This is a genomic window from Paenibacillus qinlingensis (assembly GCF_031455095.1).
Classification (GTDB): domain Bacteria; phylum Bacillota; class Bacilli; order Paenibacillales; family NBRC-103111; genus Paenibacillus_E; species Paenibacillus_E qinlingensis_A.
Genome location: NZ_JAVDSB010000001.1, coordinates 1,729,597 through 1,787,267, shown reverse-complemented (window position 1 = coordinate 1,787,267; position 57,671 = coordinate 1,729,597). Strand labels below are relative to the sequence as shown.

Here is a 57,671-nt window from a genome sequence, read left to right as displayed (position 1 = left end):
CTAACTATCAAATCGCAGCTCGTCAGTCCGTTATTAGTTTCAGAAAAGATATGGTCGATAAATATGGCATCGATGTCAACGCGATTAAGAAAATGGAAGATCTGGAACCAGCTTTAGCGAAAATGAAGGCCGGCGAAGCCGACAAATTCATTTTTAACGGTCCCGGCCTAACTCTCACCGGTATTGATATCATGAATTATATGAAATTGGAAACGTTAGGCCAAGACGGATCGCCAGGAGCGATTGAATCTGTAGGCTCCGACTTTAAAGTCATCAATCAATACGAACATCCAGCGTTCGTGAACTTGGTGAAATTGATGAAAAGCTGGTCGGAAAAGGGCTATCTTAATAAAGATCTAGCTTTGGTGAAAGACCCAACTGAGCTTATGAAAACCGGCAAAATCCTTTCCTACGGGCTGACTACTTACAAACCTGGCATAGAAGCTGAAACGAAAGCTCGCTATAATTACGACTCTGTGTTTGCGAATCTATCAGAGCCTTTCGTTACCACAAATTCCGTAAATGCCACGATGCAGGCGATCAGCCGCACGTCCAAAAATCCGGATCGGGCTATGATGTTCTTGGAGTTAATGAACACCGACAAGCAGTTGTACAACATGGTCCTTTATGGACTTGAAGGTAAGAACTACAAGAAAACGGGAGAAAATACAATCGAATTGATTCCAGATTCCGGATACGCGACGAACGTCGCCTGGATGCTGGGTAACCAGTTGAACGCTTACCTGCTGCCGGGGGTTGCTGCGGACATTCCACAGAAGACAGACCAACTAAATAAAAGCGCGAAGGCTTCTAGAATTATGGGCTTCTCCTTCGATGCGGAGCCAGTTAAAGCGGAACTTGCTCAAGCTAAAACCATTACTGATAAATATATCCAAGGTTTGGCTTACGGCATGATGGATGTAGACAGTACGCTGGCTACAATGAATAAAGAGCTGAAAGCGGCAGGTATGGATAAAATTATCGCTGAGAAGCAGAAGCAGCTAGACGCTTGGGCGGCGGCAAATAAGAAGTAATCGAGTATAAATAACAATATAGTTAAGCGGCCTTTGTCCTGAATTCCATTGGACAGAGGCCGTTTTAAGAAATACCAATGAAAAGGGTATATCTGTAATGGAAATAGTTAAAAGATTGGAGCAGGGAAACATGAATATTCAAACGGAACGTGTTTGGCGGGAAATGTGGGAGCAATTTGGTTGCAAGCTCAAGGTGGAGGATGGTCTTGTGAATTCGGGGAAGCCGGGGCATACGGCAGAAGGATCACAAGTTCAGGAAGCGCATGACGGAAGAGCAACGGCGGCTTATTATGCTATTGGCATGGCTTTAGGAATTTTGGAGGAGGAGCAAAGTTTGCAAATCCTTCAGTCGCTCGCAGAATTACAGTTTACCGACAAGTTGAGTCCGCATTATGGCGCTTTTCGCTGGTACGGGGAAGAGACACGAGTCAACGACTCAAATGCTGCCTTTTTTATTCTGATGCCATTGGTTGTGTTGAGACTTTACATGGAAGAACAAGTGCCAGTTGCTCATCGAGAACTTCTTGATCAAATGATGGATCACGGTGCAGCTTGGTTCGAGCATGAATTAAAGGAGCCGATCTTGTATTATTCGAACAAAATTGTGAGCGACGGTGCTCTGTTGTTGGCAATTTCGAAAATACGAAATTTACCTCATCACTATCAAGCAGGCATAGCTTTTTTTGAACAATGGACGAATTATACGCATCGTAGAGGTTGGGGCTGGGGAGAAAATATCAGCCTGTTATATATTCTTATCATCATGAATGCGCTGCGCATTTCAAATGTTTCCTTGCATGAGGAGAACGCTGAGTTGAAAGAGAAAATTGGAACTATCATGAATGGACTATTGGATTATGTTCGTTTTCATGATGGTTATGAATTTGTGCCGTCCATACGGAGCTACAATGTACAAGGTAAGTTACAGCCGATTAGCTTAATGTGGAGGATCGCAGGGATAGAAATGCCTTCATCGATTGAGGCTGAGACAGGAGGCGAACTGTGGTACGGACTGTCTTATCTGCTTTTTGAGGAGGAGTTGCAGCTTGTAACATTCTCGAAACTTCCACTCCCTCGCAGAAGGTCGGAACGAATCATGGATTCGAGCCATGCGCATACATGGGTTGGCGAGACTGGCAGAATAGGCAGCATAAACCGATTCCCGGTCATTGCAGGTTCGTATCAATGGCCGACTTGGGGCTTAGCTTGGCAATCCTATCCGGTATCTCTTGCAGTATCTGGACATCAAGTTTCTTACCTGCGCTGGTATGCACACGACGGTGAGCGCGAAAGAATCCATCCTGCTGCCATGCAGCAGGCGTATCTAAGTCCGGCACTGTTTCGGGAATCCTGGTATCCGGACACCCAACTCAGATCGGTTCAGCAAGATCAGGCCGTATTGGTTGTACGCAGTATGAGCCGAATTCACAACGAAGTAGACGAGCTTGCAGATGAGTGGGTCGTCCATCGCTGGACAGGCGAATTGCACACGGCAGCTGGTTCTGATGGTCGAGAGTGGACTATTTTGCAATATCCGCAATCGGCCGTATTGATCGCACCTCTGCTAGGCATTGCACATGGCGATCTTGCTCGCCAATTACCTACACTCCATTCTGATGTTGATGGTGATACGCTTCGATTAAGGCAAGTACTTTATGCTGGTAAATTGCAAATGCTTCAGCAACCGAGGTTGGAAACAGGTTGGGCGATTTATTATGCCGACGGCATAAGCAGCCTAAGTGAAGCCACGGCACTCGCAGCGCGATTGCGTCTTGAAGAGGCATCGTATAGAGATGGCGAGGTTCCTCGCGAAAGCTATATGGAAATGAGACGTGCAACATTATTTGAAGGAGACACGAAGCTGACAGAGCTTATTGTCGATCCCCATAAAATAGAAAGCGGTGAAGCGTAATGAATACAACGATCGAACTTAACAAGATGGAAACGCACGCAATCATTGAGAAAGTCATCGGGCAGCTCAAGCATTTACAAGGTGGCGCTGTGGAAGAAACATGTCCAATAGGGATTATTTCCATGGAAAACTGGGAATGGCCGCAGGGCGTTGGTCTATTCTCCCTTTACTTATACTATCGGAAGACAGCGAGACAGGATATCAAAATGTATTTGATCGACTGGTTTGATCGGAGAATTGCGGAGGGTATTCCTTTCAAAAATGTAAATACCATGTGTCCGATGCTGACGCTTAGCTTCCTTGCCGAGGAAACAGGGCGTGAGGATTACATGGCTTTGTGCCGAGAATGGGCGGAATATGCCGTGAAGGAGATGCCAAGAACGGAGGAAGGCGGCATTCAGCACGTTGTTTCGGGTCATTTAAACGAAGGTGAAGTTTGGGATGACACTTTGTACATGACCGTGTTGTTCGTGTGCCGCATGGGTCTTCTGCTGAATGAGGAATCCTTTATCGATGAGAGTGTGTACCAATTTCTGATGCATATCAAATATTTAACCGACCGCCGCACGGGTTTGTTGTTCCACGGTTGGACCTTTAACGGACGTCACCACTTCGCTGAAGCGTTATGGGCTAGAGGCAACTCTTGGTATACAGCAGGACTCGTCGATTATTTGGAAATGGTCGAGCTTCCGAAATCTGTTGAACGTCATCTACTATCAGCGCTTGAACAGCAAGCGTCAAAGCTTGCTGAGCTGCAGGCTGAAGACGGCATGTGGCACACATTGCTGGATGATCCAAACTCCTACACGGAAACTTCGGCCACGGCAGCTTTTGCCTACGGCATCTTAAAGGCAGTAAGAAAAGGTTACTTGCCTGAGTCTTATAGAGAAGTTGGCGCCAAAGCGTATGCTGCTGTCGTCTCTCAGATTGACGCGGAAGGCGTTGTGAACGGCGTATCCTACGGCACAGGGATGGGGCGCACGCTTCAGGAATATCGTGACATTCCAATTTGCCCGATGCCATACGGTCAATCCATGACTCTGCTCATGCTGACTGAAGGATTGGAGCACTAAATAACACGACAGGGGATTATACATTCTAGGAGGTACAGAGCATGAAGATTACAGATGTTAGTACTTATATTATAGGTAATTCATGGAAAAATTGGCTTTTTATACAAGTTCATACCGACGAAGGGATCACAGGGATTGGGGAAGGAACATTAAATGCTTTTGCCAAGACCGTTGAGGCAGCCATCCATGAACTTAAGCATCTAGTCATTGGTATGAGTCCGTTTGATGTAGAGACAATTTCATTAAAAATGATCCGGGACGTTTACTCAGACGGCGGTCAAATTCAAGGTTCCGCGCTCGCAGCAATTGAAACCGCTTGCTGGGATATTATGGGTAAAGCAACAGGACAGCCAGTTTACAAGCTACTTGGAGGGAAATGTCATGATAAACTGCGCTGCTATGCAAACGGATGGTACCGTGGCGGTACAGATGAAGAAAGCTTATTTCACCAAGCAAAAGAAGTCGTGGCTAAAGGCTATACGGCGTTAAAGTTCGATCCGTTTGGGGCAGCGTGGCGTACCGTAGAACGATCAGATTTCACTTCTGCAATTCGCAGAATAGCCGTTGTCCGCGAGGCGGTTGGCCAGGATGTTGATATCTTAATCGAGGGGCATAACCGTTTCAGTGTGCATACAGCCCTACAGTTTGCAGATGCAATGGCACTGTATCGTCCGACTTGGTTTGAAGCGCCAGTTCCGCCATATCGGCAATCATCTGTGATTGAAGTGGCTAAACGTAGTCCTGTGCCTATTGCAACTGGCGAGGATTACTATAATCGCGAGCAGTTCGCAGAACTACTCAAGCATGATGCTGTGCATATTATTCAATTGGAGCCGCAATTCCTGGGACTAAGCGCATCCAAGCAAATTTGCGGCATGGTGCATGCGCATAACGGCGTAACCGCTCCGCACAGTGCACAAGGTCCGATTTGTTCCATTGTCTGTGCTCATTTGAACATGGCAAGTCCGAATTTTTTCTTGCATGAAATTTTCGATGAGTTTAATGCTTCTTGGGCACAGGATATCCTGTCTACTTCGTTCAAAGTGGAGAATGGTTACCTGCAGCCGCCGGAAAGACCCGGACTAGGTTTCGATCTTAATTTGGACGAAATTTCCAAACATCCCTATGATCCTGGCCATTGGCTGCCATTATTTAGACAAGGCTGGGAAAAACGGGAGAGAGTCAATTAAAGGAGATGTAATCAACATGAAAGCATTAATATATGAAGGTCCCCGGGCAATGAACATTCGTGAGGTTCCAATCCCTGAGTTTATGCAAGATGAGGTGTTAATCCAAGTGAAGCGAGCTGGGATTTGTGGTTCCGAACTAAGTGGTTACTTAGGTCATAACTCACTCCGTAAGCCACCGCTTATCATGGGACATGAGTTCTCAGGAGTCATTGAAAGATTGGGCTCACAGGTAAATGGATTGCAAGTTGGAGACCGTGTTACAGCTAACCCATTGGTGACTTGCGGACAATGTAGATTTTGCCGAAACGGTCAGTCTCAATTGTGTAGCGAGAGAAAATTACTAGGGGCGCACAGACCGGGAGCATTTGCCGAATATATTGCTGTACCTGCGAGAAATGTTTTTCAATTGGAGAATTACGTATCATTGGAAGAAGGTGCTTTTGCCGAACCTTTTGCTTGCGCGATTCATGTATGCCGGATGCTGGCATTGACGCCAACTGAACGATTGCTCATTTATGGTGCTGGTCCTATCGGTTTGTTTGCCTTGCAGGCAGCTCATGTGTATGGCCTTCAGAACATTGTTATCGTAGATCTAAACGCAACTAGACTCGAAATTGCTAAGGAACTAGGCGGAATTGCCATCACCAACTTGGATCAGCTTGATCCATTATTAAAAGGAGATTTTGATGCCGTTATTGATGCAGTTGGAGCTGAAACGACTCGCAGAAAAAGCATAGAGGCAACCCGTCCTGGAGGCAAGGTTATCTTTACTGGTTTGCATGAAGCTGAAAGTAAGTTGGCTGTAAACGACATGATTCGCAGTGAGATAACAACTATGGGGGCATTTGCTTACTCACAAGAAGATTTTGAAACCGCGCTGCTTTGGATAGGACAAGGTAGAGTGAATATGCTCCCATGGGTTGAATACGCACCCTTAGCTGAAGGTAATATGTGTTTTGAGAAATTGATTTCCGGTCCAGGTAGGATTGCAAAAATTATATTAAGTTTGTAAAAAGAAGTGAGGTGTGTGGAATGGTTTGGAAAGGGAAGGTTATCATCGTGACAGGTGGCGGTGGCGGCATTGGGCGATCCGTTGCACACAAGTTCGCTGCCCAAGGTGGACAGGTTGTTGTTGTCAATAGAACGGCTAGTAAAGCAGAGGCTGTCGCACAGGAAATTAGTGACGCAGGCGGCCAAGCTATTGCCGTGCAGGCGGATGTTGCTCTTGAAAGTGATGTGAAAAGGGTAGTTCAAACTACGCTGGATTGGTTTGGGAAGATCGACGTTTTGGTGAATAATGCGGCAATGTGTCCTCAAATTCGCCTTACGGATATGAACCTTGAACAGTGGAATCAAGTGATAACGAATAACCTTACCTCCGTATTTCTGTTTTGCAGGGAGGTCATACCCCACATGCTTGAGAATGCCGGAGGCTCAATCGTGAATGTAAGTTCTGTTCATGCTCTGGCTACGCTTGATGGATATTCCGCATATTCAGCTTCTAAGGGGGGAATAGTCGCAATGACAAGGGCTATTGCTCTCGATTATGCCCGCCAGAACATACGAGTTAATACTGTACTTCCCGGAGCGGTTCAGACTGCGATGCTGGAAAGCAGTGTAAAGAACCTAAATACACCTCGTGAGGAAATCATGAAGCAATGGAATGAAGCACAACCGATCGGCCGCGTAGGACAACCTGAAGAGATCGCCTCAGTTATTTTGTTTGCCGCCAGTCCGGAAAATTCATTCATGACAGGGGCCACGCTAGTAGCAGATGGCGGGATGACAGCAGAACTCTAGTATTGAGGTTGGTACTTTACAAGGTTGGTAGATATAAGATTCGTTATAATTTGAACAGTAGGGCGGCCTTTAGCGAGAGCCGCCTTTTTACTGCCTTTTTATTTTACCTCTATATATTTGTTGCCAATATGCTTGTGTTGAATTGTTTTTTAAATTGATAAGGTGTGATGCCACTGTGTTTTTTGAACATTTTGCAAAAATGAGATGTATTCGCTAATCCAAGTTTGGCTGCAATTTCTTGCACTTGCATATCTGAATTCAACAACCACTTTCGAGCTAGATTTACTCTACGGATTGCGACATATTCCCGGATAGAACAACCGATTTCTTGTTGAAATAGGGTCGATATATAGTTCGGATGAAGATGAAGAACGAGCGAGAGCTCTTCTAATCTCAGTTCCTCAGTTAAGTGACTTTCAATCCATTCTAATGCCCGCTCTATATGTGTGATCCCTCTGTCACGATCCCGGGTGGCGCCATCTTTCAAGGGCTGAAGCTGATGCAGCCATTGCAGCATAGCCAGTACAGAGGAAGAGCATAACTCCAAGACATGATTCCATGCGTTGTTTGCTTCATGCATGGCTTCATGTAGGAGTCGCATGCTTTGAATCAAAGGATGGTTCTCACTAATATCAGTTAGGAAAGGCGAGGGGATAGGAGATTCCAAAAGCTTTCGTAAATACTGATTGGCCGTAGGGAAGGCTGGTAGTAATGTCTGTAAAGCTGCAGGCTCGAACAAAAGAAAAGAACGGACACAACCATCGATGTGAAAACGCATGCGATGGAGCTGAAAGGGCCGAAATACAACTAACATACCAGGAGAAAGCTGCAGTTGATAACCGTCACAAATTAAAATGCCGGATCCCTCATGTACATAGTATAGCTCCAGACCCTGATGAGAGTGAAAAACATCCTGCTTATAGTCTAAGTTACTACGATAAACGGAACGATAAGGAAATTGGTGAAGTCCCAAATGTTGGACATGCTTCGGTTTTAATGGTGTATTCAAAGTAAAGTTCCTCCATGTTAACAAATACATCTGAGAATAACGTCATTTCACCTCATGTATGAAGCACTTTCGGATCTATTATACCATTATAATAATGATTGAAAGCATAACATTTTTATTAAATGAAATTTATATTCACTTCTTATGGGGGGGATTTACTATGGGTCTGCAGCAACAGAATGGAGAGGAATTTGAGGTTGATATTGATCGTACTGAGTTGCCAGATGATATATCCGTCGGGGGAAAACAACTTCGTCCCGTTGATACGAACCGCCGATTAATGACACTGTTTTGGCTCGAGTTTGAACTTTCACGAATGACGATGGGCTGGGTACCTTGCTTTCCTGACTGGGACATCAAGGGCGAGTTAATGCGTATGTCATATTTGCATACATTGCATATGAAAGCGATTAAGGAGCGTATACAAGAACTGCCAGGACCAGGTCTGAACGATAGATCGCGCACGCCTGCCGTCATTCAGGATGGTTTTGAAGCACTTTCTCTTGCAACAGGTCTAGCGGAATTTGCCCAAGGCTATGCACTCATTCTTACAGCAGTTTATTCTTTTTACGATAAGCTACGTCTAGACATGGATCCAATTCTGGATGCTCCTTCTTTTCATACGCTGCGAATCGCTGAAATAGATCGAAGTGAACTTTTAAATTGGACGAAATCTTATATCCTTCATGCTAAAGCCGAAGAGCAAATAGATCTCGACAGGCTAGACAGATGGGAAGATTATTGTAAAAAAATGATTGCTATTATGCTCATGGGTGCGCATTCAAAGGAAGTTGCATGGATTGCGCCGCCAAATGATGCTGCGCTTGGTCCGGTTCCTACTGTGGCAGCGCCCGATAAGCGTTTCCCTTTGTTTGACCCGGCCATACATGGTGAGGGAAATTTATTGCGGCATCCGAGTAGTCCAGTGAATGACAGTGTCAAACAGATGGTTTTTATCAACGCATCCGAAATGACTTCGGCTGAATCGTTAGCCTATCTATATTATGGTGTGCAGGGGATGCCGATTGAGTTCTACCTTGACGTTGCCCGTCATACGTGGGATGAAGCGCGTCATAGCCAGATGGGGGTTCGGCGTTTGCGTCAGTGGGGCTACGATACCGAGCAGTTCTTGTGGGCAGGTACGCAATCGCTTACGCAAGATAATCTAGATTCGATTTTCCCCGAATTTTATGCCGGCCTAACAATGATTGCAGAGCCATGTTCTTTCTTTAAAAAGAGGAAGTCCATCGATGCTTTCTGGAAATTTGGCGATGTGGAATCAGCCATTCAGTCCGAATTTGATATAGCTGATGAGCGGCTTCATGTCGATTTCGGACAAAAGTGGGGGGCAAAGCTCTTCGAGCATATCAACGATTTTCAAACGGCTCAATCGGTACAAGAAAAGGTCCGTGCCCGTCGTCTTCAAAACATCGGCATTCCAGATGAAGAGATTGGACACCTGTTAAAGCACTTTCCTGAAATGTGCGGATTTACGACAAAGGAGCTTGTTTATGACAAATATTAATGCTACTGTGCCCTTATCTGTACTTCCCCGAAGCGGCGAAAAAGTATCTCGACTAGGCTTTGGAGCGATGGGACTTTCCGGCATGTTCGGATCTCAGGACGATGACTATATGGTTCGTTCGATCTTGATGTCGCTGGAAAAGGGGATTAACTTTATCGATACTGCTCGAGCATATGGCAGGTCTGAAGAACTTGTTGGAAAGGCGATCAAGCAGTGGCGTGGAGATAAGCCTTTCATTGCAACGAAAGCGGAAGCGATGGCCGGAGGTGGCGGCCGCAAGCATCCGGGAGCAGCCTGGCACGAGCCGCATCGGGTAGAAGAAGCTTTTCCCCCTGGCTCCATTCGCGCATCACTGGAGAAGTCGCTCCAAGAGCTGCAACTAGAATGTGTCGATCTTCTTCAGCTTCATAAATATTGGCCGATCTGGGATCGAACCGATTATTGGATGGAGGAACTTCTGCGTCTCAAAGAGGAAGGCAAAACGCGTTTTGTTGGCATTTCTGCAATCGATCATCGTCACGATCTGACACTTTCGCTGATTCGCAGCGGACACATTGATTTTTTACAGGCGCTTTTTAACATTTTTGACTCGACAGCGCTGGATGCAGTCATTCCGGAATGCCAGGAACATGACGTTGCATTTATTGCCAGAATCATTTTGGATGAAGGTGGTCTAACCGGCTTTCTTCGTCAAGATACCGTATTCAACGAAGGTGATTTCCGGCGTAGTTATTTCGATGTCCTTCCCAGAGAAACCTATATGAGCAAAGTGGACGCTCTTCGTTCTTATGTGCCAGAACATGCCGGAAGCCTTGCGGAGTTAGCGATTCGGTTTGCTCTTCAGGATCCAGGAGTCACAGTCGCCATTACTTCGATGCAAGTGCATGAATATGCCGAACAGAACATTGCAGCTTCACAGCAGCCTCCACTTGCCAATCAAGTTTATGAAGAACTATGTTATCAACACCGATGGATCCGTAACTTTTATCATGCTAGGAGATATTTATGAGTCAGATTGTAAGTTGGGCTGAATTATTTCCGCGCGAATTTGAGGAAAAGTTGAAGGCATGTCCTGTCGTTTATTTGCCATTAGGCTTATGTGAGCCGCACGGGCTAATTAGCGCATTCGGATTGGATACGTTTAAAGCGGAATTTATTTGCCAAGAAACAGCTCGCAGAACAGGGGGCATCGTTGCGCCAACGATGCCCTATCATATTCATGAAAACGGTCCCTCGGCACGCTGGCTAGAGGATCAAGTAGGGGCGCTTAATCCTCGTCTGACTTCAGTGCCATCCAATGTCTTTTTTCAGTTATACATTTACTTACTTAGAACTTTTTATAATGCGGGTTTCCGCACAGCGGTTGTCGTTTCTGGCCATGGTGGTGCACATGTTGCCGATCTGGAATGGATCAGCTTTCAATTTGAGCATTTAACAGGCATGCAGGTGATGTATACGACTGATTTTGCCTTAGCTGGGGGGAAATACCCGGGTGATCATGCTGGAAAATACGAAATATCTACATTTCTATACCTTCGTCCGGATTTAGTCGATGCAACCCGGACGGTTTTGGATGACGGCAAACGTTTTGCTTTGGATCCTTCCAGTCTTGAAGCCACAACTGAATACGGAGAGGAAATCCTTAACGCATGTATTGCTTCACTTGCAGAACGTGTCCAGCTACTTGCTGCAAGCAGAGGTGCCGCCGAGGATAGTCAGTTCCTGTCTTTTCAAACAACAGAACAGTTCTGGGATCAGATAGTTCAATCCGATCATCGATTTGCTTCGCTTCAGCCCAGAGAGGGGCAACTTCCTGTATCAAGGGGGTATCGGTACAAAAACAGTGAATTTATAAAGCTTCGATAAGTATGCTCATAGTAGCAGAACTTTTGTTTTATCAAAAACCGGGCGAACATTAGAACGGGTTTTATTCGAAATAACTGAAAAACGAATCCGTCCTTTGTAAATAGTGTTTCTAATTCAATTGATATAAGTAACCTCCTGGCCTCCAAGCCAAGAGGTTATTTGCGGTTCAAAAGATCGCTGAGAGCTTTGAAATAACGCCTCTTGCAACTGGAGGAGACTATTTATTTGTCATATAAAAAAGTAATTTGGATTTTTGAAAATAAATAGTGAATTTAGCGAAAATATCTTGACCGATACCAATAGGAATGTTATTTTAAAATTATTATTTAATATAACAAATATGTTTTTGTTATATCGAAAATTAAATTTGTGGGCAAGGAGGTGACTCACCTCGGTGGGGGCATGCCATGATACTGGACATTACTGGACCCATTCGGAACGGGATGTGGACATACGGCGACCCGCTTCCTTCAGTGGAAATTGAACAAGTAGCCATGCTCGAAGGCGAAGGTTGGAAAGGCCATCGCTTACAGCTGCACACCTTGGCCGGAACGTATATCGAGTCTGCCGATCACCTGCTGCCAGGTAGGAAGACGATAGGCGAGCTGCCGGTTGAGAGTTTCGTCCGCCGTGCGTGGATCGCGCAGCTCTCGGATAAGCGGGAGCTAGAGCCGATTACGGCAGCTGAACTTGCGGCAGCTTGCGAGGGGCATGCCCACCGACCGGGGGATGCGCTTCTGATCGCGACCGGTTGGGATAAGCGATGGCAGGAGCCAGAGTTCGTCACGCATTGTCCGTTTTTTACAGAGGAAACGATGAAATGGGTGATTGAACGGGATGTCGGGCTACTGGGGGTGGATGTTCCTTGCATGCAGGATCCTCGTGCGGATGACGGGACACTGTGCCGACAGTTTTTCAAGCAGGAAAGACTGCTCCTTGCGCCACTAGTCGGTCTGCGGAAGGCGGCAACGGGGCCATGGATGCTGGCCGCACTACCGCTGTCCATCCCAGGTGTCTGCGGTGCGCCTTGCCGGGCAATCCTAATGCCAATCACGGAAGGAGGATAAACGTGATCTATGAACATGTGGCAACTACAGAAGAGCTTGCTCGAAGCGATGGCCGAGTGTGAAGAGGTTCTTGATGAAGGGATTGTCGTTTGTATAGAGCCAGGCATTTATCTAGAGGGAGCTGGGGTGCGAATAGAAAATATGTACGTCGTTCGCGCCGATGGATGATCCGAGAATCTGACTCCGTTTGACGAGTGTTGGTAAATAAAATTTTGGAGGGACTCATTATGACATTATCAGGCAATATTCCTGTAATCCCAACGCCATTTCTACAGGGTAAAATTGAATACGCTGGTTTAGATCGCCTAATGGAACGAACGATCGACCACCTCGAAGGCTATGTCGTTTGCGGCAGCACGGGAGAAGCCCCGGCGTTGTCCATGCAGGAGCGAATCGACATCGTTAACTATATGGCTCCGAAAATGCCGGCAGGCAAAGAGCTCGTCATTGGTCTCGGACACACGAATTTGCAAGAAGCGATTCGCATCGGCTGCGCAGCCAAAGAGAGCGGCGTACGAGCAGCGCTTGTACCAAGTCCGTATTATTTTCCGAATTCGCCAGCCATGGTGACGGATTATGTAGGGCAACTGGCAGAAGGCACGCAGCTTGACATCGTCTTCTACGACAATCCCGTGACGACAAAGACGCATTTTACGACGGATGAGCTTCTCCAAATGGCGAGCGACATTCCACAGATCAAAGCGATCAAAATGACGGATCACCACTTCGAAAAAATTCGTCAACTCAAAGCTCGTTCTAGCTTGACCGTGTTCGGTGGAGATGACATCATCTGCTTCCGTTCGTTCGAGGCCGGGGTGGATGGCAGCATGATCATTGCCCCAATCATTTATCCGGAAGAGTTCCGCGCAAGCTGGCAAGCCTACAAAGCAGGAAGACGCGAAGAAAGCTACCGCATCTTCTCTGAAGTGATTCTACCTTTCATTCATATGTTCGGGCCAGGGGATGAAATTCCCACAACAAAGTCGCTTTTCCACCAGCTGGGCATCTTCGCCAGTAACGAGGTGAGATCGCCACTGCTCCCAGTTACAGAGCATCGTCTGCAAGAGGTCATGCTCGGCTTTAAAGCGGGGCTTGGGCATAAGGCTGTTTAGAGGGGAGAGGTCAACTGATGAAAGCATTGGTGTATGAAGGTCCGCGAGAGATGAACCTTCGTCAACTAGTAGACCCCGAACCTCTGGAAGACGAGGTGCTGATCCGGGTCGCGTACTCGGGGATATGTGGCTCAGAACTGAGCGGATTTTTAGGCCATAATGCGCTCCGTAAGCCGCCGATGGTGTTCGGGCACGAGTTTTCAGGCACGATTGAAGCGCTTGGCGCACGCGTGGTTCGCAACGGGCTGCACGTCGGTGCCCACGTGACAGCGAACCCGCTCGTGACATGCGGCGAGTGCCGCTACTGTTTGAGCGGGCGGCAGCAGCTGTGTCCGTCGCGACAGTTACTCAGCGCTGCGCTTCCTGGCAGCAACGCCGAGCTGGTCAAAATCCCGGCGCGCTTCGTCTACCCGCTGCCTAGCGGGATGCCGCTCAGACGTGGAGCGCTCGTCGAGCCGGTCGCCTGCGGTGTGCGGGTAGCGGAGTTGGCCGCACCGAAGCCCGGCGAACGGGCGGTTGTCGCCGGCATGGGACCAATCGGCCTGTTCGCGCTGCAGGCGCTGAAGCTGCATGGCGTCACGGACCTCTATGCGATCGACCTCAGTCCGGAGCGGCTCGAAATCGCCGAGTCGCTTGGCGCGATCCCCATAATGCCAAACAGTACTTCCGACGTGGCTGCTGAAGTACGACGCCTTACCGGCGGCGGGGCAGACATTGCCGTGGACGCCGTCGGGGCAAGTGTTACGCGCCGACAGTGCATCGACTTTACCGCGCCTGGCGGGCGAGTCATCGTAACAGGGCTGCACGAGGCGGAATCGTCCTTGCAGGTTAACACGATGATCCGCAGTGAAATCTCGCTGCTCGGCTCATTCGCCTACTCAGCCGTGACCTTCGAGAAGGCGCTTGCCTACCTCGCACACGGTTGGGTCGAACTTGACGAGTGGATAGAGGAAGCTCCGCTGGAGGCAGGTGCGGCTTGGTTCGATCAGCTTATCGCGAAACCTGGGAAAACCGCCAAGGTGCTGCTCGTGCCTTAACCGAGCACAGATCCGCCGGAATGGGTACATTCCGGCTTTTTGCGATTGCATAGAACTGGAAGAAATAGTCTTGTCTCGAGAAAGAAGGCAGGTTATGATATGGAAATAGGGAGTCCGAAGGGATTTATTTTAAATCTAAAAGTCTGATAATTCTGAATAATCTCTAAATTTGTCGGACAATGTAAATTCTCCACGAAACATGACGAAATAGGGAGGGTGGTTTAGAATGAATAGACTGCGAAAGTCGAATCGAAGAAAAAGTATCCTGATGACGATTCTGATCTCGTATATCGCCATCCTACTCTTTCCCGTCACAGCCGGCGTATATCTCTATCATCGGGTAGAGAGCATCATGGTGGACAATGCGAACCGAACCAATCTTGGCTTGCTCGAGCAAATAACGCTGGTCGTTGAGGACCGATTTAAAGAGGTCGATGGCATGGCCGTCCAGCTTGCTTTTAATCCGAAGCTTCAATGGTCTCTCAGTAACCTGGAAACCGATTATACGAAGAACGAGTTCGATTTAGCCGACATTATGAAAGATTTCCGCAATGCCAATAAATCCACTAGCTTTATCTATGATTTTATGACCTACTTCAAAAATTCGGATATGATTCTCACCTCATCCGGAAAAGCAGATTCCTCCTTCTATTTTGATAAAATCCTCAACTTTAACGAAAAAGGCACAGGTTGGGTCAGAGATACGTTGTTAACTGGCGCTCATTACAAATCGTATTTTCCGGTCACTTCGATTAAGGAAGGCGAGCGGGTCACCAACGTCCTAACGTATGTCCAGTCCCTCCCGCTTGGAGAAACCGTGAATGTAAAGGGTTATCTCGTCATCCTCATCAATGAAGCAGAATTTGATCGACTGATCAAACAGATTGAAAAGGTGAACCAAAGCTCGATTTATATTCTTGACGAACACAATCAGGTCATCATGACGACCGCAAAGAAGAGCCCATTGGGAAGTGGTGTGTTTGCGCAGCTTGGAAATAAGGCTGGGTACCAAACCTTTCAGCAAAACAATCAATCGATGATGCTATCCTATACGACAGGGCAGAACGGCTGGAAATTCGTCTCGGTCGTCCCGATGCAAGTGGTGTTGAAGCAAGTGAACGCGGTAAAGGAAATCGCACTGCTGTTGCTTTCCATGATCGTCGTTGCCGGAATTATTGCTTCCTATATCATGGCTTACCGCAATTATTCCCCGATTCGCGATGTTGTCCAAACCATTATGAAAGAGAACACCGCACATAAACAGGATATTGACGAAAATGAGCTCGATTATATCAAACAATCGTTCGTCCGCACATTTAGCGAAAATAAGGAAATGGGCCAAACATTAAAACGCCATGCGCCCGTTATCCAGGCCAATTTCTTATCCCGGCTGATTAAGGGACACATCGACGAATCGTCGCTCAGCGACGACTCCCTTGCTTTCATGGACGTTCATTTTGAATATGACTATTTCGGTGTCATTGTGCTGGATATCGAGGATTGCCGCGACTTTATTCAAGATAATACGGAGCAGGAATGGGCGCACGTGCGATTTATCCTTTCCAATATAAGCAGCGAACTGTTAGACAGTAGAGGTTTTACCGTAGAGATGGATCGCAGCCGAATGGCTATCCTTCTCAATGTCAGCAGCAATGCCGGCCCGATCAAGCAGGAGGTGGCGGCGCTTATCGATCTTCTGCAGAAAACAGCAGTCCATCGCTTTCATTTGAAAATATCGATCGCGGTTAGCCAGTTCCATAAGGGGCTTGAGGACATCGGTCGATGCTACCGCGAGGCGTTGATCGCACTCGATTATCGCATGATTAAGGGCGCGAATTCGATCATTTATCATGAAGAAATAGCAGGCTTTGAGCCTCGCTTTTACCATTATCAGCTGGAGGACGAAGTCCAGTTAATGAACTTTGCCAAGAGCGGCGACTATACAAGCGCGGAACGACTCCTCAATCAGATTTATACCGCGAATTTCCAATCGAATGTTATGACTCCGGAAATGGGGAAGTTTCTTTTGATTGATCTGCTCAGCACCGTTGTGAAAGTGATGAACGCTCTGCAATTTACCGACAAATCGCCATTCAAAGACTCGTTCGATCCTGCGAAAGTCTTGGTTGAATGTACGACGGCCGAAGAAGCCATTCAGAGAACGAAAGACATTTACCAGGCGATCTGCACGTTGACACGGGAAGAAAAAACCGACCATGGTGATCGATTATATGGCCGTATTTGTCACTACATCGACGAGCATTATTCGGAAAATGGCTTAAGCCTCGCTTCCATGGCAGATCATTTTCAAATCAGCCTTCAATACTTGTCGACGTTCTTCAAGCGACACAGCGGAGAGAACATTACAGACTATATTGCCACCGTACGCATTAAGCAGGCGAAAAGCATGTTATCCGATCCGAATATGACGATTGCGGAGATTGCGCTTAAGGTCGGGTACGCCAATGCGGTCGGCTTTGTCCGATTTTTCAAGAAGGTGGAAGGCGTGCCGCCAGGCAAGTATCGCGAAATGCTGAGTCGATAGAGCGGAAGAAAGGGGATGTGGGCATGCTCCATTATCGTGAGAAGGGAATTGTCTCGCTGCTGAAATCAACATTGGTGGTCTGTGCGATGCTCAGCCTTACTGTGGCATGCGAAGATACCGCTGAGTTGCCAGTAAGGCATTCCCCGCTAAATGATTCTAGCCCATACCCATCCTCTCTAACCTATTGGGTGCCGATGGATACGGATGCGGCTGTTACACTAAAAAGCTATGGGGATATGGGACTCTACAAGCAATTGACGAAAATTACGGGAACCCAGGTTACTTTCCTGCATCCCCCAATTGGGGCAGTGCCGGCGCAGGATCAGTTTCATTTGATGATGGCCTCTGGCGAGCTACCCGATGTCATCTATACGGATTGGTCAAAGAATAGCCCGGATAAAGCGATTCAAGACGGAAAAATTTTACGATTAAACGAAATTATTGAAAAGTATGCGCCGAACTTATCTAGACTGCTGAATGAGAAGCCATATCTTCGAAAAGAATTGACGAGTGACGAAGGGAATATTTACATGTTCCCCTCGATTGGCGACGATCCGCAAATTTTTGCATACCACGGACTCATGCTTCGCAAGGATTGGCTTGATAAACTGCATTTGAAACCACCGGTAACGATCGACGACTGGGAAAAGGTGTTGAGGGCTTTTCGTGATGGGGATCCGAATGGGAACGGACGGAAGGACGAAATTCCGTTTTTCTATCGTCAAACGGATATGGAGACGAGCTATCCCTTCATCGGCGCATTCGGCATTACTACCGGCTTTTATCAGGAAGATGGCTTGGTCAAGTATGGGCCTGCCCAGCCTGCGTTTAAGACATTCCTGACCTTGATGAACAAATGGTATGCAGAGGGATTAATTGACCGTAATTATTTGACCTCTGATATCAAAATAAGAGATGGACGCATGTTGGATAACCAGCTCGGCGCGGTGGCGGGTTGGGCTGGTAGCGGACTCGGCGCCTATATGCAGGCCATGAAGGCGAAGTTGCCCAATTTTAGCCTAATCGGTGTTCCATTCCCTGTGCTTAAAGAAGGAGGAACGCCCATATCGCTGGCAAGGCCGCTCATTATTGGCCTCGGCGCAGCCATCTCGGCCAAAACAACCCATCCGGAGCGCATTGCGGCTTGGCTCGATTACGGCTATGGGAAAGACGGGTCGATTTTGTACAATTTCGGCGTGGAAGGTCAAAGCTACACAATGAAGGATGGAAAGCCGCAGTATACCGATCTGATTCTTCACAATCCTGCAGGATTGACGATTTCTCAGGCTCTGTCGAGTTACTCGCTACAGTCGTCCAGCGGTCCGTTCGCGACGGATCCTGATGCAGACAAACAATGGCATGCCGATCCCGAGCAGGCTGACGCGATGATCAAGTGGTCAAAAGCCGATCATTCGAGAGCGCTGCCCAATGGGCTGCTGAATGCAGGAGAACAGGAGCAATTCGCCTCGATCATGGCCGACCTTTTGACCTATAAAGATGAAATGGTCAATAAGTTTATTATGGGCGCGGAACCGTTGTCAGCGTTCGATGAATATGTCCGTAAGTTGAATAAACTAGGGTTACATGAAGTTATTCGCATTAATCAGACCGCCTACGACCGATATTCGAGGAAGTGAAGGAGAAGACGCTATCAGGCGTCTTTTTTGCTTTCAGAAGAAGTAAATGGGATAACGGATGTTTAATTTGGACTATTTGGCTGGATTAGCCCCCGTTATATAGTCGTAGAGATGGCCCGATCTCGATCCGGCCTTTAACCCAATTTGTGAGGAGTCGATGAGAATATGGAAATGATGGAGCTTCTGCTCGGTACAGCAAAAGTGGATATTACGCCGCAGAGCCCGATGCCGCTGGCCGGATTCGGTCATCGGCACGGCGATTTCGAAGGCATTAATCATCCGTTATATTTGAAGGTTTGGTTTTTTGAACAAACGGAAGCCTCAAGCCTGGCAAGTAAAGCATTATTGATACACGCGGATATTCTTGCGTGGAGCACGGAACGCACGGAAGCAATTCAGAGCCTGCTATTCGAGCGATTCGGTTTGGAACCTGCATCGATAATCCTGCATGCGACCCATACACATAGCGGTCCAAGAACGCTTGATATTCCCGATCCTATGAACACTGATTACATGGAAGCATTGGAGTGCAGCCTGTTGGAAGCGGTCGAAGAGGCCTACCAGCAGCGGAAACCCGTCGTCATCGAGCGGGGATCCGGCGAATGCCAGCTTGGCATTCACCGCCGTAAGTTCGTAGATGGTGTGATGACCATGGCTCCAAACGAGGAGGGGCTGATCGATTCTGAGGTCAGCGTGATCCGATTCAGGAGCAAGCGAACGAACGAAACGGTAGGTGTATTGATCCATTACGCTTGCCATCCGACCACGACTGATCATAAATTCGTTAGTTCGGAATTCCCAGGCATTGCCATGGAACGCGTGGAGCAGGCCATCGGAGACGGGGCAATTGCTTCTTACTTACAAGGCTGCTGCGGCGACATCCGTCCTGCCTTAATCAACGGGGATGCCTTCTACCGTGGGGGGGATGAGGAGGTGCAGCGGCTCGGTACGCAACTAGCCGACGTCGTCCTGCAGGTGCTGCGACAGCCGATGCGGCAGCTCGAGCTCGGACGGATCAACGCGGAATCCGTAGAGGTGCAGCTTCCGTTTGAGTCAGTGCCGGACGCTATGCATCTGCAGCAGTCGGCGGAAGAGTCGGGGTTGGTCGGGGCATGGGGCCGGCGATTGCTGGCGGAACCCAATCGAGTTACCTCGCATATTCCGCTTAAACTGAATCAGGTTACGATTGCTAATGATCTCGTCTTCTTGGCGATGAACGGGGAAATCATGGTTGAGTACGGATTGTTCATCAAGAACCTGCATCCCGGTGGCGTGCTTCCGCTTGCATACAGCAACGGTATGGTGGGCTATATTCCGACAGATCAGCAGCTTGCCGAAGGCGGCTATGAACCAAATGAGTCCATTCACTACTATTTATTGCCTGCACCGTTTTCCCAAGGAATTGAAAAAGCCATATGTGACGCGGCTTCCCAGCTTCTCAAACGGACAATACTTAATCCGGATAACCCATATTTAATTTAGGCTATATGCGCATGAACCTGTTCTTTATATAGTGAAATCGAGCCGAGCAGCTCACAATATTCACCATTTAAGGGGGGTTCACGGTATGAATTTTAAGCGTAAGAAACAGATTGCGGCCGTACTTTCGATTTCCGTGCTAGGGGGCCTGGTGGTCGCTTGCAGCAACGAAACTCAACCGACATCAAGCACTACGAGTCCTACGAACGAAAGTGCAAAACCAACAGCAGCTCAGACGACCACAGGTCCGAAGTATCCAGCTTCCTTCTCGTATTGGGTAACCATGGATACCGATGCTGCGGTTTCCATCAAAAATTACAGCGAGATGGGTATCTACAAACAGCTTGAGAAGATTACAGGGACGAAGGTGGAGTTTCAGCATCCACCAGCAGGTGAGCAACAGGTGAAGGATCAATTCAATTTGATGATGGCGACAGGTAAGCTTCCTGATGTAATGGGGTATGCGTGGAAAGCGAATTCCCCGGACAAAGCGATCAAGGACGGCAAGATCCTTCGTCTGAATGAGATTATCGACAAATATGCCCCTAATTTATCGAAAATGCTCAAGGATAAGCCCGATTTGAAACGCCAGCTGACCAGTGACGACGGAAATATTTACGCGTTCCCGTTTGTGGGCGAAGACAACCCGGTATTTGTATTTCATGGTTTGTTTTTACGTAAGGATTGGCTCGATAAGCTTAAACTTCAGCCGCCAGCAACAGTCGACGAATGGGAGAAGGTTCTGACAGCATTCCGCGACGGGGACCCGAATGGCAATGGCAAAAAGGATGAAATCCCTTATTTCTATCGCCAAACCGATTACGAAACGAGCTATCCGTTTCTCGGCGCATACGGCCTCAACGCCGCTTTCTACCAAGAGAACGGCATCGTCAAATATGGACCTTACCAGCCGAAGTTCAAGGATTACTTGACATTGATGAATCGCTGGTACAGTCAAGGCTTGATCGACAAGGATTATTTAACTTCCGACGTTAAGCTAAGAGACAGCAAGACCTTAAATGATCTGATCGGCTCGCAAGCCGGCTGGGGCGGAAGCGGATTAGGCGGTTATTTGCAGCTTAAGCGGCAGCAGGATCCAAACACGGGCTTCAAGTTGGTCGGCGTACCGGTACCTTCTCTTAATAAGGGCGAGCTTGCAGTATCAGCCGGCGCACCAACCGCCCAATGGAGCGGCATCGGTGTAGCCATCACGACTTCGGCCAAAAATCCGGAACAGATTGCAGCATGGCTCGATTATGGCTACAGCAAGGAAGGTAAGACGCTGTACAACTTCGGTGTAGAAGGTCAAAGCTATACCCTTGATAACGGAAAGCCGAAATACACCGAGACGATTACGAAAAATCCGAACAAATTATCGATCACGCAAGCGCTCGGCATGTTTACGATTGTCGCTTCGAGCGGTCCGTTCCAAGCCGATGAAGACGCGGATCTGCAGTGGCATCCAGACCCAGATACGCAAGATGCGATGAGATCCTGGACGAAAGCCGATCACTCGAAATACATGCCGTCCAACCTCAATTCGGATGAACAGGCCAAAATCGCGTCCATTATGACGGATCTGCGGACATATCAATACGAAATGATCAACAAGTTTATTATGGGGCAAGAGCCGCTTACCAAATTTGACGAATTCATCGCCACGCTCAAAAAGCTGGGGATTGAAGACGCTACGAAAATTTATCAAACGCAGTATGAGAGATACATGAAAAAATCGTAAGCACCATGCAGATGAAGGAGGCGGAGGGCTGTTACTTGTTACGGCTCTCCCATTCTCCTTCGAACTAGGAGGAATCGTCTATGCAGCTTGAATCGAAGTCAGTGACGACGCTTCCAAATGTAGACCGAACGAAGTTCGGCTATCGGTTGAAGCGGGATTTGAAAGTGAATCGCTATCTTTATCTCATGGTATCACCTGTTGTCATTTATTACTTATTGTTTCATTACGGTCCGATGTACGGCATCCAAATCGCGTTTAAGAACTACTCGCCCGGCACAGGTATCTGGCACAGCCATTGGGTAGGCTTTAAATATTTTAACGAGTTTTTCCATAGCTTTTATTTCAGTAGGCTAATTCGGAATACACTGATCCTTAGCTCCTACGAACTCATTTTTCAATTCACGTCCCCGATTGTGTTGGCGTTCCTGCTGAACGAGCTTCGCAGCGCGCTGTTTAAACGGATCGTGCAAACGATCGCATATTTGCCCTATTTTATCTCGATGGTCGTTGTGGTTGGCTTTATTGTTGACTTCTTGGCGAGGGACGGGTTGCTTACGAACATGCTGAATTCTCTGTTTGGTATGGAGAAGGTAGCCTACCTAAGTAAGCCTGAATGGTTTCGAACGATTTTCGTCAGTTCAGGTGTCTGGCAGAACATTGGATGGGGCACCATCATCTATTTGGCTGCTATGGCTAACATAGACCCTTCACTCTACGAAGCGGCCAAAGTCGATGGGGCAAGCCGGCTGAAGATGAGCTACCACATCACGTTACCCGGCATTATGCCGACGGTTATTATCCTATTGATTTTGCAAATCGGCAGTTTGATGTCGGTCAATACCGATAAAATTCTGCTCTTGTATAATACCGCCACCTATGAAACAGCAGATGTGATTGGCACCTATGTTTACCGCAAGGGTATATTAGAGGCCAACTTCAGCTACAGCGCCGCAATTGGCTTATTTAACTCCGTCATCAACTTTGTACTTCTCGTGATGGCCAATTCGCTAAGTAAACGATTAACCGAAACAAAGCTTTGGTAGAAGGGGGGAAACGCGATGATTAGGCGCTCAATGGGAGAACGAATGTTTGATATCGGCAATGTCCTTTTTATGCTGCTGCTCGTGTTTGTCACCTTGTATCCGTTCTGGTACGTATTCGTTTCCTCCATCAGTGATCCGGCATGGGTAGCGCGAACACGCGGGTTGATTTGGCTGCCGCACGGCTTCAACTTGAGCTCGTATAAAGCGGTTTTTCATAATCCGATTATACAAACAGGGTACTTGAACACTCTGTTCATCGTGGTCGTTGGCACGATGATCAACATCTTCATGACCTCGCTGGGAGCCTATGTTCTTTCCAGGCAAAACGTCATGCTGAAGAACATCATTATGTTTATGATCGTGTTTACGATGTTTTTTGGCGGCGGCTTGATCCCGAATTACATCCTTGTGACCAGCCTCGGCATGCTCGATAGCTTATGGGCGCTCATTATCCCGGTGGCCGTAGGCTCCTTTAACTTGATTATTATGCGAACCGCATTCCAAGCGGTCCCCGTCAGCCTTGAGGAATCGGCGCGAATGGACGGAGCGAACGATTTTACGATTTTGTTCCGGATCGTGCTTCCGCTATCTCTGCCTGTCGTAGCCGTTATGATCTTGTTTTACGGCGTTGCTCATTGGAACTCCTGGTTTGGTGCGCTCATCTATCTTCGGGACCGTACGCATTATCCGTTGCAGCTGATCTTAAGGGAGATCCTCATCAGTAACAGCACAGACAGCATGACAGCGGATTCCGGCGGGGATAAGCTGCAGGTCGCGCTAACCATCAAGTATGCGACGATCATCGTAGCCACGGGTCCGATACTCATTCTTTATCCTTACTTGCAGAAGTTTTTTGTGAAGGGCGTTATGATTGGCGCCATTAAGGAATAACGAGGAGAGTGAATTCATGTTCGGCCGAAAAATGTTTGCGGCAAGCTTGAGTCTGGCCATCATTTGCAGTTTAGCTATTGTGGGAGTTCCGAAAGCGCTGGCAGCCGCAACGGATTATTATGTTTCGTCCACAGGCAGCGATTCCAATCCTGGCACAATGGCGCAGCCTTTTCTGACGATCCTTAAAGCGTCCCAAGCTGCTGCGCCTGGTACCACTGTTCACGTCTTGCCGGGGACGTACACAGGCGGCTTTCAAACGAAAGCGAACGGGATGGCTTCTGCCCGCATCCGCTATGTGTCCGATGTCCTGTGGGGGGCGCGCCTCGTTCCTCCTGCCGTGAATGCCAGTGGTTATGTTTGGGATAATCAGGGTAGTTACGTGGATATCGAAGGTTTTGAGGTGGATGGGAACGGCAGCGACACGCGCAACGGCTTATATAATGAAGGTTCTTATGTCGGGATCAAAAATAATCACGTTCACGATATTGCGACGAACATCCCGTGCACAGGCAGCGGTGGAGCAGCCATTAACACCGATTATTATCATTATGGCGTGGAAACGGAAATCAGCGGCAACATCGTCCATAACATCGGGTACGCCGGATGCAGTTTCATACAAGGTATTTATGTCAGCACATCAGGCACTGTCAAAAATAACCTCGTCTACCAGAACGGTGGTGCTGCCCTTCACCTTTGGCACGACGCCAATCATGTCACGATCGCGAACAATACCATTTTCTCTTCGTGGTTTGGTATGGTCATCGGCGGGGGCGATTTCTGGCATACGCAAGGACCAGCTGAAGAAATCCATGTATCGAACAACATTGTTTTTGATAATAGTTACGGGATCTCCGAACAGGGGAAAACCGGAACAAACAATACGTACACGAACAATCTGATTTTCCAAAACAGTATATACGACCTGAGTCTGCAGAACGGATTAACGGCTGTTGGCACCATTTCAGCTAATCCGCAATTTGTGTATTACGACTCGGCGGGCGGCGGCAATTATCATATCAAATATACATCGCCTGCTATCGACTCAGGGGTACCGGATGATGCACCTGCGGTCGATTTGGATGGGAAAACACGACCTCGAGGCGCCGGTTTCGATATCGGAGCTTATGAATACGATCCGAATGGTTTTACGATTCAGGCGGTATCGCGTGCGCTTCGCATCGGAGAAACGACACAAATCGTATCATCCTATGATTTGAGCGGTGCGCTGTATACAAGCGACAACCCTGCTGTTGCCATGGTTAATGGAAACGGATTGGTTACGGCCGTCTCGAATGGTGTCGCGAATATCACGGCTGTCGTCGGAGGAAATGGGACACCAAAGAGCAGTGCGGTACTGATTAAGGTGGCGGAGCGATTGCAGTCCATTTCGCTGCAAACCGGTGATCCAACGCCGGAAATCGGGCAAACCCAGAAGTATATGGTAGCTGGTCTGATGAGCGACGGCAGCGCAGCCAATTTGAGCGCCGCATCGATTCGCTACTATATGAAAGGCAACACCATTGCGTCTGTCAGTTCAACTGGTTTAGTAACAGGCATCAATAGTGGAATGGACACGCTCAATGTTGATGTGACGTTGGATGGTGTAACGAAACGGATGAATATTTCCGTCACTATCGCAGCGCCTACGATTGCATCCGTCGCGCTTTCTGCACCAAGCAGCTCTCTAGTCAAGGGACAGACGACGCAGCTGGCGGTTGCGGGGACAGCGACGAATGGCAAGCCGGCTTCACTAAAAACGTCCACCATCGCCTACCAGAGCAGTAACACCGCAGTCGCAACCGTCAGTACTGCGGGGCTTGTCACTGCGATTTCCCCAGGGACAGCTATCCTAAAAGCCAACGTGACGCTGAACGGAGTAACACTTTCCGCTACATTCACGATTACCGTGCAGCCTGGTTTATCCGTGATAACCGGGTTTACTAAGCTGCCTCTCATTGCCAAAACCACGGGCACAATCATCTATGCACCAACACTGCAATTCGAGGCCAATCAGGCAGGGGAATCCATCACATTCGGTGTGGATGTGCCGGAAACACACCTGTACCAGCTTCGCATGACGACCTTTAAGGCGACCAGCTACGGCAAGTATTCGATTAAGCTGGATGGACAGTCGCTTTCTGACTATAACTTTTACGGTTCGACGGGAAGAAGTACCGTGTTCGAGCCGATCGGGTCGATGCAGCTGACGAAAGGCGTTCATCAGCTTACGTTCTTGAATATCGGCAAGAACGAAGAGTCCACCAATTACAAAATGGGGGTCATCGATTTGGAGCTTCTCGCAATGCCCGATAGTATACCGCCAGTAACGAGCGCTGGGGTGCAGGGTAACATCCATAACGGTTGGTTTACGTCCGACGTGACGATCAGCTTAAGTGCGGCGGACGACGATACGGGTGTTAACCGAACAGAGTATCGTCTGGACGATGCAGCGGATTGGTCAACGTACAGCGGACCGATAACGATCACGACAGATGGCGCTCATACCCTCGCTTACCGTTCGATCGACGCAGCGGGGAACGTGGAACAAGCGAAGGTGCTGCCAATTAACATTGACCAAACGGCGCCAGTCTTAACCGTTACGCTAGATCCGTCGTCGCTGTGGCCTCCGAACCACAAGATGGTGACCATCCATGCGCAGCCGAGCGCGGTAGACACAGCTTCTGAGATTGCGGCGATAACCTTGACCTCGATCACTAGTAATGAAACGGATGCGGGGGATGTAGATATCATTGCAAATATCGGATCGACGGACGTGACTTTCCAATTACGGGCGGAACGCAATGGGAACGGAAATGGTCGGATTTACACAGTCACGTATACCGCCGTCGACCAAGCGGGCCATCAAACATCAGCTTCCGCTACTGTATCCATACCTCATGATCAATCGAATGCACAACAATAGAAACCTTGGAGGATAACAAAAACCATGCAAAATCCAATTGGAAAGGGGTGAGGATCATGTAACGAGTTAGTCCGATCAACAGGTCGCTGCAGGCAGCCGGACATCCATGAATAGGCGGGGAAAGGATGTTTTTAAACCTGAAGGAGGAAAATGTATGGTGATCAATGGGTATGTTGGAAGGAAATTAGGGTTTGGAAAAGTAGTGGCCATCGTCTTGTGCTTGATGATGATACTTAGCTTGTTTATGTTGGTGCCGCCAAAAGCACTTGCTGCAGGGGACATTTGGGTAGCGCCAACAGGCAATGATTCGTCACCGGGCGACGGTTCGCAAGCACATCCATACGCAACGATCGGTAAAGCGTATTCCGTTGCGACTTCAGGCGACACCATTAAAGTCAAAGCGGGGACGTATTCAGTGGGTACATCATCAGCAGGCTTTAAAACAACGAAAGACAATATCACCTATGTGTCCATCGATGGACTCTACCAAGCGACCATTGTACCGACGGACGTCACCAAAGAATTTAACATTTGGGAGAACTGGGGAAACAATGTCGTCATCAATGGATTCGAAATTGACGGCACTGGCGCGAAAGCAAGAAACGGCCTGTTAAATCAAGGTTCGTACGTCACGATTAAAAATAATGATGTCCACAATATCATGCAATCGTTTTGTGATAGTGGCGGAGGCGCTGGCATTAACATCACCGACTACAATACCACTACAACTAGCTTCATGGTAGGTACGGTAGTTACGGCTAATCGCGTTCACGACATCGGTGACGGCACTTGCGGTTATGTCCAAAGTATTTATATCAGCACAAGAGCGACTGTAACGAACAACGTTGTTTATAACAATCCTGGCGGAGCAGGCATTCACCTTTGGCATGACGCCCACCAAGTTACCATTGTGAATAACACCGTTGTCGACCATAAATTCGGCATCGTCGTAGGTGCAACCAATGGTACTGCCGGCGGATACAAAGCCTGTACGGTAGAAAGTTGGGGTTGTTCAGCTGATAACGTCTACGTTTCCAATAATATCATTCAGAACAGTAATGCCGGCACCACTTATGGCATTGACTTATCTGGGACAGTGGGATCAAGCAACACTTACGATTACAATCTGATCAACGGTACCACTTATTATTGGTACCCAACGACCATGACGCACGGTACCCACAATATTACGGGGTCAAATCCATTGTTTGTGAACAGTGTGGGCCATGATTTCAAGATTACGTCCACCTCTCCAGCTAAAAATGCGGGAGGCACGACAAATGCACCTACCGTCGATTTTGATGGGAATAACCGTGACTCATCACCAGACATGGGGGCCTATGAATACGGTGCAACGGGCAGCACATCACTGACGTTCTGGGAAAAGGACAGCGAAGCAGGTTCCACTTCGACTTACTGGTTTAAACAAGCGCTGGTGGACGGTGTTGTCGTATGGGAAAGCGATGTAACGGCAGACGGGACAGCGTGGCAATCGCATACCGTCACGATTAATCCGTCCAATCCGACTTTTACGCTGCAGTTTAGACTAATCAGCAAGAAGGCTGTCTCTAATTACCCGATTTCATTGTACGTCGACGATGTTTCGGTGAGCGGAGCAACGATCACGAACGCTGACTTCGAGGGAACGACGGGCTGGACCTACAGCGAATCCGTTCCTCCGTTCACCGGTGCTTACGATACAACTTTCCATGGCGGAGCTAAGTCTTATAAAATTTCCTATCCAGGTTCAACCGCTTCTTCGGCAAACGATAGCGCCTCGATCTCGCAGTCGGTGTCGACCAACACTCGGACGCTGACGTTCTGGGAGAAGGATAGTGAAGCGGGTACGACCTCAACTTACTGGTATAAACAGGCGCTTGTGGACGGTGTAGTCGTATGGGAGAGCGACGTGACGGCGGACGGGACGGCGTGGCAGTCGCACTCCATCACGATCAACCCGGCAAGTTCGAGTTTCACGCTGCAGTTTAGGCTGATCAGCAAGAAGGGCGTCACGAACTACCCGGTTTCCCTGTACGTTGACGACGTTGCAGTGAGTGGAAAGACGATCACAAACGCGGACTTCGAGGGGACGACAGGTTGGACCTACAGCGAATCTGTTACTCCGTTCACTGGCGCTTATGATACGACGTTCCATGGTGGGGCCAAGTCGTATAAGATTTCATACCCTGGTTCAACTACTTCGGCAATTGGCGATAACGCCTCAATCTCGCAATCGCTGTAACGCAATGGGTTATTCATTCACGGTGTTAGATTCAGAAGGGGCAGGGCATTATCCTTGCGCTGTCTCCTTTTGTTTCCTATATAAAACTTATGTAAAGGGTGGATACGTATGAAGTTTGGCATGTCCAAGGCGGATATTACGCCGCAATCACCTGTATTTATGTCTGGCTTTGGAGACCGGACGCACGAAAGCGAGGGGATCCACGATCCTGTTTATGCAAAGGCTGTGCTCCTGCAGGCAAACAAATCGCTTCTTATCCTTACCTTGGATTTGTCGGGGGGCGATCGCAGCTTCATCGATGGGATTAAGAGTGAACTAGAACAAACGTTCGATTTGAAGCATGACGAAGTACTTATCAATTTCTCTCATACACACCACGCCGTTGCTGCAAGAGGGGAAGGAAATGCCAGCACGAATAGTGTGGTATACCGCAGCGCGATTGATTACGGATTTATTCGCGATACGATTGTGGGTCTTGTGAACGAATGTTACTCCAATTCGGAAGAAGGTCAACTTCAGCTCGCATGCGGAACCTCCAAATTTGGTGTCAGCCGCCGAAAACTGACAGAGAGAGGCGTCCTGTGGAAGCCAGCCTACGATGTGGAGATTGATCATGATCTTTTCGTGCTGAAGTTGGTAGATCAATCGAATGAACTCAAGGGCATTCTGTACAGCTACGGCTGTCATCCAACCTCAATGAGCTCGGACAATTATTTAATTTCCAATGATTTTCCGGGAAAAACGAGCAGCTACCTCGAAGAAACCTATCCGGGTGTAACTGCCGTGTTCCTGCAAGGCTGCGCCGCTGAAATTAAGCCGCTGAAATGTGCGGTTGACGACGATTTTATCAGCTGCAACTTTGAGCAGATGGAAGAGGCAGGCGTCGATTTAGCCAGAGACATCATTCGCGTGCTGGAGGAGCAATCGTTCAGCCCAGTCGAAGGCGCCTTCAAGACGATTTTGGTTGAAGCCAACCTAATTATGGAACATACGCCCATTGAATTTTTCGAAAGCATCGTGAACAATCCCGCAATTGGCGAAGTTCGCCGTAGAGGGGCGAAGCGCAAAATCGAGTTTATGAAGGAAGGACTCACGAAGGATCGGACGTCAATCTATATCAGTGTCTGGCAACTGGACGAGGAGACGCGCCTCATTGCGATGGAAGGGGAAATCTCGACCGAGTACTCGCTCATGCTCAAGAAAATGTTCCCTGGCGGAAAAACGATCGTTCTCGGTTATTCGAACGGCGTTACCTTCTATGTCCCTACTCGTAAAATGATTAGCGAAGGCGGCTATGAGGTGGACTACAACCATATCGGCGGTACGTTCAGCGGCATCTTTTTACCTGAAATCGAAGATATCATCGTGGGACAAATTGCAAAGGCCGATTCAGCACTTCGTCTGGCGGATGCGGCAAAATAGAGGGGATGGATATAAGATGCAGGTGGAAACCAATGCCGAGAAATGGTTAAAGCGTCTGACGCTGGATCAAAAGATCGCGCAGATGATCGTGGTTAGAGGACATGACTACGCGCAAAAAGCGAAACAAATGAACGCGGAAGGCCGATTAGGCGGCGTGGGGGCCGTCATGCTGACGACCAAGGGATCGCGCGAGCTGGAAGATATCATCTCGTGGGTTAATGAGTGCCATGCGCAAGCCACCGCACCCATTCTCTTTTATTTGGATGCAGAGCACGGCCTTGCCGACACGTTCAACTTTGGGACGCCGTTTCCGACGTTGATGGCGCTCGGCGCAACCCGCTCTAAAGAGCTGGCCTATCAAATGGGGCGCTGCATTGCTAGAGAGGCCCGTGCCATCGGCTTCGGTGTCGTGAGCAATCCGACGGTTGACGTCAACTCTAATCCCGACAACCCAATTATCAATACGCGGGCAATCAGCGACCGTACGGAGCTCGTCTCTTTGCTGGCCGCGGAAGTGGTCAGAGGCATGCAAGAGGAGGGAGTCGTTCCGACAGCCAAGCATTTTCCTGGGCATGGGGATACGGAGGTCGATTCCCATGTAGCGATGCCCGTTGTAACACGAGATAAGGCATCCCTGATGGAGCTGGAGCTGGCACCATATCGGGAGTTGATTGCCGAAGGACTGCTCGGCATCATGACCGCACACATTTTGTACCCGGCGCTGCTTGGTGCTGAAGAAGAGCGCGTACCCGCTACGCTGTCGAGGGCAATCATGACTGACCTGCTGCGAGACGAGCTCGGGTTCGAGGGGCTGCTCATCTCCGACAGCTTGACCATGCGCGGCATCAAGGTGGAGTACGGGATCGAGCGGGCAGCTGTGCTAGCGGTGAAAGCCGGCCATGATATCATTTTGCAAGACTATGAGACGGATCCTGAAATCACGTTTCAAGCGCTTTATGATGCGGTAGAGTCCGGCGAAATTGAGATGGAACAGATCGATTCGTCCGTTAAACGCATCTTAGAGATCAAAGAAAAGCTCCAGTTGCTGGAGCATCGCCCGATCTCGGCAGAAGAAGCGTCGCTCGTCGTCAGCTCCCCGATGCACGCCGCCGTTTCAGCGGAAATCGCTGACAAATCCGTTACCGTGTTGGAGGCAGCCACATTGCCGTTTTCCGGGAAATCGACACTGGTCATTGCGACAATCGGCGAAGAAGAAGGATTAGAGGCAGAGGATCTCGGGTACGTTGTCAAAGGCAAAACGACTTACCTTCGGGAGCGAATGAGGGATTATGCAAGTGATTTCGACATGCTGCTTATTCAAGAGCAGCCGACAGTGGAGGACTTCGCCAACGTACAGCAAGCGCTTGAAGCACGAGCCTACGAGGATGTCGTCTATGCGACATTCGTCCGCGTGTTGTCCTACAAAGAAGGAAGCGGTACGGTACCGGACTCCCAGCTTGCCTTAATCGAATTGATCAAGCGCCATGCAGCTGAGGCGGCGCTGCTCATATTTGGAAGTCCCTATATTTTGCGGAAAATGACGCCGCCGGGCAATTGCATTTGCACATACGGCGACTGTGAATATTCAATCGATGCTGCACTTAAGGTTTTGTATGGCCGGCTTCAGGCGGTAGGAAAGCTGCCGGTAACGGTGAATGAGCAATATCCATTTGGCTACGGATTGTGAGAAAGGGGAGCTATCGCATGAGTTTGTCTCCGATGACCCGCTATTTGGCGCTTGTGACGGAGCATCTGTCACGGCTGCATGAAGAAGAGAAAGAGGCGGTTCTGAAGGCCGCCCGTTTGGTCGCGAATCACGTCAAACAGGATAAAATCGTATACGCTTACGGTCCAGGGGGACACTCTAACCTGGGCTCACAGGAAATATTTTTCCGTGCTGGTGGCCTGATGCACGTCAGCGCAATCCTCGACGAAGGCACGCTGCTGAGCGGAGGTGCACTTCGGTCCATGGCGGTCGAACGTACGCCGGGCTATGGTCGTATCGTGCTCGAAGACTATAACCTGCAGGCAGGAGATCTACTGATCATTATTAACGCCTACGGTATTAATTCGGCTGTGATCGATTCAGCGCTTGAAGCAAGAAAAAGAGGCGTCACGACGATTGGCGTCACCTCGGTTGGACATGCGAGTCAAACGCCTGCGGAACATCCCGCACGCCATCCATCGAAGCAGAATCTGCATGACCTCGTCGACATCGTGCTGGATTGTAAAGTTGGCGTAGGCGACGCCGTATTGGAAATTGACGGCTTAGAGCAGCGAGTGGGCGCCATGTCGACGTTCGCCAACGCGTTTCTACTCAATGCGTTGGTTGCGGAGACCGTTCATTTGATTGCAGCGGACGGTGTTCAACCGCCGATTTGGATGAGTGGCAACGCAACCGGCGGCGATGAGTGGAATAAGCAGTTTATCGACCGTTTTAAAGGCCGGATCAAAAAGCTTTAATTAGTAGGAGCTTGTCCTTCGCCTTCATAACCCAACTGTTCGGAAATCCGCAGCGCGGCATCCCGGACCTTCATCCCGACTTCGTGATAAGTCATGCTGGGTAATTCGCTTCGCAATGCAGTTATGCTGATGGCGGCATAAATTTGGCCCAAATGATCAAAAATGGGTGCCGCCAAGCAGCGTATCCCGACTTCACCTTCCTCGTCCTCGATCGCATAGCCGACTTCTCGGACGTTTACGAGGAATTTGCGGAACGTGTCGAGGTTCGTGATTGTATGTTCGGTCATAGCAGGCAAGCCGTGCATCTCCACATATTGTTCAAGCGAATCCTCCGGAACATATGCGGCAAGCGCTTTGCCCACGCCGGAGTTATGCAGGTGAAATGATTGGCCCACTTCGGTTGAGAATTGCACGAAACCGGGACCTTTGACCTTTTCGATGTAGCTGGCTTTGCCATTCTCCAACATGGCTAGATGCACTGTAAAGCGGAGCTCGGTGGCGAGCTTCTCCATATAGGGGCGCGCGATACTGCGTATATCCAGTCTGGACAGCATTTCCATGCCGAAGTTGTATAGTCGGAGTGTAAGTCTATATTTGCCATCATTGGTCTTTTGCACATACTTTAAGTCTTCTAGCGTCGTGAGAATCATAAAAATCGTTGATTTCGGAATCTTGTTGATCTCGTAAATATCGGTAACGCCGAGCGGGACCGATGAACGGGCAAGCATCTCGATGATCGCAAGACCTTTCTCGAGCGCCGGGACTGTGTATTTCCTTTTCATCCTATCAATCGTCCTTTTGTAATTTTGAATAAATTCATTCCAATTATAAACCTGAATGCTACTTTCTTACAATAACCCTGCCGTAAAGGAGAGGTTGACGTTGGATTTCGATGCGTTGAATGAGCCGTACCCGTCACGTCGTTCCGCCATTTATGCTGGAAACGGGATGGTTGCGACTTCGCAGCCGCTTGCGGCCCAAGCAGGTCTTGATATGTTAAAAAAGGGTGGAAACGCTGTTGATGCAGCGATTGCCGCAGCGGCGGCTCTGACCGTTGTGGAGCCGACCTCCAACGGAATTGGAGGAGATGCGTTCGCCTTGGTCTGGTATCAAGGGAAGCTCCACGGTCTGAATGCCAGCGGGCCCGCTCCCCAGCTTATATCCATTGATTCGCTAAGGGGAGCGGGGCACGATCGCATGCCGATGTATGGATTCAGCCCGGTTACCGTTCCGGGCGCTCCTGCTGCATGGGCGGAATTGGCTGCCGCATTCGGAAAGCTCCCCTTAGCGGAAGTGATGCAGCCCGCCATTCGCTACGCGGAAGAGGGATTTCCGCTATCGCCTGTTCTAGGGAGCTCCTGGCAAGGCGCGATTCACTATTTTCGCGAACGGTTGCAAGGACCTGAATTTCAATCCTTGTTTGATACATTTGCACCGAAAGGCAACGTGCCGGGAATCGGAGACATCTGGTCTTCGCGGGATCATGCCAAGACGCTTAGACTCATCGCGGATACGAACGCCGAAGCTTTCTATCGCGGTGAATTGGCGGAAAAGATCGACCTTTTTTCCAAGCAGTACGATGGGTATTTACGCATAGAAGACTTGGCGGGTTACAAGCCGGAATGGGTCGAGCCGATTAGCGTGAACTATCGCGGGTATGACGTATGGGAGCTTCCGCCGAATGGGAGCGGGTTGGTGACATTGATGGCGCTCAATATGCTCAAAGGATTCGAATTCACGCAACGCGATAGTGTCGACACCTACCATAAACAGATAGAAGCAATGAAGCTTGCTTATGCGGACGGAAGGGCGTACATATCTGATCCGCGGACCATGTCCTTGCGGCCAGAGGAGCTACTTTCGGATGCGTATGCGAGCGAGCGCCGTCGCCTTATCGGATCGTCAGCACTGCAACCAGCGCCTGGTAGACCGTCGAAAGGCGGAACCGTTTATCTATGCACGGCGGATCGGGACGGAAATATGGTTTCCTTCATTCAAAGCAATTACATGGGATTTGGTTCTGGCCTTGTTGTTCCAGGTACAGGAATTGCCCTGCATAACCGGGGGTACGGCTTTACGCTGGAGAAGAACCATAGCAACTGTCTTGAACCAGGCAAGAAGCCATATCACACCATCATCCCCGGTTTTCTCAGCAAAAATGGCCGTGCAGTAGGACCATTCGGCGTAATGGGCGGCGCGATGCAGCCGCAAGGTCATCTGCAGGTCCTGATGAATACCATCGATTTCCATCATCATCCTCAGGTGGCGTTAGACGCACCACGTTGGCAATGGTTAGAAGGGAAAACCGTAGAGTTTGAACTGACAACTCCTCGCAGCATCGTGGAGAAGCTGGCCAGAATGGGCCACGATATAAGGTGGTCCTCAAGCTCTGGAAGTTTTGGCAGGGGACAGATCATCTGGCGTTTGGATAATGGCACGTTGGTCGGAGGTACTGAGCCTCGGACGGACGGTCACATTGCCGCTTGGTGAATGCTAACAATTTTTCATTCAGGAGGCCTACATCATGCAAATCAAGGAACTAGACACTCCGTTCGTCTTGATTGATCTAGAACGCATGGGCGCAAATATCCGCGATATGCAACAGATCGCAGACTTGGGCAGGGTAAGGCTGCGGCCACATGCCAAAACACACAAGATGACCGAAGTCGCCACCCTGCAGATCGAAGCTGGGGCAGTGGGCGTCACCGTCGCTAAGCTTGGAGAAGCCGAGGTGATGGCGGACGGTGGCGTTCGCGACATCCTGATCGCCTATCCGATTATCGGTCGTCGAAAGATCGAGCGGCTGGCCGCACTGCTGCCGCGAGCGGCGATTACCCTTGCGGTGGAAAGCGAGGAAGGCATTGCTGCAGCTGCAGAAGCCGGTCGACTTGCCGGATGCCGAGTGGCGGTCCTGATTGAAGTGGACAGCGGCTTCAGGCGTGTAGGTGTTAAACCGGAAGCAGAATTCTTGCGGGCGCTGGCAGCCCGTATCACGGAGGAGTCGTCGCTTGAGCTGAAAGGGCTTCTCACGTTCGCTGGCCAGTCTTATGATACGGAAAGCGACGAGGAACGACGCCGGATTGCAACGATTGAGGCGGGAACCGTCGAAAGACTTGCTGCTATGCTGGAGGCGGACGGGTACCGCATGGAGATTGTAAGCGCGGGCTCGACGCCTTCCAGTCGTTTCGTCGCCGGCTTGCCAGGCGTCACAGAGCTTCGGCCGGGTACGTACGTGTTCGGCGATCTGATGCAAGTGAAACTCGGCGCCCATGAGCTAGACCGTTGCGCACTTACTGTATATACCACGATTATCAGCCGGCCTGCGCCAGACCGTGCGGTCGTTGACGCCGGAACGAAGCTGTTCTCGAGCGACGGGGAAGACTCGCCAATCGGGACGGGACGTGGTTATGCAATAGGTCATCCGGACGTGACGCTCGAATGGATGACGGAGGAGCACGGCATGCTGCGTCTTGACGAAGCCGCGCGAGGATTGCGCATTGGTGATCGACTGGCTTTCATCCCCGTCCATTGCTGCGGGGTAATCAACATGACAGATCGAGTAGCCGCCGTGCGAGGCAGTGAGGTCGAAGCCATCTGGAACGTTGCGGCGAGGGGGAAATTTCAATGACATTGTCCGAAATCAACTTACCCGGGTTGGATGTGCGCATCGCTGAATGGGTGTCTTTGAACAAAGATGCCCTGATCGAGCTGACATCCTCCCTGATTCGCCAATCGACAGTAAATCAGATTGTCGATGGGACCGAGCGGGAAAGCCAGTTGTTGCTGCAAGATGTGATGAGGCAATGGGGACTAGAGACGGAGCTTTATTCGCCGGAGGATGTTGCAGGCTTTCGGGAACATCCCGCGTATTACCCCGGCAAGGATTATCGGCACAGACCGAATGTGCACGGCAGACACCGAGGGACGGGTGGCGGCCGTTCGCTTCTGTTCTCGAGCCACATTGATACAGCGGTCGTTGCACCTGGATGGACTAGTTCCCCGTGGGAGCCTTATGTACGCGAGGGCCGCCTGTACGGGCTTGGCTCATACGACATGAAGGGGGGCTTGGCGGCTTCCATGATGGCTTTACGCTGCATAAGGGAGCTCGGCGTGCCGCTTGCTGGCGATGTCATTGTAGAATCGGTCGTCGACGAGGAGTTCGGCGGATCGAACGGTACACTAGCTGGTCGTTTAAAGGGGATTCATGCCGATGCAGCTATCGTGCCAGAGCCGACGAATCTAGTTGTCTGTCCAGCTGCGCGTGGCGGAGCTTTGTGGCGGTTGACGTTCCGCGGGAATACCGGGCTTGCGTTCAACGGGGAAGAGATTCATAACCCGCTTTTCGATGCCGGGCGGTTTCTCGTTTTCCTAGAGCGGCATGAACGCGAACGTAGCAGGATGCCCGGTCCTTCACCGTGGTACGTGGAGCCGGCGTCGCTGCCGATCATCCCCACCCGTTTCGAGGCTGGCGACTTAAGTGCTGCGCTGTGCGATGTGGGTCCCGAAGTTAGTCTTCTTGACATCTGGGTCGAGTGTTACCCGGGCGTGACCGAGGAGGAACTACTACGCGAGTTGGTGATCGGCTACCAGGAAATGTTCGGCGATACGGTAGCGATTCCTGAATTTGCGAAGCTCATCCGATTTCTGCCGGGCTCGGCGCTGCCGTCAGATTCGCCTATACTTGAAACCGCCATTCGGCATATGCAAGGGGTTATGAACGCACCCCCGATTGTACGGGGTGCACCCTTTGCCTGCGACTCTTTCATGTTCAACCTGCATAGCTTAACACCAGCTCTCATAATTGGCCCAAGCGGTGCCAATGCGCATGCGGCGGATGAGTTTGTCGACTTAGAATCCCTTTACCGACTGACGGAGATTTACGCGCGCATCATCGTGGAGTGGTGCGGACCTAGGCACGATTAACGAAATTTAGAGGAGGTTCTTTACAATGAGAAAACCAGTTGTGACAGATACCGCTTCCAAGGGAGACGGACCATATTCGCAGGCGATCATATCAAGAGGTCATGTGCACGTATCTGGCCAAGGTCCGCTTGATCTGGAAGGCCGGATCATCGGCGTGTCAATCGAGGAACAGGCGGAAAAGACGCTGGACAACGTGCGTCTGATTCTGGAGGCGGCCGGCAGTTCGTTGGACGATGTCGTGAAGGTGAACGTGATTTTGTCTGATATGGCCGACTTCGAGCGCTTTAATGCTGTGTATCGAAGCGTGTTCTCTGCACCATATCCAGCTCGTACTTGCTTCGGCGGTCAGATAGACGGCATTCTCGTTGAGATTGACGTTGTCGCCGAGCTTGCGGAAGGGAAGGGATGACGATGCGCAGATTTGAAGGGAAAGTCGTTCTTGTCACGGGGGCAGGGAGAGGAATAGGCCGAGCGGTTGCCGAGCGTTTCGCCCGAGAAGGTGCGGCATTGGCCTTGGTCTCGAACGACGAGTCCAATTTAACCGAAACAGTAAAAGAGCTAGAGGCGGTCGCAGCGGACATTCTTGCGGTTACGGCAGATGTGTCTGATAACGGGCAAGTCCGCGACGCCGTGGAACAGATCGTGCGCCGCTTCGGTCGAGTTGATATTTTGGTCAACAATGCAGGGATAGCTTGGGAAGAGTCCGTTCTGGATATTACCCCAGAGAACTGGCGCCGAATCATCGACGTGAATTTGAACGGCATGTTCTGGGTCGCACAAGAGATAGCCAAAGTCATGGTTCGTCAGCGGGAGGGCGTCATCCTCAATATGGCCTCTACGAATGGTCTCGTGGGTGAGGCAAAGTATGCGCATTATAACGCGTCCAAAGGCGGGGTTGTTTTGCTGACGAAGACGATGGCGATTGAGCTGGGCGCAAGTGGCATCCGCGTGAATGCGGTTTGCCCGGGCTACATCCAGACACCGATGTCCGAAGCAATCGACGACACGGAGTTTGTCGATCAATACGTTCGGGATAAAATCCCGCTTGGACGTACGGGCAAACCAAACGATGTCGCTGGCGTATTCGCATTCCTTGCTTCGGAGGATGCAGCGTTCGTCACCGGCGAGTGCCTGGTGGTCGACGGCGGGCAACTCGCATTCTAGAGAGAGGGGGAGGACAAATGAATAAGATTGAAGAAAAGCTTGCTCTTCTGGGCGGACCCAAGGCGGTTAACGGGGCTAACGAGGAGTTGTTTCGCTGGCCGATCATTACGGCGGAAGATGAAGAGGCGGTACTGGATGTGCTTCGGCGTGGCGGGATGTCAGGTACCGATGTCACTGAACAGTTCGAACGGGAAATGGCCGATTGGCTCGGGGTCCCGTATGCGTTGGGCTTTCATAATGGAACCGCGTCGCTGCAAGCAGCAATGTTCGGCTGCGGAGTCGGTGTCGGCGACGAAGTCATAGCTCCGGCACTCACCTATTGGGCGACCGCGATGCCAGCGTTCTCACTCGGCGCTTCAGTCGTATTTGCTGACATCGATCCCGTTACACTGGGACTCGATGCGGCGGATATCGAGCGGAGGATCACGAGCCGCACGAAAGCGATTGTGGTGGTCCATTATTTAAGCCATCCGGCAGATATGGATCCAATTCTGCAAGTAGCGGCTAAACACGGGGTGAAGGTGATTGAAGATGTCTCCCATGCGCTAGGCGGCCTCTATAAAGGACGTCCGCTCGGCACGATCGGGGACGTTGGCGCCATGTCCATGATGACCGGCAAAGCGTTCGCAATCGGTGAAGGCGGCATGATGGTAACGAGGGATCAAACCGTGTACGAGCGGGCAATTGCCTTCGGCCATTACGAGCGGTATGGATCGAACATCGAAACCCCGGAGCTCCAGCCGTATATCGGGATTCCGCTTGGCGGGATCAAGTACCGGATGCATCAGCTAAGTTCGGCCGTCGGTCGTGTGCAGCTGAAGTATTATGAAGAGCGCATTGCCGAGATTGAGCGGGCGATGTCTTACTTCTGGGAAGGACTGAGCGGGCTGCCCGGAATCAGACCTCATCGTCCGGAGGCAGGCTCCGGCAGTCGTAACGGAGGCTGGTATGCCGCCCGCGGACGCTACGAGCCGGTGGCGTTAGGCGGTTTGTCCGTGACCAGCTTTTGTGCTGCCCTGCGCGCAGAAGGTGTATTAAGTGTAAGTCCAGGCTGCAATTTGCCACTACACCTGCATCCCTTTTTCCATAGTGCTGATGTCTATGGACATGGCAAACCGACGAATTTAGCCCATGCCAATCGCGATTTGCGTCAACCCGTGGGCAGTCTGCCTGTGACTGAGTCCATCTCGGCGCGGCTGTTCGCGCTGCCATGGTTCAAGCACGAGTGGCGTGATCAAATTGATGAATATGTGCTGGCTTTCCGCAAAGTAATCGCGCAGCACCAGGAGCTGCTAGCCGTCGACACCGGTAATCCGCCTACTTTAGGTGGCTGGCACTTTTTTAATCACAGTTCGAAAAAAGATTAATAGGTTGTACCAATTTCAAAGAAAAGGAGCCGCGAAAGCTGCTCTTTTGTTTGGCTTCAGGCAGTGAAATTTCCCAACATTGAAATTATAAATGCTAAAGCAATTTTCGATAGTTTCCTGGAGCGTGTCCTGTCGCCTTTTTAAAAAGATCCTGAAACGCCGTCACACTTTGATACCCTACTAGCTCTGCGATTCGTTCAACAGAACAATCCGTTGTGGCCAGATAGCGATATTCTGCGTGAATCCGTTGCTCAACTTTATGCGATAGCAAGTAACAATAACAAAAGCAGCTGAATAATGAGCTGAATAATTTATATTTTAACGAACAGCCGATATATGACAGTAAGCATTTACACCAAGCAGTTTAATAATAGAGAAAAGTGCAAATCTTGCACTTTTCTTTTGTTTGTATTCCAGTTTATGTTGAATGAGTACATGAATGGGGGGAAGGAAATGCAACTACTTAATCAGTTTCAATTTAATCGGGTTTCTTTGCGAGTCGAATGCGCCAATCAATCGTTTACATGTGGCGATGCTCTTATTGTGGAAGATGTGGACAATGGCAAACAGACATGGCGATGGGATGTTTTGGCTATCTCTATCACATTTAGTCAAGATCAGGTCGTCCGTAGTATTTCCGTTCATAATATTGGCGTTCATGATATCCACTTGCGTTATATCAGCTTGGAATGGAAACCAATGAATGAATCTCCGTACCTAGATGCCAGAAGCTATGTTCAACTCTATCACTCCCAATGTTTCGAAAAAATAGCAGGTGTACGTCCAGTACATCGTCCTAATGATTGGTCAAATCCTGCCGAAGCCTCGTCCATGGTAACTGTGATATCTCATAGGCAACTTGGTGATGCGTTGCTGCTTGGGGCTTTGCCTCCATTTGAAGATTGCTTCGTTAGCTTCCCAATACGTCACGAAAGCGCGCACAGAGACGGTGCTTTCGGAATAAGCATTCAAATAACTTCACCTCGTCGGATTAAAGTGAATTCAGAGGTGGTGCTAGCTCATCTGATTAAACTTCACGGTAAGGACGGGATTAACTTATTAGAACAATATGGGGAACTCGTTCGAAATCGTCTTCCTCAAACATTGTTCAGCAAACCACGCGTAACCGGCTGGAATTCCTGGGATTATTACGCTGGGGCTGTTTCACAACACGATATCACCGAGAATTCTTGTACGGCACAAGAACAATTTGCAGACGCCATTCGCTATATTGTGATCGACGAAGGTTATCAATGCCAGTGGGGGATTTGGGATGCTGGTTGGAAATTTCCTGATGGGCTGAAGTGGCTTTGTGAAACAATTCGTGCGAATGGATTCGAACCGGGGATTTGGACGGCTCCACTCATGGTGAATGCAAGTACCTCTTTATATCGGGAGCACCCAAATTGGTTTGTGGGTGATGAAGCAGGCAACCCCTTTTTCGTAAGTATTGGGTATGGTTCTATGGCTCAACTCGACATTACCCAACTTGAGGTGAAGGAACATATAGGCAAGGTATTCACCCAATTGCGGCAAGCAGGCTTTACTTACTTCAAATGCGATTTTACTCAGATGCTACTAGGCGCTTCCCGCTTCTCGCGTGACGACATTACACATGCTGGCATGCTTCGAGAATTATTTTGTCTAATACGCAGTTCGATAGGGGAGGACACCTACCTACTTGCTTGCGGCGCGCCTTATGAGGCAGTCATCGGTATTGCCGATTCCCATAGAACGACGGGAGACATTCACCATTATTGGAGTCACATCCGCCAAAATATAAGGTCTATGCTAGCTCGTTGGTGGATGCAAGGGACGATAGGAAATACAGATCCTGATTTCGCTATCCTCAGGTGTGATCGCACCACGGACGACGTTCAATTAAGTCGGCGCCTACCCAAAAAACCTTGGCAATCGGGAGCCAATTGGTATGCCGGTCGAGAGATGAATCTGGCGGAAGCGCAGACACTGCTGCTTGCTTGCTATGTGACTGGCGGCGATATGGTTCTTGGAGACGCGTTGAACCAACTAAATGAAGCAGGTTTAGCTTTCCTTACCATCGTTCTTCAGGATCCTGTCAAACGTGGAGTGCCGATTAATCTTTTTGAATACGATGGAGATGATCTACCGATCGTGGTTGCACAGGGGGATGGCCGCAAACTGCTGGCGATATTCAATCTTAGCGATGATTTTAGGCCAAAGAAGCTGCCAGAGCCGTATGCCGGCTTGAAAGGGTCGCATGAAGAATTTTGGAGCAGGCAACCAATCCCTGTTTTGGAATCGGAAGAAATTATTATGGAACCTCATACTGCAAAGGCTTGGTGGGTATCCGAGGTATAGTTAGATCAAGTAGTAAGGGAAACAAGGAGGCAACGAATTGTTTGGTTATTTGGCCGTGCTTGGTGCGGTATTGATCTGGGGGCTGTCCTACATTATTATGAAATCCACAACAACGGAGTATCCCCAGTTGCTATTTCAATTTTGGCGGTATTGTGCCGTATCTTTGGTTTACTTGGCTCTTTTCCACCGATCACTCCGGGCAATTCCTGTCCGAATCTGGAGAATAGGTGTGGTACAACTCGGATCGAGCAACTTCGTGTTGGGCTTCTTTTCAATTTACGCGGTGCAGTATACGACCCCGACTCGCGTCGTGGTCATCAACAGCTTCATTATCGGCGTCGTGCCGCTGATACGCTGGTTGCATGATCGGTGTATGCCGACTCGGCAAGAGAAATGGGCTATAGCGATTGCGATAACTGCCATTGTCCTATTGATTGTACGACAGGACGAAGGCATGAATTTTGGCGATGGCTTAGCCTTTGTCGGCATGATTGGTTATGCCAATTCGATCGTCTTGACCGATCGTTTGCTTTCGAAGGAACAAGCGACGGTTTCGCAAGTTTCCTTTTTAGGCATCGCGGGCTGCACTTTGTTATTTGCCACTGCGGCAGCTGTCTATGTTTGCATTAGCAATGAGGCAAAAGCGTTATCGCCATTGATATCCCAACCAGAGACACTCGCAGGTATCGCCTACATGGTCGTGTTTGTTTCCCTCGCGGCTAATCTGCTACAAGTACACGGTCAACGCCGGTTGCCGCCGGTCACCGTCTCGATATTGTTCTGCTTGGAGCCCGCCGTAACGGCGGTGCTCGATTATGCACTGCTCGGCAACAAGCCGTCGATGCGCGTGCTGCTCTGCGGCTTGCTACTGATCGTAGCGACAGTTACTACCGCTAGACCGATTAACAAATCTGGAAGACGCCACAAAGAAGCCACGAAGATCACTTTATAACAGTTGATACAAAATTCACAGTCCACATCGTAGAGTTGGATCTTCATTTTTGAGTATCCTTGTCATGTTCAAGGTGAGAGAATGGCGTAAAAGTCTCTATATCTCATCAATGGCTAAGGAGGTGGGACACAATGGGGTTTATTCTTATTTCAATACTATGTTATCCAATCCTCAAATAGGATGGACATTCAGCATAATTATGAATGTGCCATTTTCAAGTGCATACTTGCTGAGACATTATGGAATGGAGTCCGATGGCAACAATCTCTATAAAGAATACCCTAGAAAGTTATATGATGGAACGATTACCCCTAAGGGCATTCTCTCAAAAGTATTTGCATTTTGTACCAGTCGTTGGTTTTGATGATGAATATTTTTACTTGGCAGACTCTTTGGAACACACCATTAACTGTAACGGAACCCGCTATAACCGAAAAATATTAGTCCACGATTTTGAGGCATTATGGAAGATATGGGTTCTATTTGAAAAAATACTTATTTCGTGATACGACAAATGTAACTGTAGTTGATGCGGCTGCTAATCCTCTTTTGAAGAAACAGCAGATACTGATACTACAAACATCAATAGGAATTTATACACCATAAAAGGAAAATTAACTTTTTTAAAGAAGATTTATTTTTTAACTTCTTATCTCTTGAAGTTAAATCTAATTTAAGAGAAATGAAACGGAGTGGTAAAGATTATGTTCATTTATCATGCAGTCCCAAAACAAATGATTGGAACTAAACTAAAGACTCTGAACGAAATAAAGAAAACAAATCCTGAACTTCACGAACTGTATATCGACAAATACAAACCTAATAGATTAATGCTCCTTGAAAGAAGGATTCCTAAACTAGACTGTTTGTGGAATGACGTGATTCATTTCCTTCCAATACACCCAAAATTGGTTTACAACGGTTTAGTTGAGGCAGGCGCAAAGCCTGGTGTTCATCGTTTTTTTTATAAGATTCCACTTTCAACAATTAGCAGTGAGGCATCTATTGCTTTATATAAATACAGTAAAGATAAATTCAAAGGAATAAATGATGAAGTAGACAATTCTGAAATTGAACTGTTAGAAGCCCAAGGATATAGAGAACTTAAACAGTTACCTCTAGAAACAATTGACTATTATAAAATTCAAATAAGCTCAGGGAATAAATTTTTTGGATTATATCACTTTGTTCCTCATGTTTTTATCAAGGGAGAAGTTGATGTAGAGCATGCAGAAATCATTGATTGGAACGAGCAAGAAATATAAATCTTCGAGACCTTAATAATAAATATACTTCAGTATTTACTATAACTGGGACAAGATAGCGCGGGGATGAAACCGATCCTTCGCTTGTTTTCGTTTCTGTTCATCCGCTCAACATTGGCTATAACATCAGACTGGAATTGCTACTTCGCCTATACACATGTTGTTCAAGGTTTTTGTTGCCTTGTAAGGGGATAGATTGAATAATTAAAGGAAACTTTTTCCATTAATAATCGTCTATTTATCAGAGGAGTGATTGCTTATGGACAAAGTGAAATCAAATGTAATTTGGATTTGCTTCGGGTTGTGGATATTTGTCTTATTAGGGATGCAGACCCAACAGGCTCATGCCGCATCAGTCATAACACTGGTAGAAGAGAAAACGCTGTACACCGAGCAAGCCGTCAACAGCGCCGTTGTAGGTAAACTATCAGCGAATCAGACCGTCGAGGTCATTTTGGAAAATAATATGGAGGGCACTTCCTGGTTTAAAATCAAGACATGGCTAGGGGACTGCTGGATTTATGGCAACGAATCGGTCATGCACGGCAGTTTTTCCGAGGTTGACATAAGTGTGAGCACACTAAAAACGGAAACCTTCTTCGATGCCCCTACCCCTTACCCATATAGCATATACTCCCTCGGAAACGGACAATTGGCGGCACAACCGATTCAAGTGACAGGACTGAATGAATTCTGTTACCTGTCAAGCAACGGTACGCAAATGTGCGAGCCTGGGTGGTACCGAATTAAGACCTGGCTTGGCGAGAAATGGCTGTATAAACCAAAACTTAAAGAGCTTATCAAAGAAGAGAAGATTGACCTTACCTTGACCCTGACCGAAGAGGAATTGCTTTACGAACAACCTTATCAGGAGAATGTAAAGATTTTGCTTCAACCGCAGAAGATCAAAGTTATCAGTCTTTGGGATACGGGAGAGGTGGCCTACCGCTTCCGTCCGGTCATATGGTACAAAATAGAAACCGATCAAGGATTTCGGTGGATCTATCCCAGACATCTTACGCTAGCTAACGTAAGCAATATCGATAAAAACGTTGAGCTTCCAACCGGTGCAAAAGGATATGAACATCCAGATTTCGAAGGGGAGTCTTCGTGGGTTGAACCAGGAACGATAAAGGCTTTTGAAGAATGGCTCGGTTGGTTACATGTTAGGACCTCTTCGGGCGCAATATGGGTTAATCCTGAATGGGCCTTAAAAGTAAGACCGATTGGAACCGTTTCGAGCGAGGAATTCGTGAAGATTACAGCAGATACGGCAAGCTACAAAATGCCTGATAGTATGACTGTAGCCCATGACAGCGGGTTCTACGCTCCGCAAGAAGTGCAATGTATCGCCAAGTGGGTCGCTCCAAACGGTACTGATTGGTATTTAATCCAAGGTTTTGACGGAGACGTGTGGGTGAAGTCTTAACGTATACAGAAATAGAGGGATTTTTCCGATTCACAGCTTTAGTAGTCAAAGTAACCGAAAGAGAAGCTGTTATGAGCAGATTGCAGGAAAATTGCAAATTGGATTCAAGTTTTACCTGATATGGATTGTAATAGAGAGGCATTCCCATATTAATTTAAATTAGGAGTTACTATTCAAGATGAAACACAATAAAAACCAAAAGATTTGAGAAAAGATGAATTTTCACATTTACCTATGAGATTAGCGATTAATCCTGGCTTCAATAATGAAAAAAAAGGCAGGTATAATCATCACATTTTTCATATTACATTTGTAAGCATTAATATGCATGAGGAGGGTAATGGTTTTATGGAAGTCTGGGTTCCATATGAGAAAGTCAGAAATCATCCTCCTGATTTTAGAATAAGGTATCGGTTTTATTCCGAAGAAGAAGGCGGAAGAAAAAATCATGTGTTTCAGGGGCTGCGTTGTGATTTTGCATACGATGGAGATAACATAAAAGAGACGGGAATATTTGCTATCCATCCAGAATTTGAAGATGATTTTGGAAATATTGTTCTTTACAAAGATGTTCCAGTATCCAAACGAGGTACTGCAAGAATGTGGATACTATTTCCCGAGATTAGGAGAGAAGTACATATTCATCGAATTAATATAGGTGTCATTGGCTATTTTATGGCGCGCTCAAGAAAGTTGGGGGAAATCGAAACAGGGAGCAAACTGCCATGACAGTTACTCCCTGTTTTCATTCAATTATTATCTTATTTACTACTCTCATTAATGAGCTCGGTAACTTCAATTAGAGGGCTGGGAAAATATTTATTTTAAACCTACACTATTCGTTACTCCTGTTCCTATACGCTTTCGGACTTATCCCATAAGTCTTTTTAAATAATCGACTGTAATAGGATAAGCTTGAAAGACCTGTTGTGAATGCAATTTCTTGTATAGGTTGGTCAGTATTACACAGTAATTCTAACGAGCGTTCTAACCGAATTTGATTCATCCGGTCCTTGATGGTATGACCGCTTAGTTTCTTGTATTTTCGAGCCAAGTGACCATAGCTCATATGCAGGGATGAAGCCAGTCGATGAACGTCCACCTCATAGCTTTGATCATCATTTAAATAAATGTCAACTTTGCGGAGCAAGGAATAATCAGAACTGGATTCGCTTTCAATCCAGACCTTTCTTTCCGTTGACTGCTCGGTTATAGCGAAAATGACTTGCACGACTTGCAACAATGTGGCAACGGAGGGGCCATACTTTTTGGCATTTTCAAAGGATGACGCAAGTAGTTGACCGAGCCCAAACTCATCAGCGTAGACCCCAGGCTTCCAATTCGATAGGACGGTAAGTTGTTCGAAGGTTGAAAACGTTCCCTCCGAGCTAATCGTTGTGCCACGATCGACCTTCCACCTCAAGCATACACCTGTATGCGGATCATCGGGTTCATAGGCATGCGCGTGTTCCATACCCGGTGGGATGAGGAAAAACTCACCTGCGTGAATATCCAACATCGATCCCCCGAAACTCGTTTTCATGTGTCCCTTAAACACATAGTTAAGCTCATACCATGTGTGTAGGTGTGCTGGACACTGAGCGAAACCAGCAGGCACTTCTAGTAAAAGATCAATAATTTCAATGACAGCATCATTGATCATGATGTTTCCACTAAGCATGGTTTGATAAGGGGGGATGTCGGTTAATGGACTTTCTTGCGGAATCAATGGACTCATTAGGATCACCTATATCAATAGTTAAGATGTATGCCCTTAGTATAGCACAGCCCTCTTGGCATGTTATTTTTGTTCAAAAACTTGTGATTTCAGTGAATATACGCAGAGGTGAGATTTTGAGAAAATGGATGCAGATGATATCGATTCATGACCAAAGAGGAGAGATTATTTTGCGAAAATTCCATTTGTTAAGCAACGCTCATTTGGACCCTGTATGGCAATGGGAGTGGGAAGAAGGAGCTGCAGCTGCGGTATCCACCTTCCGGGCTGCGGCAGCATTTTGTGATGAATATGAAGGGTATATATTCAACCATAACGAAGCCTTGCTGTACAAATGGATCGAGGAGTACGAGCCTTCGCTGTTCATTAAAATCCAGGGACTTGTTCAAGCCGGTAAATGGCACATCATGGGAGGATGGTATTTACAACCGGATTGCAATATGCCTTCCGGGGAGTCGATGGTCAGACAAATTTTGCTTGGAAAGACTTATTTCAAAGACAAATTTGGTGTAATGCCAACTACAGCGATCAATTTTGACTCCTTCGGGCACTCTAGGGGGCTTGTACAGATCATGCGAAAAGCTAGTTTCGATTCCTATTTATTTATGCGTCCTGAGGATAGAGTAGCGGGCCCTGCACAAGAGTTCGTTTGGGTTGGTTTCGATGGCTCTGAAGTACTTGCCCATCAAATACAAGATGGATATAACACACTGCTTGGTCAAGCGCATATCAAGGTGGAAGAGAGAATCAATAAGCAGACAACTCAGGATGTTGAGCTTGTGCTTTGGGGTGTCGGCAATCACGGTGGAGGGCCTTCTCGTTTAGATCTAAACCATATTGGCGCCTTAATTGAATCAACGCAGGGAAAAGATGAGGTCTTACATTCAACGCCAGAGGCTTATTTTGCGGATCTTGCAAAGAATGCAGATGCTCTGCCACGCCATAGGGATGATCTGAATCCACGTTTTGTTGGATGCTACACCTCCATGATTCGAATCAAGCAAAAGCATCGTCAGCTTGAGAATGAGCTGTATCAAACAGAAAAAATGCTGTCATCCGCTGGTATTCAAGGTTACCTTCGCTATCCAAAAGAAGAGTTGAACGATGCGTTACATGATCTAATGTTGGCTGAATTCCATGATATTTTACCTGGAACCTCTATACAGCCCGCGGAAGAAGCTTCCCTTCGCTTGATTGATCATGGTTTGGAAATTGTCTCAAGGCTGAAAGCACGAGCCTTCTTCGCATTATCGAGCGGTCAACGAGTGGCAGCTGAAGGCGAGTATCCAATTCTCGTTTATAACCCGCATCCTTATCCAGTACGTGGTGTTTTTGAATGTGAATTTATGCTTGCAGATCAGAATTGGAAAAATGAATTCTCGATGCCTGTCGTCTTTCAGGATGGTGTGCGCCTGCCATCTCAAGCTGAGAAGGAACATAGTAATATCAATTTGGATTGGCGCAAAAGGGTGGTCTTTGAAGCGCAATTAACGCCATCTTCCATGAACCGATTCGATTGCCGAATTGAGTTGCTGCCTTCGAAGCCTAAACCGCAGGTAGAGCTTGTAGATGGTGATATTCATTTCCGATCGCATGACTTACATGTGGTCATTAATACACAAACTGGACTTATAGATCAGTATGTCGCAGGCGGTATCGCTTATTTAAAAGAGGGTGCATTCCAACCCTTGGTCATTGCCGATAATGGGGATCCTTGGTGCATGGATACGGATGGGTTTGAGAAGGTGAAAGGGGCTTTTCGTCTCATGCTGCCGGAAGAGGGTACAGCCTTCTCGGGTATTACCGAAGGGATTCTCCCTTCAGTTAGGGTTATTGAAGACGGTGAAGTACGTACTGTCATTGAATCCCTATTGATGTATGACCATTCTGCGGTCGTAATCACGTATAAACTACCCAAACAAGGAACGGAAATAGAGGTTCATGTGCGTGTATATTGGCAAGAGAAGGATAGTATGCTGAAGCTCTCCATTCCAACCGTATTGGAAGAAAGTCGTTATGTTGGGCAGACAGTCTACGGCGTGCAATCTCTTGCGACGGATGGAACAGAAGTTGTTGCACAGAAATGGACAGCACTCATGTCCGAGACTGACGCTGTTACATTAATAAATGATGGTATTTATGGATCAGACAGTTCGAATGGTGTCATGAGACCTTCGTTATTGCGAGGGGCGGCTTACACGGCACATCCCATTCTTGAGCGACCTTTGATGCCAACGGATCGTTTCTCTCCACGCATTGATCAGGGTGAACGTATCTTTAGATTCTGGTTGAACGCAGGTTCGAGGGTGGAAAGACTTGCACATATTGACCGTGAGGCGCTGCAAAGGAATGAGAAGCCATATGCACTTTCGTTCTTCCCTCATGGTGAGGGGCACCTACCTGCAGCTGCTATCCAACTAGAAGATAATGTGATCCAACTGACAGGATTTAAGCGTGCCGAAAATAGTAAAGACTCATATATCTTACGGTTTTTTGAGCCAACCGGGCTAGCGAGATCAACTGTGGTTAAGATTCCGAGCATGGACATCGAACTGCCCATTGGTTTCAATGGTTTTGAACTAAAGACATATAAGTTAGATAAGCAAACGAGAACTTTGCTCGAATGTGAACTCATGGAAGGGTAAGTGAAATTTATTTTAACTGCAGGCAGCCTTACGATAACTCGTAGGGCTTTTTGTATGTAAGGCGTGACGAGGGCATTGCAAAGTACCATATTTATAGGAAATGACTTAGATTACAGTGTACTTTCGAGCAGAGAACAACTACATTTAGATGACATTATATGCTGTTTCGCCAGAAATTGATGTATACTTGGTGAAGATATGCTTGTATAAAGGAGTACATAAATGTATGAAAATCAAATCTCTTTTAGGAGCAAAAGCTTACTTTATAAAAATGGTGCTATGGATAAGTGCGGCAATTCTGCTGCTTGTTGTTGTTCTTTCCATTGTTGTTTATATCAACTCACAAAATCTCCTGGTCAAAAATGAATATGCAGCCAATCAAAAAATACTATATCAAGTCAAGTATAATATGTCGTTCATGGATCAAACGATTTCCAATTTATCCAAGTTTCTTTACTTAAATAGCGATGTAAACGCTATCATGAATGCGAAGCAGGAAGATATGATTGCAGTGTCAAGCCACTTGTCGAGAGTCGTCAGTTCTGTCACTTCAGCAAATCCTTATATTCATTCCATTGGCATTTATAATCGGAATTTGGATCAATCCTATAGTTCGGGCTTTCCTTTGTTTTTTAAAGATCAGATGCTCTACGATTTTATTAATTCGAATCAAGCCCTGCCAAAGTTAAAGCCGATATTCCGTGATATCAAAAAACTGGTAAATGGGGTAACCGAGCCTGAGTATGTATTCTCCTATTTCATATACGAAACGACAGCGAGTGAAGCCAAGCCGGACGGCGTTGTCGTAATTAACGTTAAACCGCAGTGGTTGCTAGAGAATATTAATCAAATTAATATGATTGATAAGAAAAAAGGCGATAATGTTTTTATTTTGGATCAGAATAGTAATTACTTGGATGATGGAACCAATGACCCGATGATTAAGGAGTGGCTGAAAAGTGACTTTTTGGGGTATAAAACTGAACATCAACAGGCAGAACGAGATGGTTTTTTTCAAAGCAAGCATGGCGGAACGCAGTATTTAGTGACGTACACCAATGTCGATAACACGGGGATGACGCTGCTAAAAACTCAGCCAATCCTTGAAATCTATACCTATATCAATAGATTAAGAAATAGTATTATCATCATCACGCTCATTTTTCTTGTCATGGCCATTGTGATATCCATTGGTATTTCACGGAAAATATATGGGCCCGTGGGGAAACTGGTGAATTCGATCATGTTGGATCGGATCCGGAGATCGGACAAAGACGAGGTCGTCGATGAGATCTCTTATTTAAACACCGTCTACAGACAATCTATGGAGATGCTTGATCATTTTGATAAGGAAAAGGTGCAGTTCAAAGATGTTATGAAGCATTATTGGTTAAGCAGGCTGCTCACAGAGAGTTTATCCATCGGCAGGTCTGAATTAGAAAGTATTTTTAAAGAAATGAGAATTTCATTATCCTTGGAAGGTTCATATGCCATATGTGTATTGAAAATCGATAATTATAAGGAATTTCAGCGTTCGTTCCATGCCAAGGATAAAGATACGATTCGCTTTGCTATGATCAATATTGCTACTGAAATTATGGCCAAAAAGTTCCCTAACGAAGGACTGGATATGAAAGACGATCATGTCGTATTAATTGTTAGTATGCCAGAAGAAGATGACCAGTTCCCTCATCATATCGTTCCTCTCCTTCAAGAAGCTCAGGAGAACGTTTCCCGATACTTTAAAGTTTCCTTCACGGCATCGATCAGTGAGAAGACGACTCACATGCAGGAATTACACGGTTTGTATAATAAGGCGCTGGATCAAGCGATGTATCGCTTATTATTAGGGCATTCAGCTGTCCTGACATATGAAACGGTTAGGAAAAATGTGGAGAGTAAAAAAACAGGGCATCCCAAAAGTCTGGAAGATCAGTTTCTGGAAACGATGAAAACGAGTGATATCACCGCGATGGAGGGGGTATTAGCACATATATTTGAGGAGTTGGGCACGCTAAACTATCACAATGCGTTAGTCTCTATCATCAGGCTCGTGGATGCCGTCATAGATACGCTCGAAGAAATGAAAGTGACGGTAGCGCCATCTTTGCATATTTCTTCTATTAGCCGCAATATTTTAGAGAAAGAGACGATTGTCGATATCCATCGAATTATTTTAGGTGCCCTGCAAGATTCGTTCAAAAAAGATCATGAGGGAAATACCAATAAACTCAACTACTTCTTAGTGGATGCGGTTACGGAATACATTCAAATTCATTTCCGAGATCCTTCTTTAAGCTTGACTTCGATCGCTTCAATCATGAAAATTTCCACAAGAAATCTAAGCAAAATATATAAAGAAGCTATGCAGATATCGATTCCTGATTATATTAATGAGTTTCGATTAGCCAAAGCGGCAGAGCTGCTTATCCAAGATAACCTGAGTGTATATGAAATTGTTGAAAAGGTCGGAATCATGAATGAAACGTATTTCTTCAGTATGTTCAAAAAGAAATACAAGGTTACACCGAAGGAGTTTGCCTTGCGCAGAAATATGACGAAATTGAATCAGTAGAACAAAAGAAAGGTCCGCTATGTGCTGTGCCGAAATGGATGCCAATTGCGACTCGGATCGGCAATAGCTGGGAGGCTGCCCAAGTGCCAAAGCCTCCTTGGCTTTCTTTTGTCCCAATTGGACGATGCCGCCTCCGCTGCAGAAGCCTTCGAAGGACCCTGGTTTGCCAAAACCGATGGGGCCGCTAGGCTCAAGCCGCATATGACCAATTTCTTGCTATCCAAAATAAGCCCAGCACCCATGCCTGTACCGAAAGTTAGGAAGATCATATCCCGTGTTCCCACCCCAGCGCCACTCTGCCAAAGCACAAGCATTCGCATCATTCTGCAAGTCAACAGGAACACCAAAACGTTCCTTAATTAACATAACAATAGGGATGTGATCCCACCTAGGCAAATTCGACCCCATTGCCGCATAGCAGCATTTTCCCATTGGAATGGAACGCTGCCGCACATAATTGGAATGCCGCTATAAGATCATGCGTACATATGTCTAAGTCTGGATAACGGGCTACAAGATGCTGTATATGGTTTTCCAGTATCATTTTCTCCATCGTAAAAGTCCCCCTATCTGCCGATCTCATCGGCTCGAAAATCATTAGAAATAGCGGCAATTTGAGGCAACCAGCTCTTATAAGTTTCCAAAGAGAATGCGGGAAAGCCAAGCAGGTAGTGATTGCCATAGGTTCGTCCCTGAATGATCCATTCAATGAGCAGTAATTGCTGCTTGGCGTGTGAAATCGGGATTTTCCCAAGCTCGGAAGTACCGTTAGCCTCGACCTCAAAGCTCCCTGCCAAAAGCGTTTCTTTGGAATCTGCATCCCATATGCGATAAGAACCAAAAGCGGATTGCCGGGAGTCATTGCCTGCGGCTACTCGCACATGCCAATTCTCAGGCTCATCGATCATGATGCAGACAGGGACTTGGCTTCTTTGAATATAATGAAAAGCCAACTTTTTGCCATAGTAATAATCAACGACGCTATCCGAGAATTGCGGCCAGCCGTCAATCATATTCCACCAGATGATACCTGTTTTCCGCCATTTTTTGAGCCGAGCCGTCTCGATAAAAAACTTTTTCGCCTCAGCTTGGGAAATTTGCGAAGCAAGTATAAAGTCTTCAATAGATTCGGGAATGGCACCGAACAGTTCCTTAATTTGATTCGCCATTAACTGAATACGCGTTGCGTTATGTCCCTGTGAGCCGCTAACTTCCGTTGCATGGGCGATCCATTGCTCATTCTGATTATCAAATGGCCATAAATGCTCAGGCTCTATGAACTTCTGGATCGAAGATAAATTCGGGCAGCCATGATAGCCAATTTCACTAATAAAATGGTCCATACTCGTCTTATAAAAGGAGCTTTTATAGTAATCCCGCGGGCCCCAAAGATGCCGTTCGGGAGCTAGGTTCATGTTGCCTGATCGGATAACCTCAGGTGACAGATAAGGAGAGCTCGGCAAATAAGCCCGGTGAGGATCGTATTGCTGGATAACTTGCGGAAGCAAGCTTCGTGTGATCTGATTCACGCAAGGATCAGGCAGACCATACCACCCATAAGCCTCGTCACATTCGTTATCTCCGCACCAAAGAACAAGCGAAGCGTGGTTCCGTAATTTCTTGACAACGGAGCGAGCTTCAAGCTGCATAGACTCGCTGAATTCCGGCGTTTGCGGATAGACCGCGCAGGCCATTGCAAAATCCTGCCAAACCATTAACCCATGACTATCGCAGAAGTCAAAAAAAGCGTGGTCCTCGTAGACATTGCCTCCCCAGCAGCGAACGATATTGCAACCAGTATCACAGAACAGCTGAAGAGCTTTCTCGTAGCGGCTGGAGTCTCGGCTATGAAACGCATCCATCGGCACCCAATTTGAGCCTTTGCACATGATCGGCGTGTGGTTGACTTTGAAAAGAAATTCGCCTCCGGCTTCTACGGTGGTTGTTTCTGTGCGAATCAATTCCACTAGACGAACGCCGATCTGCTCCGTACGTGAAGCGAGGACACGTCCCTGATGGAGCAATTCGGTCGTAACCTCATAGAGAGGGGCATCCCCATAACCATGCGGCCACCAGAGCCGCGGATTCGTAAGGGTTATCGTTAAGGAGCCTGTGTTGAATAAGACAGGCCTACTCATCTGAAATTCGGATGCACCTGATTTGCCTGTGACCCGAATCTCCAATCCATGATAAAAATACGCAGGATTTGTGGCCACTCGGTAAAATAATCCGATTTGAGCAGCTGAAAGATTTTTATCTACAGATAAGGTATAGAAATAAAGGTCCGTCAAAGCATGATCCTCACATGAGACTAAGGATACAGATCGCCAAATGCCTGCAGAAACCGCGCGGGGCATAATATCCCATCCGAAGCTATGGGCTGCCTTGCGTACGAATAACTGCTCGCCATTCGTAATCGGTCCATAACAAATGGCGTCGGTGCTACGCACCATGGCTTCAATAATGGGAGAACGCAATCGTACGAACAGCTTGTTCACACCCTGGCAGAGCAGCGAATTCGTTGTCTCGAGCCTAACCTCAATAAACATATTATCGCTGGAGCCAAGTTCCTCTCCGTTTAGCCAATAGGTTGCACAGCAATCCACTCCTTGGAACACCAGTTCGGTTCGTTTTCCTTCCATCTGGGGCGGAGCGATGAACTCTAAACTGTACCACCACTCATAAAGCTCGTAAGGACGGAGTTCATTAATATTCGTTCCGAGAAAGGGCTCAGGAAGTAGACCGCTGCTTACCAAATCAAGTTCCACATTCCCTGGTACAGATGCGTGTATAGAAGGCAAATCGAAGTTACTCAATTCATCGGGATGGTGGACTTGCCATTCTCCTTGGGGAAAATAAATGAGCTGCCATTGTCCGTCCAGGCACAATTTATTTGTCATCTGAAAACCTCCTCAATTAAGTACCAATGAACTCATTGTAAAAGGGAGGCTAGGATAAAACTTGCCGTATGTTCAGAAAAATTGCACGATTTTCGGATATGACTTAATTTGAAGGAAAGTGCCTAAAATGCAATATACTTTACCATAACCAACGCCTAAAGTTGAAGTGTGACCTCAGATGAATATGATTTTACAATTGAAGGAGTTGCGTGCCCATGAATCCAGAGAGCTGCCGACAGACTGCGGAAGCATTCATTTTTATCCAAGAAGAGAACATGTCGATCCGATACCGTCCTTTAGCCAAGCAGGGTATGGTATTGCGGAGTCATGCAGATGAGGATCATCCGGACAATATCCTTTACGCAGAGGGAATCGATTATGTCGTCGATTACGATCGCGGTGTCATTCGCCGGACGACGCAAAGCGGAATCCCAGATTGGTCTCGTCACGAATTATATAGCCAATCGGAGTTTGATCATACCGTGTTCAAAAACTGCAGCAATCGTGAATTTACCGTGTATGGGGATTATGTGTATGAGAGCGATCCGTTGGCAGACGGCTTCGTTGCCCACGATAATAGCGGAAATCGAGCTAGAGTGGAGCACTGGCTTTCCAAATTGCGAACCAGCGAGGAGAGTTCAATCGTTGTTTTTGGCGACAGCATTAGTGCAGGTGGGGAGGCGAGCGAAGAAAAGTTTATGTACTTCAACCGAGTTCATCAATTTCTCAATGATCACTATCCGCGCAGCCGAATCCGTCTGTTGAATAAATCAGTCGGCGGTGAAACCAGCAAAGATGGAAAGAATCGCTTAGAGCGCGATGTCATTCCTTTGCAGCCTGATCTCGTGATCATCGGATTCGGGATGAACGATCAGAACAAATATGGGGAAGGAGTGGGCGTTTCGCCGGCGGATTTTGAATGCAATCTATGTCAAATGATCGAGGCCATTAAGAAGTTGGGCAACAGCGATATTGTGCTCGTGACGCCTTGCTTGCCGAATCCGAAATGGTGGTATGCCAGCGGATGGACTGGCCGATATGCGGAAGTTATCCGCCGGCTGGGCCGGGAATATGGTGTCGGGGTAGCTGACGTCACTGCGGTTTGGGAGCAGGAATTGGCAGCCGGCAAATCACCGGAAAGTCTGCTCCTGAACAACATCAATCATCCGAATGATTACGGGCACTGGCTTTATTTCCAAGCTTTTGTCCCGCTGCTGAAAGCTTGAGAAATCAAGCTTTCTTGTCATTGTGCTACTTCACAAAACCCGCCGTCCAGCACTCGGAGAAAATCCATACTTCTTTTTAAAACAACGAATAAAATAAGGCAAAGAATTAAAGCCCGACGCCAGAGCTATTTCCGTAACA

48 protein-coding genes (2 of these 48 only partly in view) are annotated in these 57,671 nt (G+C 47.9%); 39 read left to right on the top strand and 9 right to left on the bottom strand.

Annotated elements, in window-relative coordinates:
• The 6 genes from J2736_RS08055 to J2736_RS08030 all read left to right on the top strand — a co-directional run.
• On the top strand, positions 1–1,034 hold the 3' portion of the coding sequence (locus tag J2736_RS08055; protein WP_310225110.1) for an ABC transporter substrate-binding protein. Its footprint begins 481 nt before the window's first position; 1,034 of the gene's 1,515 nt are visible here — the last part of the coding sequence; its start codon lies beyond the left edge, outside the window; the stop codon is at positions 1,032–1,034.
• Between the two features lie 130 nt (positions 1,035–1,164).
• On the top strand, positions 1,165–2,946 hold the full coding sequence (locus J2736_RS08050; protein ID WP_310225108.1) for a hypothetical protein: 1,782 nt from the start codon (positions 1,165–1,167) through the stop codon (positions 2,944–2,946).
• Positions 2,946–4,019, top strand: a complete 1,074-nt coding sequence (gene bglB, locus J2736_RS08045; RefSeq protein WP_310225106.1) for a beta-galactosidase BglB — start codon at positions 2,946–2,948, stop codon at positions 4,017–4,019. Before J2736_RS08050 ends, bglB begins: the two co-directional genes overlap by 1 nt.
• A gap of 41 nt (positions 4,020–4,060) precedes the next feature.
• Positions 4,061–5,209: a mandelate racemase/muconate lactonizing enzyme family protein gene (locus tag J2736_RS08040; RefSeq protein WP_310225104.1), complete on the top strand. Its 1,149-nt coding sequence runs from the start codon at positions 4,061–4,063 to the stop codon at positions 5,207–5,209.
• Between the two features lie 16 nt (positions 5,210–5,225).
• Positions 5,226–6,221 (top strand): zinc-dependent alcohol dehydrogenase, encoded by a 996-nt coding sequence (locus tag J2736_RS08035; RefSeq protein ID WP_310225102.1) that lies wholly within the window; start codon positions 5,226–5,228, stop codon positions 6,219–6,221.
• Positions 6,222–6,241: 20 nt separating this feature from the next.
• Positions 6,242–7,009 (top strand): SDR family NAD(P)-dependent oxidoreductase, encoded by a 768-nt coding sequence (locus tag J2736_RS08030; RefSeq protein WP_310225100.1) that lies wholly within the window; start codon positions 6,242–6,244, stop codon positions 7,007–7,009.
• 109 nt (positions 7,010–7,118) lie between these two features.
• Here J2736_RS08030 and J2736_RS08025 read toward each other — a convergent pair whose 3' ends face one another.
• On the bottom strand, positions 7,119–8,018 hold the full coding sequence (locus J2736_RS08025) for an AraC family transcriptional regulator (RefSeq protein ID WP_310225098.1): 900 nt from the start codon (positions 8,016–8,018) through the stop codon (positions 7,119–7,121).
• Between the two features lie 160 nt (positions 8,019–8,178).
• Here J2736_RS08025 and J2736_RS08020 point away from each other — a divergent pair, with 160 nt between their 5' ends.
• The 18 genes from J2736_RS08020 (at position 8,179) to J2736_RS07935 (ending at position 33,008) form a co-directional block, all read left to right on the top strand.
• Positions 8,179–9,543, top strand: coding sequence for a hypothetical protein (locus J2736_RS08020; protein ID WP_310225096.1), 1,365 nt, complete (start codon positions 8,179–8,181; stop codon positions 9,541–9,543).
• Positions 9,530–10,552 carry an aldo/keto reductase gene (locus J2736_RS08015; RefSeq protein ID WP_310225094.1) on the top strand — a complete coding sequence of 341 codons (1,023 nt, stop codon included), beginning with the start codon at positions 9,530–9,532 and terminating at the stop codon, positions 10,550–10,552. The genes J2736_RS08020 and J2736_RS08015 overlap by 14 nt, the downstream gene beginning before the upstream one ends.
• A complete protein-coding gene (locus tag J2736_RS08010; RefSeq protein WP_310225092.1) occupies positions 10,549–11,409 on the top strand; it encodes a creatininase family protein in 861 nt (286 codons plus the stop codon). Before J2736_RS08015 ends, J2736_RS08010 begins: the two co-directional genes overlap by 4 nt.
• 407 nt (positions 11,410–11,816) lie before the next feature.
• The gene (locus J2736_RS08005; protein ID WP_310225090.1) at positions 11,817–12,476 is read left to right on the top strand and encodes a cyclase family protein; all 660 of its coding nucleotides are present in this window, start codon (positions 11,817–11,819) and stop codon (positions 12,474–12,476) included.
• Between the two features lie 9 nt (positions 12,477–12,485).
• Positions 12,486–12,644, top strand: coding sequence for a M24 family metallopeptidase (locus J2736_RS08000; RefSeq protein ID WP_310225088.1), 159 nt, complete (start codon positions 12,486–12,488; stop codon positions 12,642–12,644).
• A 59-nt stretch (positions 12,645–12,703) separates the two neighbouring features.
• Complete coding sequence (locus J2736_RS07995; RefSeq protein ID WP_310225087.1) at positions 12,704–13,588, top strand: dihydrodipicolinate synthase family protein; 885 nt, start codon at positions 12,704–12,706, stop codon at positions 13,586–13,588.
• Between the two features lie 17 nt (positions 13,589–13,605).
• The gene (locus J2736_RS07990; RefSeq protein ID WP_310225085.1) at positions 13,606–14,625 is read left to right on the top strand and encodes a zinc-dependent alcohol dehydrogenase; all 1,020 of its coding nucleotides are present in this window, start codon (positions 13,606–13,608) and stop codon (positions 14,623–14,625) included.
• 226 nt (positions 14,626–14,851) lie between these two features.
• Entirely contained in the window at positions 14,852–17,170 is a 2,319-nt protein-coding gene (locus J2736_RS07985; RefSeq protein ID WP_310225083.1) for a helix-turn-helix domain-containing protein, read from the top strand.
• A gap of 23 nt (positions 17,171–17,193) precedes the next feature.
• Positions 17,194–18,807 carry an extracellular solute-binding protein gene (locus J2736_RS07980; RefSeq protein ID WP_310225081.1) on the top strand — a complete coding sequence of 538 codons (1,614 nt, stop codon included), beginning with the start codon at positions 17,194–17,196 and terminating at the stop codon, positions 18,805–18,807.
• A 165-nt stretch (positions 18,808–18,972) separates the two neighbouring features.
• Positions 18,973–20,289 carry a neutral/alkaline non-lysosomal ceramidase N-terminal domain-containing protein gene (locus J2736_RS07975; protein WP_310225079.1) on the top strand — a complete coding sequence of 439 codons (1,317 nt, stop codon included), beginning with the start codon at positions 18,973–18,975 and terminating at the stop codon, positions 20,287–20,289.
• An 85-nt stretch (positions 20,290–20,374) separates the two neighbouring features.
• Positions 20,375–22,024, top strand: a complete 1,650-nt coding sequence (locus tag J2736_RS07970) for a type 2 periplasmic-binding domain-containing protein (RefSeq protein WP_310225077.1) — start codon at positions 20,375–20,377, stop codon at positions 22,022–22,024.
• A gap of 80 nt (positions 22,025–22,104) precedes the next feature.
• Positions 22,105–23,067 carry an ABC transporter permease gene (locus J2736_RS07965; RefSeq protein ID WP_310225076.1) on the top strand — a complete coding sequence of 321 codons (963 nt, stop codon included), beginning with the start codon at positions 22,105–22,107 and terminating at the stop codon, positions 23,065–23,067.
• 15 nt (positions 23,068–23,082) lie between these two features.
• A complete protein-coding gene (locus J2736_RS07960; RefSeq protein WP_310225074.1) occupies positions 23,083–23,958 on the top strand; it encodes a carbohydrate ABC transporter permease in 876 nt (291 codons plus the stop codon).
• A 16-nt stretch (positions 23,959–23,974) separates the two neighbouring features.
• Entirely contained in the window at positions 23,975–26,881 is a 2,907-nt protein-coding gene (locus J2736_RS07955; RefSeq protein ID WP_310225072.1) for an Ig-like domain-containing protein, read from the top strand.
• Positions 26,882–27,035: 154 nt separating this feature from the next.
• On the top strand, positions 27,036–29,123 hold the full coding sequence (locus tag J2736_RS07950; RefSeq protein ID WP_310225070.1) for a right-handed parallel beta-helix repeat-containing protein: 2,088 nt from the start codon (positions 27,036–27,038) through the stop codon (positions 29,121–29,123).
• Between the two features lie 108 nt (positions 29,124–29,231).
• Entirely contained in the window at positions 29,232–30,545 is a 1,314-nt protein-coding gene (locus J2736_RS07945; protein WP_310225069.1) for a neutral/alkaline non-lysosomal ceramidase N-terminal domain-containing protein, read from the top strand.
• Positions 30,532–32,232 carry a glycoside hydrolase family 3 protein gene (locus tag J2736_RS07940; protein WP_310225067.1) on the top strand — a complete coding sequence of 567 codons (1,701 nt, stop codon included), beginning with the start codon at positions 30,532–30,534 and terminating at the stop codon, positions 32,230–32,232. Before J2736_RS07945 ends, J2736_RS07940 begins: the two co-directional genes overlap by 14 nt.
• 17 nt (positions 32,233–32,249) lie before the next feature.
• A complete protein-coding gene (locus J2736_RS07935; RefSeq protein WP_310225065.1) occupies positions 32,250–33,008 on the top strand; it encodes an SIS domain-containing protein in 759 nt (252 codons plus the stop codon).
• On the opposite strand, the gene J2736_RS07930 is transcribed toward J2736_RS07935, so the two are convergent.
• Entirely contained in the window at positions 33,005–33,790 is a 786-nt protein-coding gene (locus tag J2736_RS07930; protein WP_310225064.1) for an IclR family transcriptional regulator, read from the bottom strand. The genes J2736_RS07935 and J2736_RS07930 overlap by 4 nt on opposite strands.
• 166 nt (positions 33,791–33,956) lie before the next feature.
• Here J2736_RS07930 and J2736_RS07925 point away from each other — a divergent pair, with 166 nt between their 5' ends.
• From J2736_RS07925 to J2736_RS07900, 6 genes are read left to right on the top strand one after another with little or no spacing between them, the layout of a single operon-like run.
• Complete coding sequence (locus tag J2736_RS07925; RefSeq protein ID WP_310225269.1) at positions 33,957–35,498, top strand: gamma-glutamyltransferase family protein; 1,542 nt, start codon at positions 33,957–33,959, stop codon at positions 35,496–35,498.
• Between the two features lie 34 nt (positions 35,499–35,532).
• On the top strand, positions 35,533–36,636 hold the full coding sequence (locus J2736_RS07920; protein ID WP_310225062.1) for an alanine racemase: 1,104 nt from the start codon (positions 35,533–35,535) through the stop codon (positions 36,634–36,636).
• Complete coding sequence (locus J2736_RS07915; RefSeq protein WP_310225061.1) at positions 36,633–37,931, top strand: M20 family metallopeptidase; 1,299 nt, start codon at positions 36,633–36,635, stop codon at positions 37,929–37,931. Before J2736_RS07920 ends, J2736_RS07915 begins: the two co-directional genes overlap by 4 nt.
• 25 nt (positions 37,932–37,956) lie before the next feature.
• Positions 37,957–38,340 (top strand): RidA family protein, encoded by a 384-nt coding sequence (locus J2736_RS07910; RefSeq protein ID WP_310225060.1) that lies wholly within the window; start codon positions 37,957–37,959, stop codon positions 38,338–38,340.
• On the top strand, positions 38,337–39,095 hold the full coding sequence (gene budC / locus J2736_RS07905) for a meso-2,3-butanediol dehydrogenase (RefSeq protein ID WP_310225059.1): 759 nt from the start codon (positions 38,337–38,339) through the stop codon (positions 39,093–39,095). Before J2736_RS07910 ends, budC begins: the two co-directional genes overlap by 4 nt.
• A 17-nt stretch (positions 39,096–39,112) precedes the next feature.
• Entirely contained in the window at positions 39,113–40,462 is a 1,350-nt protein-coding gene (locus tag J2736_RS07900) for a DegT/DnrJ/EryC1/StrS family aminotransferase (protein WP_310225058.1), read from the top strand.
• A gap of 94 nt (positions 40,463–40,556) precedes the next feature.
• Here the strand turns inward: J2736_RS07900 and J2736_RS34275 are convergent, their stop codons facing one another.
• Entirely contained in the window at positions 40,557–40,733 is a 177-nt protein-coding gene (locus J2736_RS34275) for a helix-turn-helix domain-containing protein (RefSeq protein ID WP_397340189.1), read from the bottom strand.
• A 182-nt stretch (positions 40,734–40,915) separates the two neighbouring features.
• Here J2736_RS34275 and J2736_RS07895 point away from each other — a divergent pair, with 182 nt between their 5' ends.
• The 6 genes from J2736_RS07895 (at position 40,916) to J2736_RS07870 (ending at position 47,177) form a co-directional block, all read left to right on the top strand.
• Positions 40,916–42,802, top strand: a complete 1,887-nt coding sequence (locus J2736_RS07895) for an alpha-galactosidase (protein ID WP_310225057.1) — start codon at positions 40,916–40,918, stop codon at positions 42,800–42,802.
• A gap of 37 nt (positions 42,803–42,839) precedes the next feature.
• Complete coding sequence (locus J2736_RS07890) at positions 42,840–43,754, top strand: DMT family transporter (protein WP_310225056.1); 915 nt, start codon at positions 42,840–42,842, stop codon at positions 43,752–43,754.
• A 254-nt stretch (positions 43,755–44,008) separates the two neighbouring features.
• The gene (locus J2736_RS07885) at positions 44,009–44,260 is read left to right on the top strand and encodes a hypothetical protein (RefSeq protein WP_310225055.1); all 252 of its coding nucleotides are present in this window, start codon (positions 44,009–44,011) and stop codon (positions 44,258–44,260) included.
• A gap of 228 nt (positions 44,261–44,488) precedes the next feature.
• Positions 44,489–45,019, top strand: coding sequence for a group-specific protein (locus tag J2736_RS07880; RefSeq protein ID WP_310225053.1), 531 nt, complete (start codon positions 44,489–44,491; stop codon positions 45,017–45,019).
• Between the two features lie 259 nt (positions 45,020–45,278).
• Positions 45,279–46,448, top strand: a complete 1,170-nt coding sequence (locus J2736_RS07875) for a hypothetical protein (protein ID WP_310225051.1) — start codon at positions 45,279–45,281, stop codon at positions 46,446–46,448.
• 204 nt (positions 46,449–46,652) lie between these two features.
• Complete coding sequence (locus tag J2736_RS07870; protein WP_310225050.1) at positions 46,653–47,177, top strand: hypothetical protein; 525 nt, start codon at positions 46,653–46,655, stop codon at positions 47,175–47,177.
• A gap of 106 nt (positions 47,178–47,283) precedes the next feature.
• Here the strand turns inward: J2736_RS07870 and J2736_RS07865 are convergent, their stop codons facing one another.
• Complete coding sequence (locus J2736_RS07865; RefSeq protein ID WP_310225049.1) at positions 47,284–48,186, bottom strand: AraC family transcriptional regulator; 903 nt, start codon at positions 48,184–48,186, stop codon at positions 47,284–47,286.
• A gap of 170 nt (positions 48,187–48,356) precedes the next feature.
• Here J2736_RS07865 and J2736_RS07860 point away from each other — a divergent pair, with 170 nt between their 5' ends.
• Positions 48,357–50,831 (top strand): glycoside hydrolase family 38 N-terminal domain-containing protein, encoded by a 2,475-nt coding sequence (locus J2736_RS07860; RefSeq protein WP_310225046.1) that lies wholly within the window; start codon positions 48,357–48,359, stop codon positions 50,829–50,831.
• A 226-nt stretch (positions 50,832–51,057) separates the two neighbouring features.
• Positions 51,058–53,406, top strand: a complete 2,349-nt coding sequence (locus J2736_RS07855; RefSeq protein ID WP_310225044.1) for an AraC family transcriptional regulator — start codon at positions 51,058–51,060, stop codon at positions 53,404–53,406.
• A gap of 17 nt (positions 53,407–53,423) precedes the next feature.
• Here J2736_RS07855 and J2736_RS07850 read toward each other — a convergent pair whose 3' ends face one another.
• Genes J2736_RS07850 through J2736_RS07835 form a run of 4 tightly spaced genes read right to left on the bottom strand, consistent with a single transcriptional unit; the run spans position 53,424 to position 56,306 of the window.
• A complete protein-coding gene (locus J2736_RS07850) occupies positions 53,424–53,729 on the bottom strand; it encodes a hypothetical protein (protein ID WP_310225273.1) in 306 nt (101 codons plus the stop codon).
• The gene (locus tag J2736_RS07845; RefSeq protein WP_310225043.1) at positions 53,623–53,838 is read right to left on the bottom strand and encodes an ROK family protein; all 216 of its coding nucleotides are present in this window, start codon (positions 53,836–53,838) and stop codon (positions 53,623–53,625) included. Before J2736_RS07845 ends, J2736_RS07850 begins: the two co-directional genes overlap by 107 nt.
• The gene (locus J2736_RS07840; RefSeq protein WP_310225040.1) at positions 53,795–53,959 is read right to left on the bottom strand and encodes a hypothetical protein; all 165 of its coding nucleotides are present in this window, start codon (positions 53,957–53,959) and stop codon (positions 53,795–53,797) included. Before J2736_RS07840 ends, J2736_RS07845 begins: the two co-directional genes overlap by 44 nt.
• 13 nt (positions 53,960–53,972) lie before the next feature.
• Positions 53,973–56,306, bottom strand: a complete 2,334-nt coding sequence (locus J2736_RS07835; RefSeq protein WP_310225038.1) for a glycoside hydrolase family 2 protein — start codon at positions 56,304–56,306, stop codon at positions 53,973–53,975.
• Positions 56,307–56,521: 215 nt separating this feature from the next.
• Here J2736_RS07835 and J2736_RS07830 point away from each other — a divergent pair, with 215 nt between their 5' ends.
• Positions 56,522–57,532 carry an SGNH/GDSL hydrolase family protein gene (locus J2736_RS07830; RefSeq protein ID WP_310225036.1) on the top strand — a complete coding sequence of 337 codons (1,011 nt, stop codon included), beginning with the start codon at positions 56,522–56,524 and terminating at the stop codon, positions 57,530–57,532.
• A 30-nt stretch (positions 57,533–57,562) separates the two neighbouring features.
• Here the strand turns inward: J2736_RS07830 and J2736_RS07825 are convergent, their stop codons facing one another.
• Positions 57,563–57,671: the final stretch of an AraC family transcriptional regulator gene (locus J2736_RS07825; protein ID WP_310225034.1), read on the bottom strand. Its footprint extends 743 nt past the window's final position; the window shows 109 of its 852 coding nt (coding positions 744–852); its start codon lies off the right edge, out of view; it ends in the stop codon at positions 57,563–57,565.

What these genes read in the sequence shown, in the direction of transcription:
- J2736_RS08050 (WP_310225108.1), top strand. Translation starts at nt 1,165, where the DNA reads ATGAATATTCAAACGGAACGTGTTTGGCGGGAAATGTGGGAGCAATTT.
- bglB (WP_310225106.1), top strand. Translation starts at nt 2,946, where the DNA reads ATGAATACAACGATCGAACTTAACAAGATGGAAACGCACGCAATCATT.
- J2736_RS08040 (WP_310225104.1), top strand. Translation starts at nt 4,061, where the DNA reads ATGAAGATTACAGATGTTAGTACTTATATTATAGGTAATTCATGGAAA.
- J2736_RS08035 (WP_310225102.1), top strand. Translation starts at nt 5,226, where the DNA reads ATGAAAGCATTAATATATGAAGGTCCCCGGGCAATGAACATTCGTGAG.
- J2736_RS08030 (WP_310225100.1), top strand. Translation starts at nt 6,242, where the DNA reads ATGGTTTGGAAAGGGAAGGTTATCATCGTGACAGGTGGCGGTGGCGGC.
- J2736_RS08020 (WP_310225096.1), top strand. Translation starts at nt 8,179, where the DNA reads ATGGGTCTGCAGCAACAGAATGGAGAGGAATTTGAGGTTGATATTGAT.
- J2736_RS08015 (WP_310225094.1), top strand. Translation starts at nt 9,530, where the DNA reads ATGACAAATATTAATGCTACTGTGCCCTTATCTGTACTTCCCCGAAGC.
- J2736_RS08010 (WP_310225092.1), top strand. Translation starts at nt 10,549, where the DNA reads ATGAGTCAGATTGTAAGTTGGGCTGAATTATTTCCGCGCGAATTTGAG.
- J2736_RS08005 (WP_310225090.1), top strand. Translation starts at nt 11,817, where the DNA reads ATGATACTGGACATTACTGGACCCATTCGGAACGGGATGTGGACATAC.
- J2736_RS08000 (WP_310225088.1), top strand. Translation starts at nt 12,486, where the DNA reads ATGAACATGTGGCAACTACAGAAGAGCTTGCTCGAAGCGATGGCCGAG.
- J2736_RS07995 (WP_310225087.1), top strand. Translation starts at nt 12,704, where the DNA reads ATGACATTATCAGGCAATATTCCTGTAATCCCAACGCCATTTCTACAG.
- J2736_RS07990 (WP_310225085.1), top strand. Translation starts at nt 13,606, where the DNA reads ATGAAAGCATTGGTGTATGAAGGTCCGCGAGAGATGAACCTTCGTCAA.
- J2736_RS07985 (WP_310225083.1), top strand. Translation starts at nt 14,852, where the DNA reads ATGAATAGACTGCGAAAGTCGAATCGAAGAAAAAGTATCCTGATGACG.
- J2736_RS07980 (WP_310225081.1), top strand. Translation starts at nt 17,194, where the DNA reads ATGCTCCATTATCGTGAGAAGGGAATTGTCTCGCTGCTGAAATCAACA.
- J2736_RS07975 (WP_310225079.1), top strand. Translation starts at nt 18,973, where the DNA reads ATGGAAATGATGGAGCTTCTGCTCGGTACAGCAAAAGTGGATATTACG.
- J2736_RS07970 (WP_310225077.1), top strand. Translation starts at nt 20,375, where the DNA reads ATGAATTTTAAGCGTAAGAAACAGATTGCGGCCGTACTTTCGATTTCC.
- J2736_RS07965 (WP_310225076.1), top strand. Translation starts at nt 22,105, where the DNA reads ATGCAGCTTGAATCGAAGTCAGTGACGACGCTTCCAAATGTAGACCGA.
- J2736_RS07960 (WP_310225074.1), top strand. Translation starts at nt 23,083, where the DNA reads ATGATTAGGCGCTCAATGGGAGAACGAATGTTTGATATCGGCAATGTC.
- J2736_RS07955 (WP_310225072.1), top strand. Translation starts at nt 23,975, where the DNA reads ATGTTCGGCCGAAAAATGTTTGCGGCAAGCTTGAGTCTGGCCATCATT.
- J2736_RS07950 (WP_310225070.1), top strand. Translation starts at nt 27,036, where the DNA reads ATGGTGATCAATGGGTATGTTGGAAGGAAATTAGGGTTTGGAAAAGTA.
- J2736_RS07945 (WP_310225069.1), top strand. Translation starts at nt 29,232, where the DNA reads ATGAAGTTTGGCATGTCCAAGGCGGATATTACGCCGCAATCACCTGTA.
- J2736_RS07940 (WP_310225067.1), top strand. Translation starts at nt 30,532, where the DNA reads ATGCGGCAAAATAGAGGGGATGGATATAAGATGCAGGTGGAAACCAAT.
- J2736_RS07935 (WP_310225065.1), top strand. Translation starts at nt 32,250, where the DNA reads ATGAGTTTGTCTCCGATGACCCGCTATTTGGCGCTTGTGACGGAGCAT.
- J2736_RS07930 (WP_310225064.1), bottom strand. Translation starts at nt 33,790, where the DNA reads ATGAAAAGGAAATACACAGTCCCGGCGCTCGAGAAAGGTCTTGCGATC.
- J2736_RS07925 (WP_310225269.1), top strand. Translation starts at nt 33,957, where the DNA reads ATGGTTGCGACTTCGCAGCCGCTTGCGGCCCAAGCAGGTCTTGATATG.
- J2736_RS07920 (WP_310225062.1), top strand. Translation starts at nt 35,533, where the DNA reads ATGCAAATCAAGGAACTAGACACTCCGTTCGTCTTGATTGATCTAGAA.
- J2736_RS07915 (WP_310225061.1), top strand. Translation starts at nt 36,633, where the DNA reads ATGACATTGTCCGAAATCAACTTACCCGGGTTGGATGTGCGCATCGCT.
- J2736_RS07910 (WP_310225060.1), top strand. Translation starts at nt 37,957, where the DNA reads ATGAGAAAACCAGTTGTGACAGATACCGCTTCCAAGGGAGACGGACCA.
- budC (WP_310225059.1), top strand. Translation starts at nt 38,337, where the DNA reads ATGACGATGCGCAGATTTGAAGGGAAAGTCGTTCTTGTCACGGGGGCA.
- J2736_RS07900 (WP_310225058.1), top strand. Translation starts at nt 39,113, where the DNA reads ATGAATAAGATTGAAGAAAAGCTTGCTCTTCTGGGCGGACCCAAGGCG.
- J2736_RS07895 (WP_310225057.1), top strand. Translation starts at nt 40,916, where the DNA reads ATGCAACTACTTAATCAGTTTCAATTTAATCGGGTTTCTTTGCGAGTC.
- J2736_RS07885 (WP_310225055.1), top strand. Translation starts at nt 44,009, where the DNA reads ATGGCAACAATCTCTATAAAGAATACCCTAGAAAGTTATATGATGGAA.
- J2736_RS07880 (WP_310225053.1), top strand. Translation starts at nt 44,489, where the DNA reads ATGATTGGAACTAAACTAAAGACTCTGAACGAAATAAAGAAAACAAAT.
- J2736_RS07875 (WP_310225051.1), top strand. Translation starts at nt 45,279, where the DNA reads ATGGACAAAGTGAAATCAAATGTAATTTGGATTTGCTTCGGGTTGTGG.
- J2736_RS07865 (WP_310225049.1), bottom strand. Translation starts at nt 48,186, where the DNA reads ATGAGTCCATTGATTCCGCAAGAAAGTCCATTAACCGACATCCCCCCT.
- J2736_RS07855 (WP_310225044.1), top strand. Translation starts at nt 51,058, where the DNA reads ATGAAAATCAAATCTCTTTTAGGAGCAAAAGCTTACTTTATAAAAATG.
- J2736_RS07850 (WP_310225273.1), bottom strand. Translation starts at nt 53,729, where the DNA reads ATGATGCGAATGCTTGTGCTTTGGCAGAGTGGCGCTGGGGTGGGAACA.
- J2736_RS07845 (WP_310225043.1), bottom strand. Translation starts at nt 53,838, where the DNA reads ATGGGAAAATGCTGCTATGCGGCAATGGGGTCGAATTTGCCTAGGTGG.
- J2736_RS07840 (WP_310225040.1), bottom strand. Translation starts at nt 53,959, where the DNA reads ATGGAGAAAATGATACTGGAAAACCATATACAGCATCTTGTAGCCCGT.
- J2736_RS07835 (WP_310225038.1), bottom strand. Translation starts at nt 56,306, where the DNA reads ATGACAAATAAATTGTGCCTGGACGGACAATGGCAGCTCATTTATTTT.
- J2736_RS07830 (WP_310225036.1), top strand. Translation starts at nt 56,522, where the DNA reads ATGAATCCAGAGAGCTGCCGACAGACTGCGGAAGCATTCATTTTTATC.